Origin of the sequence: Mesorhizobium sp. CA5 (assembly GCF_020165105.1) — a bacterium.
GTDB lineage: Bacteria > Pseudomonadota > Alphaproteobacteria > Rhizobiales > Rhizobiaceae > Mesorhizobium.
Genome location: NZ_JAIUHJ010000011.1, coordinates 56,014 through 112,696 on the forward strand (window position 1 = coordinate 56,014; position 56,683 = coordinate 112,696).

A 56,683-nucleotide genomic window follows, 5' to 3' on the forward strand; every position below is an offset into this window, starting at 1 on the left:
TGCAGGTCGGCGACCACCAGCCAGGTTTCATTGGCGAGCGGATCGGCGGCATCGACCATGGCGCCCGAGCCATTGGCCAGCACGAAGCGGCCGCGCTCGCCGCGCGCCCTTGCCACGCGATCCGGCCACGCGTGGATCAGAAGGGCGCCTCCAGAGGCCGCCTCGCCGCTCTGCTCGCCACCGGCCTGCCTGGCCAAACGCTCGGCGAGCTGCCTGGCGGCATTGGCGCGAAGAGATTTCTCGCTGCGAAGCCGGATCAGGCGCCGCTCCAGATCGGCGCTGTCGCCGCCCAGCCCACGCTCGGTCAAGAGCACGGCAAGCGTCGCCGCTTCGAGCGCGTGGCCGCTCTTCGCCGCTTCGGCCACCATATGCACCAACCGCACCGGCAGCGCCAGCTTGCGCATGGCGGCGCCCGCCTCGGTCAACCTGCCGGCATCGTCGATGGCATGCAGCGCCTTGAGCAGCACCCTCGCCTCGTTGAGAGCGGGCGCCGGCGGCGGATCGAGGAACGAAAGGCTCGACGGATCGGCGACACCGAAGGCGGCGCAGTCCAGCAGCAGTCCAGACAGGTCGGCCTCGAGGATTTCGGGCGGCGTGAAGGCGGGAAGCGACGCGGTCTGCTCGGCCCGCCACAGGCGCACCGCCACGCCGGCTTGAGTGCGGCCGGCGCGGCCGGCGCGCTGGTCGGCCGAAGCCTTGCTGACACGCACCGTCTCAAGCCTGGTCAGGCCGCTTGCCGGCTCATAGCGCGGCAGCCGCGACAGGCCGGAATCGATGACGACGCGCACGCCGTCGATGGTGATCGAGGTCTCGGCGATCGAGGTGGCCAGCACCACCTTGCGGCGGCCGGCCGGCGCCGGCCTGATCGCCTGATCCTGCGCCCGGTTGTCGAGCTGGCCATAGAGCGGAACGATGTCGGTATCTGCAGCGACATTGCCCGCGAGCCGCTCGGCGGTGCGCTCGATCTCGCGCTGTCCGGGCAGGAAGGCAAGCACGCTGCCCGGCTCGCCGGCCAAAGCCGCGCGCACGGCCTTGGCCATGGCGTCCTCAATCGCCGTGCCTGCCGGCCGCTCGTCGTAGCGGATCTCGACCGGATAGGCGCGGCCCTCGCTTTCGATCACCGGCGCTGCCGACAAAAGCTTCGCCACGCGCGCGCCGTCGAGCGTCGCCGACATGACCAGCAGACGCAGGTCCGGCCGCAGCGCGCCCTGCACGTCGAGCGCCAGCGCCAGGCCGAAATCGCCGTCGAGCGAACGTTCGTGGAATTCGTCGAAGATCACCGCCGAGACGCCGGGCAGCTCCGGATCGTCGAGAATCATGCGAGAGAGCACGCCTTCGGTGACGACCAGGATCCTTGTCCGCGCCGAGGCGCGGTTCTCCATGCGCATGGCGTAGCCCACCGTGCCGCCGGGCTCCTCGCCCAGCAATTCGGCCATGCGGCGGGCCGCGGCGCGGGCGGCGAGCCGCCGCGGCTCGAGCAGCACGATCCGGCCCTCACCGAGCCAAGGCGCGTCGAGCAGCGCCAGCGGCACCAGCGTCGTCTTGCCGGCGCCGGGCGGCGCCACCAGCACGGCGCTGCTGCGCCGCGCGAGCGCTTCGCCGAGCGCCGGCAGCACGGCTGTGACCGGAAGCTCCGGCAAGCGTTTCGTCGTCATTTTGCCCGCATATCAGCGGTCGCGGTCGCCGTGCAACGTGTCGGGCCCATGCGGGTCAAAGCCGGGCACGCGTAAACGGGTTCCAGCGCACTGTGCCAAGCCGCACTTCCTCGCGTACCATGGTGAGGAGGCCTGAGGCGCCGACGACTGCAAGGCCGACCAGCGTCATCGTGTCGGGATATTCCCTGAAGAACATCGCCCCGAGGATGACCGCCCAGACGATCTGCGAATAATGCGTCGGGGCGATGCGGTTTGCGGGCGCATATTTGGCCGCCAGGAGATGCAGCAATTGGCCGCCGGCGGTGAACAGGCCGCCCAGGACCAGCCAGCCCAGTTGCCACAGATTGGGAAGCGTAAATGACGTCGCAACCGCGCCGACCCCGTTGAAGAGCAGGCCGTAGCCGATCAGCGAACCCAACATGGTCGTGCGCTTTTCCTGCTGGGCAAGCGAGCGCATCAGGATGACGATGGTTGCCGCGACGAAGGCATTGGCGAAGGCGGCGAGATGGCCAAGATGCAATTCGCGGAAGCCCGGCCGCACCACCAGCATGACACCGGCGAAGCCGGCGATCACGGCAAGCCACCGCCAGGGACCGACCTCCTCCTTCAGGATGACGGTCGACAGCACGGTGACGAGCAACGGGGCCAGGAAGAGCAGCGCGTAAACCTCCGCCAGCGGAATGGTGGTGAAGGCATAGACGCTGAGCACGCCCGAGGCGATGCCGGCCCAGGCGCGTGCCTGCACGGCCCAGGGCCGCCCGGTGCGCCAGAAATCGCGCCAGCGCTCCTCCTTCGGCCGGGTGAAGAAGAGGAAACAGCCGGCAAACAAGGTCATGAAGAAGCCGATCTCGAAGACGGTGAACTGCCCGCCCAGACCCTTGATGACGGCGTCGCTGAACGAATAGTTTGCATAAGCGAGAAGAGCGAGCAGGATTCCGTTCGGCACGATTCCATTTCCGGGAGAGAGACGTGAAGCTACTGGCGCTGGGGGCACATCCCGACGATATCGAGATATTCATGTTCGGTACGCTGGCCGCCTATGCCGCGCAAGGCGCAGAACTGACTTTCGCCATAGCCACGGACGGCGCCAAAGGCGGCACGGGCGATCCGGCAGCGCTTGCCCGCTTGCGGCGCAAGGAAGCGACCACGGCGGCAGGCCTCCTCGGCGTCGAGCCGCGCTTCCTCGACTTTCCCGATGGGCAGCTCGTCGCCGATGCCGCGTTCATTGCGGCGCTGAAGGCACTGATCGGCGAGGTGAAGCCCGACCTCGCCATCACCCATGCGCCCTCCGATTATCATGGCGACCACCGCGCCTTGTCCGACGGCGTGCGGCTCGCCGCATCCTTCGCGGTGCCGGTGCTGCATGCCGATACGCTCGGCGGCACAGGCTTTTCGCCGACGCATTATGTCGAGATTTCGCATCATTGGGACATCAAGGCGAAAGCGATCCTCGCGCACCAGTCGCAGGGTCCGGAGCACTATGTGCACAGGGCGCGCCTCCAGAACGAGTTTCGCGCCGGACAGTGCAACGGCGCCTCCGGCGCGCTGGCCGAGGCTTTCCGCTTCGAGCCGACCTTCCCCTTCGCCGACATACGCGCGCTCCTGCCGCCGGCGCCGCCGATCCGGCCGGTGTGACGACAGGTCCGGGCCCCGCCAACGCGGCCAGCTGACGTCAGCAGGACCCAGGTCCGGCGATCATTTCCCAATGATTTCAATGACGCATTTCGCCATGCTGCGGCGCAGCAACGAATTCGCTTGCGTTGTTTAGTAAAAAGCGCATCACTAAACAAATTACTAAACATCGGGCGGCGCATTCGCCCGCCGTGTTTGGGCCCTCGGAGGAGCGAGGGTTGAGGGCTCTTGAAACCGTCATCCGGACGCGTTTCGCAAATGGGAGGTAAGGCATGAAATCGACCTTGAAACTGGCGTTGGGACTGGCCTCGGCGATCTTTGCGTCGACAGCCGTCTCGAACGTCGCGCATGCGGAAGACCTGACGCTGTGCTGGGCGGCCTGGGATCCGGCCAACGCGCTCGTGGAACTGTCCAAGGACTTCACCAAGGAAACTGGCATCGGCATGAAATTCGAATTCGTGCCATGGACCAATTACGCCGACCGCTTCCTCAACGAGCTCAACTCGCACGGCAAGCTCTGCGACCTGATCATCGGTGACAGCCAGTGGATCGGCGGCGCCGCCGAGAACGGCCATTACGTCAAGCTGAATGACTTCTTCGACAAGGAGAAGATCAGCATGGACGACTTCGTGCCGGCGACCGTGGTCGGCTATTCGGAATGGCCGAAGAACACGCCGAACTACTGGGCGCTGCCGGCCATGGGCGACGTCGTCGGCTGGACCTATCGCAAGGACTGGTTCTCGCGGCCCGAATTGCAGAAGGAATTCAAGGAGAAGTATGGCTGGGACCTCGCCCCGCCGACCACCTTCGACCAGCTGAAGCAGATCGCCGAATTCTTCCAGAAGCGGCAGATCGACGGCAAGACCGTCTACGGCGCCTCGATCTACACCGAGCGTGGCTCGGAAGGCATCACCATGGGCGCCATGGACGTGCTCTACAGCTACGGCTTCCAATATGAGAACCCGAAGAAGCCCTACGAGATGGAAGGCTTCGTCAACTCCGAGAAATCGGTGAAGGGGCTGGAATTCTACAAGGCGCTCTACGACTGCTGCACGCCGCCCGGCGCTTCCAACAGCTACATGGGCGAAGGTGTCGACGCCTTCAAATCCGGCCAGGTGGCGATGCACATGAACTTCGCCTTCACCTGGCCCGGTCTGCAGAAGGACGAGAATGTCGGCGGCGACAAGATCGGCTACTTCGTCAACCCGAAGGGTCCCGACGGCGACCAGTTCGCGCAGCTCGGCGGCCAGGGCATTTCGGTGGTCTCCTATTCCGACAAGCAGGAATCGGCGCTGAAATACATCAAGTGGTTCGCCAACAAGGATGTGCAGGCCAAGTGGTGGTCGCTCGGCGGCTATTCCTGCCTGAACTCCGTCGTCAAGGACCCGAAGTTCCCGTCCAGCCAGCCCTATGCGCAGGCCTTCCTCGACTCGATGGCAATCGTGAAGGACTTCTGGGCGGAACCCAGCTACGCGCCGCTGCTGCAGGCCTCGCAGAAGCGCTTCCATGACTATGTCGTGGCCGGCCAGGGCTCGCCCAAGGACGCGCTCAACGGGCTGGTCAAGGACTGGACGCAGGTCTTCCAGGACGACGGCAAGATGTAAGCTCCTCCCGAGCTTGATCCACGCGTCCCGTGCCGCCCTTGGCACGGGACGCAGTTCAGATAAATTCCACAGTCGAGACTTACCCGTGACCGAAGCAGGACTTACCATGCTCGATCGGACTGCGGACAACGTTGCCCGGGCAACACCGGAACCGTTGGCCAAGAAGATCCGGGGCATCAGCGACAAGGGCCTCGCCTGGCTGTTCATCTCGCCGACGATCCTTTTGCTGTTGGTCATCAACATCTTCCCGCTGTTCTGGGCGATCTATCTCTCCTTCACCAATTTCCGCGCCAACCGGCCGAACGAGGCGGTGAAGAACCTTGGGCTCGCCAATTACCGGCGCATCCTCGGCGACCAGGACATCTGGATCGCCATGCAGACGACGGCGCATTTCGTGTTCTGGACGATCCTCTTGCAGACCGTCATCGGCTTCACGCTGGCTTGGCTGATCGACCGCAAGTTTCGCGGCCACGCCTTCTGGACCACCATCATCCTGGTGCCGATGATGTTGTCGCCGGCGGTGGTCGGCAATTTCTGGCGCTTCCTCTACGAGCCGCAGATCGGGCTGTTTTCCTATGTCGTCTCATTCGTCACCGGCATTCCGCCGACGAATGTGCAGATGCTGTCCAATGTCGAGCTGGCGCCGTGGGCGATCATCATCGTCGACACATGGATGTGGACGCCTTACGTGATGCTGATCTGCCTCGCCGGCCTGCGCTCCATCCCCGAATACATCTATGAGGCGGCCGAGGTCGACCGCGCCTCCAACTGGCGGCAGTTCTGGTCGATCACGCTGCCGATGGCGCTGCCCTTCATCATGCTGGCGGTGCTGTTTCGCGGCATCGAGAATTTCAAGATGTTCGACATGGTCAACCTGCTCACCGGCGGTGGACCCGGCTCGACCACGGAAGTCGCCTCGATCACGCTGAAGCGGCAGGCTTTCGAAAGCTGGCGTACCGGCTATTCCTCGGCCTTCGCCATCATCCTGTTCGTTGCGGTGTTCGGGCTGGCCAACATCTACGTCAAGGCGCTCAACAAGGTGAAGCAGAGATGAGCCTGACCACCGCCCATTCCGTCGTCGCGCCCTCGTCCAACGCGAAGCTGATCGCCGGCACGATCATCATAGCCTATGCGCTGATCTCGATCGTGCCGCTGCTGTGGATCTTCGCCACCAGCTTCAAGACGCCGCCTGATTCGATCGCCTATCCGCCCAAGATCGTCTTCCAGCCGAGCATCGAGGGCTATTGCAACCTCTTCACGACCCGCACAAGGCAGACGCCGGACTACATCAAGTCGCTCGGACCGGCGACCGGCTTCTGCGACGAGACCGTGCGCAAGCGCAATATGGTGATCGCCGGGCCGTCGAACTTCCTGCCGCGCTTCGTCAATTCGCTGATCATCGCCTTCGGCTCGACCTTCTGCGCGGTGTTCCTCGGCACGCTCTCGGCCTATGGCTTCTCGCGCTTCAAGGTGCCTCTGGCCGACGACCTTCTGTTCTTCATCCTGTCGACGCGTTTCATGCCGCCGATCGCGGTGGCGATCCCGATCTACCTTATGTATCGCGAGCTCGGCCTCTCCGACACCGCGCTCGGCATGATCCTGCTCTACACCGCGGTCAACGTCTCTTTGGCCGTGTGGCTGCTCAAGGGCTTCATCGACGAGATCCCGCGCGAATATGAAGAGGCCGCGATGATCGACGGCTATACCAGGCTGCAGGCCTTCTGGCGCACCGTGCTGCCGCAGGCGACCACCGGCATCGCCGCGACCGCGATCTTCTGCCTGATCTTTGCCTGGAACGAATACGCGTTCGCAGCGCTGCTCACTTCCGGCACCGCGCAGACCGCGCCGCCCTTCATCCCGACCATCATCGGCGAGGGCGGCCAGGACTGGCCGGCAGTGGCGGCTGGCACGACCATCTTCCTGGTACCGATCCTCGTCTTCACCATCCTGCTGCGCAAGCAGTTGCTGCGCGGCATCACCTTCGGCGCGGTGCGCAAATGACTAGTGTGGGAATAAGTCGACCCCCACTCCGTCGAGCTTCGCTCGACACCTCTCCCCCGATCGACGGGGTAGAGGAAGGGCGCGAACTTCATTCAGCCAGGCTCCCTTCCTCTCCCTCCGGAGGGGGGAGAGGTGGCGCTGCGAAGCAGCGACGGAGTGGGGGAACCACCTGGCAACCATCTCTCCCCTTGAACGAGAAGGAAGGGAGGAACGCATGAACCGCTCTGTTGCCTCCAAGCGCTCCTCTTGGCCCGTCTGGGCAAGGCGCGGCCTGATGGAAAACATCGCGACCGCGATCATCGCGATCGGCTTCCTGATGCTGTTCCAGCCCTTCGCGCTGTCGCTCTATACCTATTCCTTCGTCACCATGCTTGCCGGCACGGTGATGTTCATCATCGTCTCGAAATTCCCGGAATAACGATGGCCGAGATCCGTGTTCAGAATCTGAGGAAGGCCTTCGGCGCATTCGTCGCCGTGCAGGATTCCAATTTCGTCGTCGAGGACGGCGAGTTCTTCGTCATGCTCGGCCCGTCCGGCTGCGGCAAGACGACGACGCTGCGCATGATCGCTGGTCTCGAGCTGCCGACCGGCGGCAAGATCCTGCTCGACGGCGAGGACGTCACCATGCGCCGGGCGCGCGAACGCGACATCGCCTTCGTCTTCCAGCTCTTCGCGCTCTACCCGCACATGAATGTGCGCAAAAATATCGGCTTCCCGCTGCTGGCGCAGGGCATGCCCTCGGCCGAAATCCGAAGCCGCGTCGAGGAGACAGCAAAGCTGCTGCGCATCGACCATCTGCTCGACAAGTCCGTTTCCGGCCTTGCCGGCGGCGACCGCCAGCGCGTCGCGCTCGGCCGCGCCATCGTGCGGCGGCCGAAATGTTTTCTCATGGACGAGCCGCTCGGCACCCTCGATACCGAGTTCCGGGATCTGATGGTGCATGAGTTGCGCGAGCTGCATAACCGCATCCACGCAACGACCGTCTATGTCACGCACGACCAGATGGAAGCCATGTCGATGGCCGACAAGATTGCGGTGATGAATCACGGCGTCATCGAGCAGTTCGGCACGCCGCGCGAAATCTACGACCGGCCGGCAACCATGTTCGTCGCCGATTTCATCGGCTCGCCGCCGATGAATTTCCTGAAATTCGGCGGCGGGCTCGCCAGGGGCGCGAAGGAGATCGTCGTGCAAGGCGCCAAGGTCGCGGTGCCGGAGGTACGCGAGGATGTGGCACCCGCCGACATGGCACTCGGCATCCGGCCCGAGCACATCCGCTTCGACGATGGCTCGAAGCTGCGCGGCGCGATCTACGGCACCGAATATCTCGGCACCACGCAGATCGTCGCCGTCGAGACGGCCGACGGCATCATCAAGGCGCGCGTGCCGGCCGGCATCCATCTCAGCCCCGGCGAACAGGTCGGGCTGGCGCTGAACGGTGCGAGGCTGTCGCTGTTCGAGAAGGGCTCCGGCCGCGCGGTCAGGACCGCCATGCATGATCAGGCAGCGGAGGCGCGCCATGGCTGACGTTCACATCCAGGGCGTGACCAAGAGCTTTGGCGACACCGTCGCGATCGACGATCTCGACCTCGCGATCAAGGACGGCGAATTCGTCGTGCTGCTCGGGCCGACCGGCGCCGGCAAGACGACGACGCTGAGGCTGATCGCCGGACTGGAACGGCCGGACAGCGGCACGATCCACATCGGCGGCCATGACGCGACGGCGCTGTCGCCGGCCGAACGCGACACCGCCTTCGTCTTCCAGCAATATTCGCTCTATCCGCATCTTTCGGTGTTCGACAATCTCGCCTTCCCGCTGCGCTCGCCGGCGCGGCGGTTTCCCGAAGAGGCTGTGCGGCGGCGCGTCGAGGAAGTCGCGCGCATGGTGCGCATCGACCACAAGCTCGACAACCGCTCGACGAAACTGTCCGGCGGCGAGATGCAGCGAGTCGCCATCGGCCGTGCCCTGGTGCGCAAGCCCGCGATCTACCTGATGGACGAGCCGCTGTCCTCGCTCGACGCCAAGCTGCGCGCCGATCTCAGGCTCGAGCTGAAGCGCATCCAGTCCGAGCTCGGCGCCACCATGCTCTATGTCACGCACGACCAGATCGAGGCGATGACCATGGCCGACCGCATCGGCATTCTCGCCGACGGCATGCTGGTGCAGATCGGCACCCCGCGCACGATCTATTCTGAGCCGGCTAATCTCCATGTCGCAGCCCGCCTCGGCCAGCCGGCTATCAACCTTCTGCCGGCCGGACTGCTGCCTGACGGCGGCGCCCCGACCGGAACGACGACGATCGGCGCCCGCACCGAGCATCTCGCGATCGAGAAGGCGCTGAACGGTCATGCTGACGGCGTCGTCGACTGGGTCGAGCATCTCGGCGACCAGAACCACCTGCATGTGACGGTTGGGCCGAAGAAGCTGGTAACGCTCACCGATCCGGACACGCCTTTAGCCAAAGGGGATAAGGTGACGATCCGCTATACAGCGCCGCTCTATTTCGGCTCGGACGGGCAAAGATTGATGTAGCCGGCTCGCGCATAAATTTACAAACCGATTGACGACCGCAGATACGGACTGGACGAAATTCATGAAGCACTTTTTCAACCGCAAGGACACGATCGTCACCGAGGCGCTGGACGGCTTCCTCGCCACGGCGGGATCGGGCGCGCTGGCCCGCCTCGACGGCTATCCCGAGATCAAGGTCGTGCTGCGCGCCGACTGGGACAAGTCGAAGGTGGCGATCGTTTCGGGCGGCGGCGCCGGGCATGAACCCTCGCATGCCGGCTTCGTCGGGGCCGGGATGCTGACGGCGGCCGTCTCCGGCGAGATCTTCGCTTCGCCCAGCGTCGAGGCGGTGCTGGCGGCGATCCGCGCGACGACGGGACCGGCCGGCTGCCTGCTGATTGTCAAGAACTACACCGGCGACCGGCTTAATTTCGGACTGGCCGCGGAAAAGGCGCGCGCCGAGGGCCTTGCGGTCGAGATGGTGATCGTCGCCGACGACATCGCGCTTCCGGACATCGCGCAGCCGCGCGGCGTTGCCGGCACGCTGTTCGTGCACAAGATCGCCGGTCACCTGTCGGAAGCCGGCCATGACTTGGCATCGGTTGCCGCAGCGGCGCGCGCGGCGGCTAAGGATATCGTTTCGCTCGGCATCTCGCTTTCCTCCTGCTCGATCCCCGGACAGGCGCACGAGGAGCGCTTCGGCGCCGAAGACGGCGAGCTCGGCCTCGGCATTCATGGCGAGCCGGGCGTCGAGCGCATCGCGCTGCAGAGCGCCAGCTCGCTCGTCGCCATCATGGCCGAACGCCTCGCCGCGCGGCTCGATGCAGGCAGCCGTTATGCCTTGCTGATCAACAATCTCGGCTCGGTGCCGCCGCTCGAAATGTCTTTGATCGCCAACGCCGTCTTGTCCTCGCCGCTGGCGGAGGCCGTGGCGCTGACGATCGGCCCCGGGCATCTGATGACGGCGCTCAACATGAACGGCTTCTCGCTGTCGTTGCTCAAGCTCGACGCGGGACGCGAGGCGGCGCTGCTGGCGCCGGTCGGCCCGCATGCCTGGCTGCCCGCGAAGCCGGTTCGTCAGCCGGTCGTTATCGCGATGGCCAAGCCTGCCATCGGCACAGCCACAAAGCCCGCCAGCCGCGATGTGGCCGCCGAGCGGCTGATCAGAGCTGCCTGCCAAAGGCTGATCGCGCTAGAAGAACCCCTCAACGCGCTGGACGCCAAGGCAGGTGACGGCGACACCGGCTCGACCGTGGCGACGGGAGCGCGCAGCATTCTCGAGCGCATCGACACGCTGCCGCTCGCCGACAAGGCCGCGACATTTGCCGCAATCGGCGATACGTTGGGCACCTCGATGGGCGGCTCCAGCGGCGTGCTGTTGTCGATCTTCTTCACCGCCGCCGCACAGACTTTGCGTTTCGGCGCAACTTTACCCAAGGCGCTGCTCGCCGGGCTCGACCGCACGACCTTCTACGGCGGCGCCAAGGTCGGCGACCGCACCATGGTCGATGCGCTGGAGCCCGCACTGCGGGCGCTTGATGCAAGCGGGCTGGAAGCGGCGGCAGAAGCGGCGCGGCAAGGCGCCGAGGCAACCGCCGCGATGCGGAAGGCGAAGGCCGGCCGTTCCGCCTATATCGGCAGGCAGCTCGACGTCGCGGATCCCGGCGCCTTCGCGGTCGCTGAGGTTTTCGCCGCCGTGGCGGCGCTGTTCGCCCCGGCATGAAGGACAGGAAATGGCGCCAGCCGATTTCTCCCGATTGATCGCGGCGGCCGCCGATACGATCGCGGCACATGCCGAGGAATTGACCGCGCTCGACCAGGCGATCGGCGACGGCGACCACGGGCTGAACATGAAGCGCGGCTTCGAGGCCGTGCGTGCCGAGGCGGATACTTTCGTAGCGAAGCCGCTCCCCGAGGCGTTGAAGGCGGTCGGCACCAAGCTGGTGATGACTGTCGGCGGTGCCTCCGGCCCGCTGTTCGGCACGTTGTTCATGGCGCTCGGCAAGGACCTGCCCGCGGCACCGGATCGAAACGGGCTGGCGGCGGCGCTGGGCAAGGCGATCGAGGCGGTCGCGGCGCGCGGCAAATCGCAGCCGGGACAAAAAACCATGCTCGACGTGCTGCAGCCGGTGTATGAGGCATTGGCGCAAGGCAAGACGGCTGGCGAGATCGCCGACGCAGCCGACAAAGCGGCCGAGGCCACGGTGCCGATGAAGGCCCTGCGCGGGCGAGCTTCCTTCCTGGGAGAGCGCTCGATCGGGCATATGGACGCCGGGGCGCGCTCGACCGCGCTGCTGGTGCGCGCAGTCGCGGAAGCGATAGAGGGCAATTGATGAGCAATGTCGGTATCGTCATCGTGTCGCATTCGCCCCTGGTCGCCGAGGGCACGGCCGATATGGTGCGCCAGATGGTGGGCGACGAAGTGCCGCTTGCATGGTGCGGCGGAAACGGCCATGGCGGCCTCGGCACCAGCGTCGAGGCGATCATGGGCGCGATCGACAAGGCCTGGTCGGAAGCGGGTGTCGCCATCCTGGTCGATCTCGGCGGCGCCGAGACCAACTCGGAGATGGCGGTCGAGATGATCGGCGAGCCGCGCTCCCACAGAATAGTCGTCTGCAACGCGCCGATCGTCGAGGGCGCGGTGATGGCGGCAACCGAATCCTCCGGCGGCGCCTCGCTCAAGGAAGTGGTGGCGACGGCGCATGAATTGTCGCCGTCGTGAACGAACGGGAACCGACTGAATGTCCGCATCCGCCGAAGCAACGGTCCTGATAACCCACGCGGTGGGACTGCACGCGCGCCCTTCGGTGAAGTTCACCAAGCTTGCCAAGTCGTTCGCGGCCGAGGTGGAAGTGGCGGTGGCGGCCAACGGCCCCTGGTTCGACGCCAAGAGCATCGTCAAGGTGATGGCGGCCAAGGCGCCGAAAGGGACCATGCTGCATATCCGAGCCAAGGGCGATGGCGCGACCCAGGCGGTGAAAGCACTGGTCGATCTGGTGCAGCGTGACTTCGACGAGGACGCGGATCATGCCCGGTCCGCTTGAGACCGATCTGAATGTCGCCAGGCCCGCAAGGAATGCGAGCCATGCGGGTTGAGGGTAGCCCCGCCTCACCCGGCTACGCCGAAGGCCCGCTGTTCGACCTCGACCAGCCTCCGGCCAGCTACAAGGCCAAGGCGAGCGCCGAGGAAGAACAAGCGGCATTGGTGAGCGCAATCGGCAAGGCCGTCGGCCGGCTGGCGGCGCTGGTCGAAACAGCCAATGGCGACGCCGCCGGCATCCTCGAATTCCACATCGCCATGTTGGAGGACGACGCATTGAGCGGTCCGGCCTTGGCGGCGATCGGCTCCGGGCAGCCCGCGGACGCCGCCTGGCGCGCAGTGCTGGACAGCGAGATCGCCGGCTACGAAGCGTCGGATCAGGACTATTTCCGCGCCCGCGCCGCGGATTTGCGTGACATCCGCGACCAGGTGCTGCGCGCGCTGAGCGAGGACAGCGAGGCCGCGGCGCCCCCGGGCGCGATCCTCTACGGCGAGGACATCGCGCCGACGCGCTTCCTCGAAACCGATTGGAGCGAGGGCGGCGGCATCGCGCTCAAGCGCGGCAGCACCGCCAGTCATGTCGCGATGCTGGCGCGCTCGCGCGGCGTGCCGATGGTCGTCGGTCTTGGCGACGAGGCTGAAACGCTCACCGGTGTCGCGCTGCTCGATGCCGAACGCGGCGCGATCATTTTCTCGCCGTCGCCGGCCGAAATCGAAGCCTTCCGGCAATCCGCCTCCTCCTTCTCTGACCGGCTGGGCGCGGCGAAGACATTCCTGACTGAGCCGGCGGTGACCAAGGCCGGCACCGCCGTGCGCGTACAGGTGAACATCGCCTATCCTTCGGATGTCGACGGCATCGATATCGCCACCTGTGACGGTGTCGGCCTGATGCGGACCGAATTCCTGTTCGGCAAAACGCTGCCGGACGAGGAGACGCAATACCGTGCCTACCGCATGGTGCTGGAATGGGCCGGCGACAAGCCGGTGACCATTCGCACCGTCGATGCCGGCGGCGACAAGCCGGTGCCGGGTTTCACCATCGAGGAAACCAACCCGTTTCTCGGTCTGCGCGGCATAAGACTTTCGCTGGCGCGGCGCGATATCTTCCGCGTGCAGATCCGGGCATTGCTGCGCGCTGCCATCCACGGCAATCTGAAGGTGATGTTCCCGATGATCGCCACGCCCGAGGAGTACAGCCACGCCGCCGCGCTGTTCGCGGAAGAACAAGCCGCGCTTGCCGCGCAGGGCGTCGCGCACCGGCTTCCGCCACTTGGCATCATGGTCGAGGTGCCGTCCGTCGCGCTGACGCCGGAGGATTTCGCCGATGTCGCCTTCTTCTCGATCGGCTCCAACGACCTGACGCAATATGTGATGGCGGCGGCGCGGGACAATGCGGCGGTCGCGCATCTCAACTCCGTCTGCAACCCGGCGGTGATGCGGCTGATCGCTTCGGTCGCGGCCTTCGGGCAGGAGAAGGGCATTCCGGTCAGCCTTTGCGGCGATGCGGGCGGCGATCCGGCCGCTATCCCGGCGCTGCTCGAGGCGGGTCTGCGCGACCTGTCGGTCGCCCCTGCGCAACTCGCCATGGCCAAGGCGGCCATCGCGGATGTTCCAGTGTAGACGCGGCATGGCCAGGACCGAGAAGATATCGGAAACAGGCTCGGAGGAGGCGATCCGCGCCTACAAGACGATCCTGTCGCAGGTGATCGACCAGCGCCCGTCGGGCATGCGCCAGCGTCTTGCCGACGCGCTCGGCAAGCACCGCAGCTTCGTCACGCAGATCTCCAGCCCGACCTATTCGATCCCGATCCCGTCAAGGCATTTGCCGGCCATCTTTTCCGTCTGCCACTTCAGCCAGACCGAGCGCGACCAGTTCATGGCCGCCTATCACCAGGCGCATCCCGGCAAGGCGCCCGCGGCCTCCGGGCCGCGCAAGACACGCCATGTCTCACTCATCGTGCCGGATTTCGGCGACGACAGGCAGAACGCCGCGCTCGACCGGGCGATCAACGAATTCATCCAGAAGATAACCAGCATCGCCGGCAAGGGCAGCGGCTAAAGCAAAGCAATTCCCGGAAAGTCTGTAGCGGTTTTCCGTTCGGGATTGCGTAAACTAAAGACAGTCGGGAGGACTGCCATGAAAAAATTTATCAATTCGGTGGACACGGTCCTGGCCGAAAGCCTCGATGGCTTTGCGGCCGCTCATGCCGACATACTCGTGCTTGGCGACGACCACAAATTCATCCGCCGCAGGGCGTTGAAGCCAGGCAAGGTGGCGCTGATCTCGGGCGGCGGATCCGGCCACGAGCCGCTGCATGGCGGCTTTGTCGGCCACGGCATGCTGGACGCCGCCTGCCCCGGCCAGGTCTTCACCTCGCCCACGCCCGACCAGATGCTCGCGGCCGTCCAGGACGTCGACACCGGCGCCGGCTGCCTGTTCATCGTCAAGAACTACGAAGGCGATGTGATGAATTTCGACATGGCGGCCGAGATGGCGGACGGCGTGCTGCAGGTGGTGACCAATGACGACGTCGCGGTCGAGAACTCGTCCTACACGACCGGACGGCGCGGCGTCGCCGGCACGCTGGTGGTGGAAAAGATCGTCGGCGCCGCCGCCGAGCAGGGCATAGCCCTGCCCGACCTCAAGGCGCTGGGCGACCGCGTCAACGCCGCGACACGCTCGATGGGCGTGGCTCTGACCAGCGGCACGGTGCCCGCCGCTGGCAAGCCGACCTTCGTGATAGGCGACGTGGAGATGGAATTCGGCGTCGGCATCCATGGCGAGCCCGGCCGTCGGCGCGACACGCTGAAGAGCGCCGACGCCATCGCCGAGGAGGTTTGCGCCGCGATTGCCGGCGACTTCGGCGATCGCGCCAAAGGGCCGGCACTGCTGTTCGTCAACGGCTTCGGCGGCACGCCGTCGATGGAGCTCTATCTGATGTACAACAGCGCCCGCAGGGTGTTCGAGAGGCAGGGCGTGACGGTGGTCCGCTCGCTCGTCGGGTCCTATGTGACCTCGCTCGACATGGCGGGATGCTCGATCACGCTGACCATGCTGGACGACGAAACGTCAGCACTTTGGGACGCGCCGGTACACACAGCAGCGCTGCGCTGGGGGATATAGCCGGCTTCAGCCAAGACCGAAGCCCGACGCCTCAAAGCGTCTTTGACGCCACGGCCACCACGCTGGAGAGTTTTCCAGCCTTGCGCAGCAACGGCGCCTCATATTTCTTCTTCGTCATTTCCAACACCCTCCGGATCAATCCACAGAATGGACGATCCGCGCGGAAAGTCAAACTCACAAGCCGGCTTTGCCGCCGCGCACTGGTTTCCAGTGTGCTTTTCTGTAAGCATGGGCTTGTTCCTATCATTCGAACGCCGTCCGGGTTGATGCTGCCTTCTCTTGCGCCTGCCGATGAAAAACTGCTGCTGACCTTCGCCGACCCAGAGGCATCGGCCGCCATTGGCGATGGCACTGCGGCCGCAACCTTGCTGGCGCTGCTCGCCAACGCTGAGTTCCACGGCGTGCTGCCGATCATGCTGCGCAAACTCAGGGAGATCGGTGACGCCCGACTGCCGCAGGACGCAACCCTGCAGCGGAGACTGTCGGAGTTGCGCGACGAGGCGACGATGGCGACCGGCCAATCGATGCTGCTGCAGTACCATGGCGACCGCATCATGAAAGCGCTGGCGGCAAAGGGCGTGCCGGCCCGGATCGTTAAGGGGCCGGTGTTCGCGCGCAAGCTTTACAGCCAGGTTGCGGACCGTCCCTTCACCGACATCGACATTCTCGTCGACCCCGCCAGCATCGAGGCGGCCAACAAGACCATCGGCGAATGCGGCTTCGAGCTCGGCAGTGACGAGGCCGCGTCGCATGAACTGCAGGAATTCAAATGGCTGGAGAAAGAGAACTCCAGCCTGCTGATCGAATTGCATGGCAATCTGGTGCACGACACCGGCATGCGCAGACGACTGTCGCTTGGCTTCCGCGAGTTGCAGGCGATCGACGGCGGCGAAACCGACACGCCGGCCGCGCTGCTCACCATCGCCATCGTGCATGCCGCCGGCGGCCACAAGTTCCACCGCCTGCAGCTCTGCGTCGACGTGCTGCAGGCGGTGCGGGCGCTGAAATCGTCTCAAGAGGAAGCGCGGCTGCTCGATGCCGCCTGCATGACCGGCATCGAGCTCGAGCTGGCCACAGTCCTCAACGTCACCGGACGCCTGTTCGACGCGCCGCGCGCGATCGAGCTTGCCGACCGCATCAAGCCGGACCTCTCGATACGGTTGGCGAAATGGCTGATCACCGGCAACATGCTGCTTCGGGTCAATTCCCGCGAAAAGCTGCGCTCGCGCCTCAGCCGCGATGCCTTCCGCTGGGTGCAGAGGCTGGCGCGGCCGCGACCGTATCCAGTCTGAGCTCGGCATGGAGAACCCGCTCTCGGCCGTATTCATCACCGAGATTTCGTCCGTCACTGCGCCCATGCTTGCGCGCTGGGCAGATAACGGCCATCGCGTTGCTGCCGTGGTCGTGCCGGGCCCACTTGCCGGCAAGCGCTTCAGCTTCAGTGCCGTGCGCCGCCGCCTGCGGCGGCGGTTTGCGTTGAGGTCTCATCTCGGCCACGCCATGCCCCCATTGATCGAATTCAGCCCGCCCCATGACTGGGATGCGCTTGGGCCGCGGCTCAGCGCGGCCCGCGCCGATCTTTTGATCTGTTTCGGATACGGCAAACTGATCCCGCAAACCGTGCTGGAGCTGTTTCCGAAGGGCGGCCTCAACCTGCATCCCGCGCTTCTGCCGCACTATCGCGGCCCGCATCCAATGCACCGGCTAATTATCGACCAGATGCATGAAGCCCATGGCGGCGTGACCTTGCACAAGATGACATCCGGCTTCGATGCGGGCGATATCCTGGCGCAGGTTAGCTTTGCAGCAGAGGATTGGCGTTCGGCCGCAACGGTGAACCAGGCCCTGGCCAACGCAATGGCTGTGCTCGCGACGGATGTTGCGCCTGAGTTTTGCAGGGGCAGGCTTGCCGGAATGCCCCAGCCGGATGGGGCCTATGTCTGGGCGCGCATCGAGCGCGGCCCGTTTATCGTCGGCAAACAATTTTCAAGCGAGCATGTCGCGCGGCTATGCCGGATCGTCGGGTCGAGTGTTCCGGTCAGTGTCCTGATCAATGGCAGACCGGTCCGGCTCGCTCAGCCGATCCGCCGCCTGGGACCACCCAGCGGCGAAGCCGCGAAATGCCGACGGGGACTTGTGGAATTCGACTGCGCCGACGCGCGCGTCGTGCATCTGGTCTACAACAAGCTGTCCCGGCTGTTCTTGCGTTGGCAGTCAAAACCTCGCCACCGCGGTCGAGAGCAGCCATCCCTCGACATCCGGCGTTTCGGCGCGAAGGACTGAGCACGCGTCAACTTGGCAGCGCAGCCTGGATCAACTCCGCCGCCTCGGCCGGACTTGCCCCGACTTCCAGCGTGAAGGTCGGCACCGCCTTCACCAGCGTCGCGATCGTCGCCATGCGCCTTTTCTGCAGCGACAGCAGGCCGGTCATGCCGGTCCTTACATTGTCGGTGGCCAAAGCCACCATGGCGTCTGTCCTGGCCATCGGCCGCAGCCGAGTCACGGCGTCTGCCGAGCGTGCAAGGTGCAGGAGCGCCGCGACGGGCCTGGCGCGCACATCTTCGACACGGATGATTTCGCCAAGGCGGTCCAGCGAAACGGATTGCTCATCCTCGGCGTCCCACTTCTCGCCCAGGCAGGGCGCAACGAAGGGCAGCATCGCCGCCGTGTTGCGGTGGACCTTCACCTTGCGCGGCATGCCCCAGGCCGCGATGCCCTGCGCGCTTGCGTTGAGGATCATCACGTCGTCCGAGCAGAGGCCGAAGCCCCGCGAGGCAAGCGCGAGCGATGTGGTGGACTTGCCCGTGCCGCTTGGCGCATGAATGAGAACCAGGCTGTCCTTTCCAGGCAAGGTAAGACCCGCGGTGTGCAGCATATGCTGGCCGTCCGCATCGAGCGCTGCATCCAGCACCATCATCAGCAGGGTCCATTTGATCTTGCTGTCCGGATGAAGACGGATTTCGGCCCGGCCCTCGCCGTCGTGGATCGATAGCGTCTGCTGGCCCGGAAAGACGAGATGGAAGACGCTTCCGGCGTCGATCATGCGGCAATGGCCGTCCAGCGGCACGTCGCCGTCGAAAGCCAGCTTTCCTTTGGGGTTCTCGTGCAACTCAAGCGTTTCGACAATGTTGACGCGAAAACCGGGCTGGACAGGCTCGTTCACACGCAGGGCGCCGAGCATCAGGTCGAAGCTCGGCCACAGATCAGCGCGCGCGGCGGTGATGCCTATGACCTGGCCGTTGAGATCATAGCGGAAAGTCTGCTCGCTCAAGCGGCTGGCGCCTTCATGCTGGCCGGGTGGCGGTAGATCTCCACCATGCCGGGCTGGCTGTCGCTGACCACCGGCTTGCCGTCGAGGCAGACCCAGCAATGCGCCGACAGGCGAGGCTCGTGCATCGACCTGGCGTCGACGCCGAAACGCAGCTCTGGTTTAAGACCGGCCATGCGCAGAAAGCGGAAGCCGAGCAGACCTTCGCGAAGGCATCTGCGGTCGCGCATCAGCCAGGGGCGTCGCACCGTCCGCTTGACGCGATGGACGATGTAGGTCCAGGGCAAGTCCCGATAGGGTGCGGGCGACTGCAGCGGCGCCAGTTTCAACACGCTTTCGAAATCGCGCCGGCCGACCAGCACCGGCATCAGCCGGGCGCTGAGCCACAAATGGACGCGGAACAGGGCGCGCAGGACCGGTCCGTCGGCCATCACGCGTCCGGGTCAGCGAGGATGCCTTCAGCCACCAGCTCGGCGGCCAATTCGGCCATATCCTGATCGAGCGTTGCCTTGTCGACCTCGAATTCCTCCGACAGCAGATCGACGATCTGGTCGAGCTTGCGCGCGCCGTTCACCTTGTCGAGAAAAGCCTCGGTCGTGTCGTTGCAGGTGTAAAGCTGGCCGCTGCGCGCCAAAAGCACGACCGCGCCATCGCCGACATGCTGCACGGACGCATCGTCCGCCATGCGCAGCACCGTTCCAGAGCCGATTTCAGCCATGCGCCCTCCAGTCCAGCAAGAATGCCGCAGAGCAAGTAGCGCGACAAGGCAGTGCTGTCCATTGCTGCATGGTGCCGTCAGGAGTTGGCAGCCTGTGCGGATGCATCGGACAGCTTGTGGCAATCCGGCAACAATCCTGACCAAATCGCGACAAAAAGGTGTTCTTTCGATGACCAAAAAGCGATGGCTATGGTATTCGACGTTGGCATTCTTCGGATTTGGGGGCATCTATGAAAAGGCTCATCCTTTCTTCAACTTTCCTGGTGGGGTTTGCTCACACTTCGTTTGCTGCCGACGTCTTCGCGCCGCAAGATACTGCCGTCTATAATTGGTCGGGTATTTATGTCGGCGCTGATGCCGGTTATGGCTGGGGCAATTCCACCCAAGATTTCGACGGCATCGACTACAACGTACCGCTCGATCCGAAGGGCTGGCTCGGCGGTTTATATGCCGGCTACAACTATCAGCTTTCGAACGGCGTCGTTCTGGGCGTCGAAGGCGACTTCAATTTTTCGAATATCGACTCGAAGGGCGTTCGCGGTATCAGTGCTGGTGTGAACGATCCAACCTTCAGTTATGGATCCGACCTCAAGTGGACTGGCTCGCTACGCGGGCGGCTTGGCTATGCAGCAGGCCAATTCCTGCCTTTTGTGACAGGCGGGCTGGCCGTCGGCCGCTACGAGAACTTCCAAACAGCCGCAGGAGTTCCCTACTCTCATACCAATACCTTCACCGGCTGGACCTTAGGCGCCGGTGTGGACTATGCGATGACCGAGCATGTAGTGTTGCGGGTCGAGTATCGTTACACAGACTTCGGCGATAAGCACATCGTCGACCCAGTCTGGACGGACTGGAATGTTGACCTATCCACCAACGACGTTCGGATCGGCATCGCCTACAAGTTCTGAGGATCCACAACATGTGACGCCACTTATTGCTGCGTATTTCGCAATCAAAAAAGGGAAGCCTGCTGGGCTCAGCCAAGCTGGCTTTTGTCTTTTGACGGAATCGACGGAGTGCGACTTCAGCGTCTCTATGGCCGCAAAACGACAATCATCGAATGGTTGTCTAGCTGACCAAAAGCGGGGATTGCATTTCTTTCCTTAAATAAGCTGTGAAGTCGCCGGGGTTTTTGGGGAGATAGTGCCATGCGTTACAATTGGGATCGGGCTCCGACGACTTTCGAGCGTCATCGCAAGGCATTGGCGGCCGCCATTCTGATCGCCGGCGGCGTCGGGCTGATGCTGGCGGCACTGCCGCTCTAAGCCGGCTTTCAATCCGCGACCGGCAGAACGGCGCTCCAAGCGAAATGCCGCTGGGGAACTTTGACAAGAAACGTCGATCAAAATGCAGGGAGACATGGCCGCGAGAAGCGGCTTAGGCTATGGCCAGACGACGGAATGTTCCTGGGGAGGAAAGTCGATGGCCTCACGCTACCGCGAAGTCTATGAGAGCTGGAAACGCGACCCCGTGGGGTTCTGGGCCGAGGCGGCCAAGGCGATCGACTGGTATAGGCCGGCCGAAAGTGTCTTCGATCCAAAAGCCGGCGTTTATGGCCGCTGGTTCGTCGGCGCCAGCTGCAACACCTGCTTCAACGCCATCGACCGCCATGTGGCGGGCGGCCGCGCCGACCAACTGGCGCTGATCCACGACAGCGCGATCACCGGCACGGTGCGGAAATTCACCTATGCAGAGCTAAAGCGCGAGGTCGTCGCGTTGGCGTCGGTGCTGAGGCATCGCGGCATCGGCAAGGGCGACCGCGTCATCATCTACATGCCGATGGTGGCGGAAGCCGCTATCGCCATGCTTGCCTGCGCGAGGCTGGGCGCTGTGCACTCGGTGGTGTTCGGCGGCTTCGCCTCGCACGAGCTCGCCACCCGCATCGACGACGCCAAGCCGAAGCTGATCATCACCGCCTCCTGCGGCCTGGAGCCAGGCCGCGTCGTCGCCTACAAGCCGCTGCTCGACAAGGCGATCGAGATATCGAAGCACAAGCCGGACGCCTGCCTCATCCTGCAGCGCGAGCAGCTGCGCTGCGAGATGAAGGACAATTACGACTTCGACTATGCCGATGCGGTTGCGCGCGAACGCGCCGCCGGCGCCAATGTCGACTGCGTGCCGGTTTTAGCCACCGACCCGCTCTACATCATCTACACCTCCGGCACCACGGGCCAGCCGAAAGGCATCGTGCGCGACAATGGCGGCCACATGGTCGCGCTGAAATGGACCATGGACAACGAGTTCGGCGTCAAGCCGGGCGAGGTGTTCTGGGCGGCTTCCGATGTCGGCTGGGTGGTCGGCCATTCCTATATCGTCTACGGACCGCTTCTGCATGGCTGCACGAGCGTGCTGTTCGAGGGAAAGCCGATCGGCACGCCGGATGCCGGCACCTACTGGCGGGTGATCTCGCAGCATGGCGTGGTGGCGCTGTTCACCGCGCCGACCGCGTTCCGCGCCATCAAGGGGCAGGATCCCAAGGGCGAGTTCGTGCCGAAATACGACCTGTCGAAGTTCCGCACGCTGTTCCTTGCCGGCGAGCGCGCCGATCCCGAAACGATCAAATGGGCGGAGCAGAAGCTCGACCGTCCCGTCATCGACCATTGGTGGCAGACCGAGACCGGCTCGCCGATGACGATCAATCCGGCGGGGCTCGGGCTGTTACCGGTGAAATACGGCTCGCCCGGGGTGCCGATGCCGGGCTACGACATTCGCATCCTCGACGATGCCGGCCACGAGGTGGCGCGCGGCACGCTCGGCAATGTCGTGGTCAAGCTGCCGCTGCCCGCCGGCTGCCTGCCGACGCTGTGGAACGCCGACGCCCGTTTCCGCCAGGCTTACCTCGAGGAGTTCCCCGGCTACTACAAGACGGCCGACGCCGGCATAATGGACGAGGACGGCTACCTCTATGTGATGGCCCGCACCGATGACATTATCAACGTCGCCGGCCACCGGCTCTCGACCGGCGCCATGGAAGAGGTGCTGGCGGCTCATCCCGATGTCGCCGAATGCGCGGTCATTGGCATTGCCGATGCCATGAAGGGCCAGGTGCCGCTCGGCTTCGTGGTGCTCAATGCCGGCGTGTCGCGCGATAGCGGCACGATCGAAAGTGAGGTTGTCGGGCTGGTGCGCGAGCGGATCGGCCCGATTGCGGCCTTCAAGACCGTGGTGACGATCAAGCGGCTGCCCAAGACCCGCTCCGGCAAGATCCTGCGCGGCACGATGCAGAAGATCGCCGACAAGGAGGAATGGACCATGCCGGCGACGATCGACGATCCGGCGATCCTGGACGAGATCACGGCGGCGCTGAAGGGACGCGGCATCGGGGTGTAGTCGCCGGCAGACGACCGCGGTAAGGATCAATTTACCAATTTGCACCGCACTGCAATCGCTTATTGTGCAGCGCAGCAATAAACTTTAAAGTTTGCGTGGGGGGCCATACCGAAGGCACGGCATGGCCCAGCACAAGACGACATTCGGCGGTGTCGACATACTGCGATTGCCGGCCGCCGTCATGGTGATGTTCTATCACTATATGGCGGCTGTCGCGCTGATGGCATTGTCGCTGCGCCTCGACCTTTCCTGGCCCGGCTGGCGGCGGATCGGGCCGATGACCTATCCGCTCTATCTCATCCATGATGTCGTCGGCGCGGCCATGATCGCGGTGAGCTGGCTGATCGCGACCGAGGCCGAGCCGCGCATCTGGCTGCTCTTGGACCACACGCTGTTCCGCTATCGGTTGAAGGCCGCCTGACGACGCGACTGCCGATCGCGCGCCGGTGTGGAATTGTTTGCATTCGGCATGATATCGAGGCGCAGATCAGTGCAAGTAGCCGAGCCTCAATCCGTGAATCTTTTCCAACGATCGAGACGCCCTCGACCCGCGCCACGCGAGCGCCTCGTCATGGACATGCGCGACATGGTCGTCTACGCAATCGGCGACGTGCATGGCTGCCACGACGAACTGCGCGCGCTGGAGCAAAAGATCCAGATCGATGCGCAGCGCTTCAGCGGTCGCAAGATCATCATCATGCTGGGCGACTATATCGACCGCGGGCCGCATTCGCGGCGCGTGATCGACCATCTGATGGCGCCGCCGCCGAAGGGCTTCCAGCGCATCTGCCTCGTGGGAAATCATGAAGTCGCGCTGCTCCTCTATCTGGACGGTCATCTCTCGCGTGAAACCTGGCTCGGCTATGGCGGCCGCGAAACCCTGTTCTCCTACGGCGTTGACCCTGACCGGCTGATAAGCCTCTACGGTTCGAGCGAGCAGGCGGATGCGCGCATACGCGAGGCCATTCCAGCCAGCCATGTCGACTTCCTGCGCACGCTGCCGGCGATGGTCTGCTCCGAGCATTTCGTCTTCGTGCATGCCGGCATCCGTCCCGGCGTCGCGCTCGAGGCGCAGGACGAGGGCGATCTGCTCAACATCCGCGAGGAGTTCTTCCAGGCGGCGCACCGCCTCGACCGCTGGGTGGTGCACGGACACACGATCGTGGATGTTCCGTCACTCGACGGACGCCGGCTCGACATCGACACCGGCGCCTTTCAAACGGGACGACTGACGGCGCTCAGGATCGTCGGCAAATACGGCCGGCTGCTGTCTTCGCGGGATTAAGGACGGTTCACGCTCCTAGGCTGAACCGCCCCCGATCTCTGTCTTTCCGAACGGAAACACCCCTCAGGCGGCCTGCTTGGGGCGCTGCTCCGATTTTTCCAGATAGTAGCTCGAATAGCGGTCGAAGAACCTCTCCGAGCCGCCGAGCGAGCCGTATTTCGCCAGCTTCTTCAGATCGACCTTGTTGAGCACCGCGCCGATCACCTTATTGGCGATATAGGGCTCGGATTCCAGCATCGAGCGCACCATGTTGCGCGGCGTGCGGCCCCATTCGGTGACCAGCACAAAGCCGTCGACCAGCGGCGCGAAGGCCTTGGCGTCGACGACGGGTCCGAGCGGCGGCAGGTCGACGATGATGTATTCGAACGTCTCCTTGGCGTTTTCGACGAAGCGCCGCATGCCGGCCGAACCCAGAAGCTCGCTGGTGTGCGAGAATTGGCCGCGCAGCACGGCGGGAATGATCGCCAGCTTGGTCTGGCGGTCGACCTTGCCGACGGACTGCCAGCTCTGGCCGTTGACTACCGCTTCCATCAGGCCCTGCTCGGCCTCCATGCCGAGGCTGCGGCTCAGGCCCGGATTGCGCAGGTCGCCGTCGATGAGCAAGGTCTTGGCACCGTTGGCCGCGAGCAGGCCGGCGAGGTTCGCGGCCACTGTCGACTTGCCTTCCCCAGGCAGCACCGAAATGACGCCGATGACCCGGCTGCTGCGGTCTTCCATCACCACGTCGAAGGCGATCTTGGCGTTGCGCAGCGTCTCGGCGAACATCGAAGCCGGAGCGTCGATGCTGACGCGCATGCGCGCCCGTCTCTCAGCCGCGGAGAGGCTGGCCACCTTGCCGTCGGCCGGCAGGTCGTCGGCTTTGGTATCCTTGGCCTTGCCGCCGCCGATCGTCGGCAGATAGCCGAGGAATTTCAGGCCGACGCGGTCGCGAACGTCCTCGCCCGTCCTGAAGAAACGCTCGTTGAACTCGTTGAGGCCGCCGAAGCCGGCGCCAAGCATCAGGCCGAGCACCAGCGAGAGCGCCAGCACGCGCAAGGTGCGCGGGCTGGAAGCCGCGAGCGGCATCGTCGCGTCGGAAATGATGCGGACCTTGCCGACCGGGAAGGATTGCTGCTGCGAAGCTTCCTCATAGCGGCTGAGGAAGGTCTGATAGAGCGTGGTGAGCGCCTGTGCCTGCTGATCGAGCTCCTTGAGCTTCACCTGCGACTGGTTGTCGATCGAGCTCTTGCCGGCGGCGGTGGAAATCTTGTCGCGCAAAGCCGTTTCGCGCGCCTGCGCCACCTCGAAATCGTTGCGGTAGCTTTCGGTGAGCTGTTTCAACTGGCCGAAGATCTGCGCCGAGACATCGGCCTTTTCCTTGGCCAGCGCGACCGCTTGCGGGTGATCCTTGCCGAAATTCGTCTCGACATCCTGCAGGCGCTTGGCAATGGCCAGATAGCGGGTCTTGAGCGCGATGATGACCGAGCTGCTCGGCTGGTCGGCGCCGATGGCCGAATCGTTAAAGGCGCTTTCGGAACCGCTTTCGACGATCGCCTTGTATTGCTGATAACGGGCGCTGGCTCTGGCGGTATCGGCCTGGGCGACGATGAGCTGTGCGTTGAGATCGGCGAGCTGCTTGTCGCTCAGGAGCTGGCCGTCGCTGTTGGCAGACAATCCATGTTCGGCCCTGAACTTCTCGACGGCCAGGGCTGCCCGCTGAGAGCTCTCACGCAACTCCGTGAGCCGGCCCTGCAGCCACAAGGCCGCGCGCTCGGTGGCGTCGAAGCTGGCGTTGAGCTGGTCGGCCAGATAGGCGTCGGCATAGGCCTTGGTGATGGCCGTGGCGAGTGCCGGATTTGTCGACTGATAACCGATGCTGATGACGTTGGCACGGCCGACGCGATCCGCCATCAACCCGGTCTGCAGCATGAGAACCGCGTAATCGTGGGTCGCGGTCTTGATCATGGCTTCGCGCGTCGCGGCGTCGACATTCTCGATGCCGGGGAGCTCGTTTGCCGAGCTGCCGCGGAAATAGCCGACAATACTGCGCAGGAACCCCACACCTTTGGCCAAAGCCGACTGCGGCGGGCTCATGAAGTCCGGGTTTTGATCGAGCTTCAGCTTGTCGACCACCACAGACGCCAGCCGTGCCGAGTTGAGAACCTCTATCTGGCTGAGAATCGTCGCGTCCGTTTGTACCGTGGCGCTCGCAGCCGAGATGTCGTCGACGACCTTGTTCAGCCCTTCATCGATCAAAACGCTGGCGACCGCCGTATACTGCTTGGGCGTAGTCTGCAGATAGATGACGCCCAGGCACAGACCGATAATGGCGCAGACCGCCACCACCTTGGCCTGTCGGGCGGCCATGCCAAGCAGACGCTCGATATCGATGAAGTCTTCACCCTTTTCCGGATCGGTGCTGGGCAACGGCATCCTCTTGTCGAGGGGGAAGGTGGCATAGTTCATTTTCGGTCCAATTCCAGGTTGCAGGCGCTATCGGCCTTGGTAGATCGGCGTCGTGACCAGAAAAGACCGCGCAACGTTGCTGCCAGGATGCGCCGGGCCGGAAGGCCCGGGCGCTGGTGTGGCTGTCGCGCCATCGCGAAACCGCATATGCACCCGAAAGATGGGCATTATGCGGCCACTTCCCGGCGCTCATGCGACCGGACAAATTGCTGCAGCATCTCCAAGACAGGGCCCTTCATGTCGTCGCGCGCCAGGGCGAAGGCGATGGTGGCCTCGATGAAGCCCTCCTTGGAGCCGCAGTCGAACATGCGGCCGTCGAAAGGCCGGGCGTAGAAAGACTGGCTTTGGGCCAGCCGCACCATGGCGTCGGTGAGCTGGATTTCGTTGCCGGCGCCGCGCTGCTGATTGCCGAGCAGCGCAAAGATCTCCGGCTGCAGAACGTAGCGGCCGTTGATGTAGAAATTCGACGGCGCATTGGCCGGCGCGGGTTTTTCGACCATCGCCGTCACTTCGAAGCCGGATGCCACGTCGGCGCCGCGGCCGACAATGCCGTATTTGCTGGTTTCGGCCGGGTCGCAGCGCTCGACGGCGATCACATTGCCGCCGGTCCGCTGATAGAGATCGACCGTCTCGGCGAGGCAGCCGCGCGCGCCGAAGGACACCATGTCGGGAAGCAGCAGCGCGAAAGGCTCATTGCCGATCACCTCGCGCGCGCACCATACGGCGTGGCCGAGGCCCTGCGGCGACTGCTGACGGATGAAGGAGGTGGCGCCGGCCTCCGGCAGCAGGCTTTCCAGCGCTTCGAGTTGCGCCTTCTTGCCGGTCTGCTCCAGCGTGCCGATCAGTTCAGGATGTAGGTCGAAATAATCCTCGATGACCGCCTTGTTGCGGCCGGTGACGAAGACGATGTGCTCGATGCCGGCTTCGAACGCCTCGTCGACGGCATATTGCACGACAGGCTTGTCGACGACGGGCAGCATCTCCTTCGGCATCGACTTGGTCGCCGGCAGGAACCGCGTTCCGAGCCCCGCCACCGGGATGACTGCCTTCCTGACTTTCTGCATCTGCTCTTCCTTCTGAGAGAAAAGATTTCTACCTGTCGCCGGCTATCAAATCGCCCGCATGCTTAATCTCCCCACGCCCACGGCGAATTTGCGCCGCAAGCCTTCTGAGCCGAACCGCGATCGGCATCGACATATGCCCGATGGCGACCGGATCCCTGAGCGCCGCGCCGATCGCCTTGAGCGGGGCGCGTGCCTTGATGTGCTGAACCAGGGACAGGAACGACGCCGCCTTGCGCAGGCTGCGGCCACGCCTGGCGAAAGCCGCCTTTGCGTCGCTGTCCATGGGATATGCCGCCGCGAACCCGGCATCGGCGCGCGTCATCGCCTCAACGTGATGCAGTCCGAGCACGCGCGAGATCGAGCCGGTGCGGATGTGGTAGGCATAACCGACGGTCGGCTCGACCACGCAACGGCCGCCGCTGGCCAGCGCGCTTGCGAGCAGAATGTAGTCCTCGCCTATGCGCAGCTTCTCGTCGTAGCGCAGCTTGTTGTCGTTGAGGAAACGGCGCTGGAAGATCGGCTTGAGATAGCCGAAATTGAAGCGCGATTCGAAGACCAGATTGCCGGCGATGTAGTCGGCCAGCGAGATTTCGCGCAAGTCTTCGAGATAGCCGGCCGGGAACATGGTGTCGTCGGGCGTGCCGTCCTCGCGCACGATCTGCACATTGTCGACCGCAATCTGTGCGCCCGCCGCTTCGGCGCGGGAGATCATCGTGGCCAGGCGGCCGGGAAGGACCGCGTCGTCGGAATCGAGCACCGCGACCCAGCGGCCGCGCGCCAGGTCGAGGCCGGCATTGCGGGCGCCGCCCGGACCGCGATTGGCGGGCAGCGCCACCACCTTGACGACATCTTGCGGATAAGCACGCGCCACATCCAGCGTGCCGTCGCTCGACTGGTCGTCGACGACGATGACCTCGACGGTCACGCCGAGTTGCGCGATCGCGCCGGCGATGGCGCGGTCGAGAGTCGCCTCGGCGTTATAGGCGGCGATGACGAAGCTGACGTCAGGCTGCACGCTTGTTCCCTTGTTCTGGCGACGTGAGGCCGTATTGGCGGATTTCACGGACGCCGATCAAACCGCTGACGACACCAACGTGCATAATGCCGCGCAGCACGCTGCGGTTCCGCTGCACCGGGCTGATGGCGGTCAAAATAGCCATGCCGAAGCAGTAGGCAGCCTTGGCCGAAGCGAGCCCGACCTGACCGGCGCGACGCAACCCGCCGGCGCTGTGTCCTATCAGGTGGCCATGCGTCTGGCCGAAGCGGAAGCGGCGGCGGCGCAGCCAGTCGAACGCGGCCCTGGCACGCGGTACGACCTCGTCGACGAAGGCTTGCGGAGCAAAGGCGATGCGGCCGCCGGCCTTGACCATGGCATCGAAGAACTCGGTGTCCTCGCCGCCGGTCTGGCCGCGCGCCAGGCTGAAGCGCCGGCCGCGAAGGCTCGCGTCGGCCATTTTGAGCAAGACGTTGCAGGTGTAGCCGGTACGGATCTCGCCGCGCACCCAGACCGGCAAGGTGGAATGGAAGTCGCCCTTCTGCATCCAGTCCGGCGCGTCGGGGCGGTAATGCGCCCGCACCGGACCCAGCACCGCCGCAGCGCCCGTGGCATCGGCCGCCGCCATCAATTCGACCAGCCAGCGGGGCGATGCCGTCTCGTCGTCATCGATGAAGGCAACGAAGTCCGACACGCTGGCGTCGAGACAGGCGTTGCGGGCAATCGAGATGTTGCGCGCCGGCGCGTGACGATAGCGGACCGGCAGCTTCAATTCCTCGGCCAATGCTTTCACCAGCTTCTGCGCGCCGGGCTCATCGTCATTGTCGGCAACGACGATGCCAATCTCGGCTCCCGCCGGCTTCTCCAGCGCGGCGACGGAGCGCAACGTGTCGGCCAGCTCCGGCCGACGGAAAGTGCAGATGCAGATGTCGATCGAGCGCCCGGTCATCACGCCACCTTGCGCTGCAATCGAGACGCCAGAAGCTGCTGCCAGAAACCGGCCGACCAGCCGAAATGCATGACCATTGCCGAAACCCCAGCCAGCGCTATGCTGGCGTTGCGTTGGCGTGTCGCGGTGACCGCGCCGTAGCCGAGGCACACCGCCGCCCACAGCAGGAACGGCACCGCCGCCAGCCAGTGGACGAAGGAGAACAGGGCGAGCAGCACCACGGGCGCAACCAGCAGCGGGATCATCTGCCGAACCTTCGGCACCATGCGGTGCTTCAGCACGTTCCTGGCGCGACCGCGGCCATAGCCGAGATACTGGAAATAGAGGCTCTTCAGCGTCGAGCGCGGATAATAGACCATCTGTGTCCTGCCGCTCATCCAGATGCGGTAGCCGGCCTGACGCAGGCGGTAGTCGAGCTCGGCGTCCTCATTATGGCTGAAGCTCTCGTCGTAGCCGCCGACATGCCTGAAGGCGGCGACGCTCATCAGCGCGTGGTGGCCGTGGTCGACCCATTCGCCTTCGGACATGTGCCGGTGCTTCGAGCCGCCGGTGCCGAGCTTGGAATTCTGCGCCGCCGCGACCGCCTTCTGCACGGCCCCGGTGCCGGCGGTCAGCATCGAAACGACGACCGAATCGGCGCCGGTGGCAAGGGCCTCCGCGACCAGCCGATCGCAGTAGTCGTCCGGATAGCCGCCATGCGCGTCGATGCGAATGAGATAGTCGGCGCCTTCGCCAAGGGCCGTCACCGCGAGATTGATGGCGGCGCTCTGGAGGCGCTTCGGATTGGCGAGCAGGATGACCCGGGGATCCTTCGCCACGATGTTTTCGACGATGGCTTGCGTGCCGTCCGTGCTGCCGCCGTCGGCGACGACGATGCGGCCGCCCAGCCGTGCCGCCGCCGGCCGCAATTGGTCGAGCAGGCCGCCGATATGGGCGGCCTCGTTGAGGCAGGGAATGACGATCAGGATCGAGGGGGTAGCCTGCGCCGTCGGTTTTTGTTCGCCCTGTTGCGCCATCACGCGGCCGCCTGTGTCGCAAAAGCCGAAGGCACGGCGGCGAGGCCGCGCAGCTTGTCGACGAAGGCCGCGCAGTCGCTGCGGTCGTAGCTCCAGGTCTTCGGATTGCGCGCCGACACGCGCGACCTCAGGTCGCGATATTCATCTTGATCAATCCGGCTCAGCATCGCCTCGAGGCTTTCGGGCGTCGCTTCGGGCAGAAGCACGCCGATATCCCGCTGCTTCAGGAACCTGCCGGTTTCGGTGTCCGCCATGGAGATCGGCACGGCGCCGAAGCGGCAGCCTTCATAGAGACGGTTGGGAAGCAGCCATTCCGAATTCTGACCGGCTTCGAAAAAATCGATCGCCCAGGAGAAATGCACCTCACCGTAGATGGCTGCCATGTCCTCCGGATTGCGATAGGGGCCGCGGAAGGAAAGCCACGGCTCGGCCTCGACGAAACCGGGAAAGTCCGGAAATTCGGACAGCGCCGGACGGCCCCTGAGCACGACTTCGAAACGGCCCGCCTGCCGGCGGGTGAAATCGGCCAGCAGCTCCAGCGAGCGGCGGCAGCGCAGCGCGCCGAACCAGCCGATACGCCAGGGCGGCGGCGACGGGCTGTCGTCCTCGACAGAATGCGCGGCGACGACGGATGCTGCCTCGAAATATTTGTTTTCTATCAGCTCGACAGGTGCGCCGATCTGCCCGAAAGGCTCGAAGTAATTGGCGATGAAAGCCGGCGAGCTCGTTACCAGAAGCTTCACGTCGCGCGCGAGATGGCGTTCGGCGCCACGCAGCGTCCTGCCGACGAAGTCGTCGCGCAGCACCAGGCGATGGATATCGAGGCATTCATAGACGATCGGCACGCTCGCCCCGAGCGCGCCGTTGGCGCGGCGGGCCAGCGCCAGCATTTCGAGGTTGCGCGCGATGATGAGATCAGGCTTGGGCACGGCGCCCAGCTTCGCGCCGATCGATATGGCTGCCTTGGCGACAGCGCCGATGCGCTGCGCGAATCGGCCGTCGCGCGTCGCGCCAAGGTCGACAGGCTCGATGCCTTCGATCTCGGCGACCGGGCTGGTGGTGCGGCGGAAGCCCGCCAGGGTGACCCTGGCGCCGCCTGCCTTGAGCATCTGTATTCTCCGGCGCACCGCCGGGTCGGATACGTCATGCACAAGGTACAAGACATGCAGCATGTAACTCGACCGCTGTTGGGCCCACCCATCGGGGATGCTAGTACAGCTTTTGCTGCATCGCAACAATTTTGGTGCGGCGTAGCAAGCGCCCGCACATTTTTTGTTGCACTGCAAAAATCATAAGCTACTCTCAGCCTGCTAGGCGTCGATCCGGATTTCGCGTTGCCTATCAGCGCGGAGCAGCACGCCAGATCGCGACGCGGATCGCGTGTAAACACTCCGGCAAACATGCCGTTTAACCGCTGTGGCCTGGCCACGGACGCGAAACGAGGTTCCCATGAAAGTCGTGATCGAAAACACAGTGTGTCTGAACACTGGCGATGCCGCGATCCTTTTGGCTATCCGCCATATTCTCAGATCGATCGTCGGCAGCAATGTGGAGTTCCTGGTTTTCGACAGTCAGCCCGACGTCGCGGCCAGGCTTTACCCGAAGAAAGATTACCCGGATCTCGAATTCCACAAGCTGCTGTCGGAATCCCTGTTCAGGGATCAGCATGGCGGCGGGATAAAGGGCCGGCTCAAGTCGATCTACAATCGGGGAGTCTTGCGCGCCTTGCGCCGCTTTGCCCAAAACGGCGCCAGCAGCGTTTTCTTCAGCAGAAGCGACCGCCACGGCCTTGAGGCCTATGCGAGCGCCGACCTGGTGGTCACGACAGGCGGAACCTATCTCGTCGAGAACTACGATCTTGAAAAGCGGCTCAATCAATTCCGCATCGATGCGATCTTGGGCAAGGACCCGGTCTTCTTCACGCAATCGCTCGGCCCGTTCAAGAAAAGTTACAATCGCCAGGAGCTAGGCCCGATCTTCGATCGGGCTCCGCTCATCCTGCTGCGTGACGAGCGATCCAGAAATCACATACTGGATCTGGTGAAAGACCCCGGCAAATGCCATGTGGTCGCCGATGCCGTCTTTGCCCTGGCTGATACCGACAGGATCAAGAAACATCTCGGCAGCGCACCGGCGCCGACGGGCCGAGTCGCTATTTCCGTCCGCCACTGGAGCTTCGTCAGCGACGGTGAGGATGGCATGCGCCGCTATCTCGATTCGATCCGGGAGATCGCCACAATTCTTGTCAGGGACCACGGCAAGCAGGTGACCTTCATCTCAACCTGCCAGGGTGTGCCGGAATATGCCCATGACGACGCCAGGACTGCGCGGGCGATCGTGGCCGAACTCGACCCGGAAATCGCCGAACACGTCAATGTCGACGCCGCATTTCATACGCCCGACCAATTGATGGCGCTGGTGAAGGATTGCGACTTCGTCGTCGCCACGCGCATGCATATGATGATCATGTCGCTTTGCGTCGGCACGCCGGTGCTGCCGATCGCCTATGAATTCAAAACCAAGGAAGTCGCCAAGCGCATCGGTGTCGACGACCTTCTGCTCGACATCGATACCGTAACGCCGTCGGAAGCAGCCGAAAAACTCGGCAGATTCATCGCCAGTCTTGACCACTATCGCCGGGCAAGCCTCGAGGCCGTGCTGGAAGAGCATGCGTCGGCAATGTCGGCAACCAGGCCGTTGTCCTCCTTGATAGGCAACCGCTCACCCAATGTTGCTGGCGACGTTGGCAAGAGTGGCGAACAACGCCTTGCGCGACTGCGGAACAGCAAGCATGAGGGCCAAGGCGAACCCGTAGTTTAGGACGACCGCCACCAGGATCGTGAGCAGGTCCGACTGATTGGTCAGCAGCGCCGGCAGCGACAGATACGAGAGCCAGGCGAGCAGGGACGAGATGATGAAGAGCCCCTGTATGCCCAGAAAATCGCCAGCGGTCACCGGGCCGACACGATGGATCAGGGCGGCAAGCACCGGGATACGCAGCACGTAACCGCTGATGGCATAGGCCGCCGCGACGCCGATGGCACCCCAATGCAGGCCGACGATGAAGGAGGCGACGGTCGTCAAAGACGAATAGATGCCCCAATGAAACATCGTCTTCGTCTTGCCCTGGCAGATGAATATCCACCCCGTGGTGCTCGATACGGACTGCATCAGGCCGGCGATGCCCAGCCAGGCGAAAATCGGCGCCACGGCCATCCAACGCTCGCCGAAGAGAAGCCTGACCACCTGCTCCGAAGTCAGTGTCAAAGTCGCAATGCCGGGCATGGTGATGACGGCCAGCAGCCAGTTTGTCCGGACATAGATGTCTCGAAATCGTTGCTTGTCCTCATGGATGCGGCTGAGCAGCGGCACCATGATACGCGTCAGCGGCTGGTTGATGTTCTGCAGCGGAAACAGCAGAAGCTTGTAGGCGCGATCATAGTAGCCCAGCTCGACCGCGCCGGAATATTTTCCGATGAGGATGTTGTCGAGGTTGCGAGACAGAAAATTGACAAGGTTGAAGCCCGTAAGGTTCGCCCCGAACCTGAATATGTCGGCGTCGACCTTCAGATTCGGCCAAGACGGCGTCCAGCGCGTCACCAGCCAGCCGGCAACCAGCGCTACGACAGCTGACACAGCTGGACCCAAAACCAGAGACCAATAGCCAAGCCCTAAATACGCCGCGGTTGCGGTAGCGAGCAGCCCTACGGCCGCGGTGATTGCGTCGTTGAACGCAAGCTGGCCGAATTGCAGATGGCGGTTCATCAGGGCAAGCGGCACCGCGGCAAGACTGCCAAAAAGCAGCGGCACGGCGGAAGCAAGTGTTATCCCCCACATTCGCTGATCGCCGTAGAAAGCGGCAATGGCGGGGGCCAGGCAAGCCACGACCGCCCCGGCGCACAGGCCGACAACCGCGCTCAGCCAGAAGACCTGGTTGAGTTGCCGTTGATCGATCTCCTTGCGCTGGATGACCGCCTGCTGGAGGCCCAGATCCTGAAGCAGGCCGACGAAGGCCACGATCGGTCCCACGGAAGCCACCAGGCCGAAATCCTCGGGGACGAGCAGCCGGGCAAGGATGACGACCGAGAGGAACTGGATCGCTATCTTGAAGCCTTGCGCGCCGGCCGTGACCAGCCCGCCGCGCAAGGCAACGCGACCAAATTGCGGGGGCGGCGGATTGGCATTCATGTGACGGATCCGGTCTCCCCTAGCCGCGCAACGATCTGCGCAAAGCGTTCATTCAAGGTATCGGCATTGAAATCGGCCTCGACCTTCCTTCGAGCGGCAAGCGCTATCGGCTCGCACAGGCCCGGGTTCTCGGCGATCCAGGTGAGTTTGCCGGCAAGCGCGGCGACGTCCCTTTCGGGCACGAGGAAGCCAGTCTTGCGATCCTCGATCAGCTCCGGAATTCCCGAATGGTAGGTGCTGACAGCGATCAAGCCGCCAGCCATCGCCTCCATGAGTGCAACCGGTATTCCTTCCAGATCGCCGTCTCGCCCGGCGACGCTTGGCAGAAGGAAGACATGGGCATCGCGCAGGCGCTGCTTCACCTCGCCGTGCGGACGCGGTCCGAGGAAGGTCACCCTGTCGGCAATACCGAGGTCGACGGCGGTAAGCTTCAATTCCTCCAACAATTCCCCGCCGCCGATCACCGAATAGGTCCAATCGCGGTGCGGCAGGCAAGCGAGGGCGCGAAGCGCATATTCGGTCCCCTTTTTCTCGGTCAGCCGGCAGACCGAGATGAAAGACAGCGTATGTCCCTGCCAGGAGCGCCAGCGATATTCGATCTCGCTTGGGCGAATGCCCATGTGGTGAACCGCGACTTGTGCCGGCGCGGCACCGGCATCGATCAGGGCCTGACGGAAGAATGCGTTCACAGGGAGCTGGAGAGCCCCTTGTTCGAAAACGGGCCTGTACTGGTCCACGGTGCCGTCATGCAACGGCCTGCCGACATCGGTGCCATGGAATATGGTCACCAAAGGCGCGGAAATCCTGCGCCGCTTCATGACGCGGGCGACGCGCAGGCCGTTATGGCCAAAATGCGCCACGATCACATCGACGTTTTGCAGCTTTTGTGCGTTGGCCAGGTCGATAAAGGTCGAAAGCTTGTCCCAAAATCTGCCGGACCATTTCCGGAGCAGTGAGCGGTAGCGATTCAGGCCACCCCACCAGGAAACGACAGGGCCGGGCAATGTCTGCCAACGTGCATCGTCCACATTGCTATCCTTGCCAAAAGCCATCTCGTTGCAGACGACGCTGACTTCCATTCCTCTTTCAAGGCATCCGGCAATCTGATCGAGCACGAATGTCTCGGACAGAGTGGGAAATTTATCGACTACGAAGCAAATCCTCATCGGCAGGATGTTCTCGCCCAAATCAGGCTGGAAACGTCGCCGGCAGGGCCTGACGCATGCGGCATGAACTTTGACTCCTGTCGGCCCAACCTATTGCAGGTTTTGCCGCATCGCAACATTTTTGGTGCAGTGCAGCAAACGGTTCCCTCTCCTTGCTTGCAAGCTACGCAGCGTGGCGGACGCCCTGCCGAGCCGCTCTTTCGAGCAGATCGAGAAACACCACCAATTGCCGCGCGGGGTCGAGTTCCGGGCGTTTGGAGAAGGCGAGAGCTGCGGCCGAAAGCCGCTCGTATTCCTGGCGGTCGTTCCACAGGCGCCTCACCGCCGCGGCCCAGTCGGCGAGCGGGGCGTCGTAGTCGAGCACTACGCCGCCGGGACCGATGGCCTCGGGCAGGCCGCCGCGCCTCGAGCCCACGACAGGGATGCCGCTGCAATGCGCCTCGGACGCGACGCGGCCCCAGGCTTCCTCCCATTTGCTCGGAGCAAGCAGGACCCTGGTGCGGCCATAGACCGTCTTCATGTCGTCGGTGCGGTTTTCCAGCGTAACGTTCGAGAGCGGCGCGATGGTCTTTTCGATGCGGGCACGATGCTCGTCCTCCAGTTTCCAGCTCTCCACGAACAGGAAGGGAATCTCCGGGCAGGCGGCCGCAATCCTCACCGCCAGATCGAACCCCTTCTCCTCATAGGGATTGATCATGGTGACGAATTCGCCGGTCGTATGCGTGCAGTAGAGCGCGTCGTTGATGGTCGGCGGAAGCACGGTGGACTCGATGCCGAATTTTTCCTTGTAGGTGCGCGCCGTGAATTCCGAATTGGCGATGTACAAAGCCGAATTGAGTTCGCGCGGATCGCCGGCGAGCTCGTGAAATTCAACATTGTGCAGATAAACGACCAGCGGCACGCCTTCGGCAAGAAGCGCCTTTCCGAGCAGGACGGATTTGTGGCACTGCACGACCGCGACGTCCGGTGTGGTCCTCTCGACGGCGAAGCCGGCCGCCTCCCAGGGGAACCAGGCGCGCATCACCGGGTAGCCGGGGAAATTGTCGACAACCGCGGGCTGCCGCAGCAGCTTCATCTTGGCACGCGCCTTGAGGCCGAACATGCCGTCGCCGAACAGCGAGGCGAGGACCGACGCCTGATGGCCGTGCTCGATCAGCTGTTCGACCAGGTGATGCGTGTTGGATTGCACGCCGCCGGTGAACTCGGGAATGTACCCGTTGCCGCTTGCAAAAAGCACTTTCATCGTTCTGCTCCTAATTCGGCCCGGGCGAGTATCCGCAAGCCACGGCTCATCAGCTTGCGCTGCGCGCCAAGGGAAGCTTCGACGTCATCGCCCGACACAGCCGGCCGAGCGAAGCGGAAAGCGACAGCGCCGAATACTCCCGCAACAATTTCGAAGCCGGGATCACCTTTCCCGCCTTCAGGTCCCGCGCCAGATAATGCGGGAAGGAATGCATGTATTCCCTGACGATGTCGGCCTTCAGCGGTCCCGACCTCCATGCCTTCACCGCCGAGACGAATTCGTCGGCGGGGGCGGATGCCAAACCTGTATCGTAGGCTTCGAACGTACGCCGCACGATGGCGCGTTCCTTGTCGCTGAGCGACGTCTTTCCGGCTCGTTCGGCAAGCAGGGCGTAGCGGCGGATGTCCTCGGCCGCGTGATGCCACAGACCCTTCCTGGCCATGATGCTCGACCGCTGCAGCAGCGCCTGCATCTCGAGATCGGCCGTCCTCGGCAGGGCCTGCTCCGAGCGATCCAGATACTCATGCAGATCGACCGACTTGTAGACCTCTTCCATGATCGCCCGGTCGTACGCGCCCCAGGCCTTGATCCGGTCGGTGTAGGAAATGACCACCTTGGTGCTGCCGCGGACCATGTCGTGCTGGCGCTGGAAGAACATCAAGCCATCAACCCTGATGCCCTTGAACCGGCGCGCAAGCCTCAACATCATCTCGTAGTCCTGCGACCGGACCAGGGTCTCGTTGAAGCCACCCACCTCGTCGTAGCATTTGCGGCGCACCAGGAGACCCGGCTGGTGGACGTGACAATATTCGAGATGCGACGGGAAGAAATTGTCCTGGCTGACATGGCCGAAGGCGACGATCTCGTAATCCTGCTCCTCGATCTGGGCCGAACGCTGGAAACGCGCATATTCGCCGAATGCGAAATCAGCGGCCGGCTCGCGCTCGAAGGCGGCGAAAAACCGCTCAAGCGCCGTCGGGTGCGCGACGTCGTCGTCATCGAATATCCAGACGAAATCTCCTGTGCAGCGCTTCAGGGCAAAATTCAGCGCCGTCGATTTCCCGCCATTCTCTTTGCGATGGTATTCCACCGGCGCCGGGAAAGAGGCCGCCACCGCGCCGGTATCGTCCGTCGAGCCGTCGTCCACGATCAGGATCTGATCCGGCATCACGGTCTGCCGCAGCAGGCTGCCGATGGATTCGGGCAGGAATTTTTCCCGGTTGAAAGTGGGGACGATGACGGTGACCGTCGGTTTGCGCTGCGCAGCCATTGATGACCTCATACTGTTGCCGATGCCCCGTTCGCCGGCATGAATCCACAGCCATGGCGACGGCCATTGTCCTTGAGGCAATCAGCCCTCATGCCGCCATCCTGCCGATCGAGAAATATTCGATGCCGTAGCGCGCGATCACCTTGGGATCGTAGAGATTGCGGCCGTCGAAGATGACCGGCGTGGTCAGCGCATCCTTGAGCGCATCGAAGGACGGCGCGCGGAAGCTCTTCCATTCGGTGCAGATCAAAAGCGCGTCGGCGCCGCGCAGCGCCGCTTCCTTGGTGCCGCACAAAAGCAGATCCTCGCGCAGGCCGTAGATCGCCTGGCACTCCTGCATCGCCTCGGGATCGTAGGCCTGCACCTTGGCGCCGGCCGCCCACAACGCTTCCATCAGCGTGCGCGCCGGCGCCTCGCGCATGTCGTCGGTGTTGGGCTTGAAGGCCAGCCCCCAGACGGCAAAGGTCTTGCCCCTGAGCGCGCCCTTGAAATAGTGGTTGACCTTGTCGAACAGGACCGACTTCTGCGCATTGTTGCGCTCCTCGACGGCGCGCAGCAGCTTGGCGTCGAACTTCACGCCCTCGGCGGTCTTGATCAGCGCGCGCACGTCCTTCGGGAAGCAGGAGCCGCCATAGCCGAGGCCGGGATAGATGAAGTGGTAGCCGATGCGCGGATCCGAGCCGATGCCCTTGCGCACCTCCTCGATGTCGGCGCCCAGCTGCTCGGCGAGATTGGCCATCTCGTTCATGAAGCTGATCTTGGTCGCCAGCATGCAATTGGCGGCGTATTTGGTGAATTCGGCGCTGCGCACATCCATCACGATCATCTTCTCGTGGTTGCGGTTGAACGGCGCGTAGAGCTCGCGCATCACCATCTCGGTGTCCTCGCTGGAGGTGCCGACGATGATGCGGTCCGGCTTCATGCAATCGGCGACCGCCGAGCCTTCCTTGAGGAATTCGGGGTTCGAGGCGACGTCGAAGGCGAGATCCTCGCGGCCGCGCCTCTTCAGCGTTTCGGCGATCCTGGCCTTCACCTTCTCGCAAGTGCCGACCGGCACGGTCGACTTGCCGACGACGATCTTGGCGCTGTCCATCTCACGGCCGATGGTTTCGGCGACGGCCAGCACATATTTCAGATCGGCCGAGCCATCCTCGCCGGGCGGCGTGCCGACCGCGATCATCTGGATCTGGCCATGCCTGACCGCCGCCGCCGCGTCGGTGGTGAAGCGGATGCGGCCGGCCGCGTGGTTTTCCCTGACGAGGGCCTCAAGGCCCGGTTCGAAAATCGGCACCAAGCCCTGGTTCAGCCGCTCCACCTTCTTCTCGTCGATATCGACGCACACCACCTCATGGCCGACCTCGGCCAGCACAGCGGCCTGGACGAGACCGACATAGCCAATCCCAAATACCGTCAAATTCATTTGGTTCTATTCCTGTCAAAGGCCGGGCCGCAAAAGCGGTCCGGCCGGTTCAGATGTCCCCCAGGCCAAACGGCCCAGTTGGTTCGGCATGATCCTATCCGAAAATCGGTTCCACTTTGGGATCATGCCTAGTTGGAATTGCTTATGCTGCATGCCAGCGATTCCGGGAATTGGCATGGCTGGCCCAAAGCGGTGAAAGCGACGCGCTTGACCTCCATGGTCACCTTGCTGCCGGGATCGACAAAAGCGCCCATCCAGTTGGCCAGCTTGTCGCTGCCCCAGAGGCTGAAGAAGATTTTCTGCGAATGCTTCGGCAACTCGTCGGGGTTAGTCACCTCATGGACGAGCTTGCCGTTGACGTACCAGCGCAGCCGATCCTTCTCCCAGACGAAGCCATAATCGTTGAAGCCCTTGTCGGCGCCGCCTTCGACGTCGACAAGCTTGCCGTTCTTCGGCTTGCCCTGGATATAGCTGTTGACCTGCACCTTGGACGGATCCTTGGTGAGGACCTCGAAGTCGATCTCGTCCCAAGGCTGTTTGTCCTGCGGGCCGATATAGGAGAAGAAGGCGGCGTTGAGGCCGGAGCCGGTGCCGGTCTTCATCCGTGCCTCATAGACGCCGTAGCCGTAGCGCTGCTTGGTCTGGATCTCGGCGCAGGCGAACTCGCGGTCCTTCAGCTTGCGCTTTTCGAAGCCCAGCGAAAGCACGCCGTCGGAAAGCCGCACGAGATCCTTCGACCACGTGCAGTTCTGATGGGCGCCATTGGTCCAGCCGTCCGAGACGAACCAGCGGGACTGGTTGAAATTCGAGAAATCGTCGACGAAGGACGGCGCGCTTTGCAGCTCTTGCTGCGCCGCTTGCGCATGCGCGAGATGCGGGCTCGCCGCAAGGGCCGCAGCGACCGCAAACAGGGCGCCGACCAGGCTAAGCCTCAGGCTGGTTAATCCGCTCCCTGGCGCCTGCGATACCTCGCAAGCCGCCTCGGAGGTGTTGTCCGGATCTGCGTTCATAACAAACTCACCTTGTGTTGTCCGCCCAACCCAAAGTCATCCTCGGTTCGCATGAGCGACCCGCTTCCGATCTTCCGCCCTGTGAACTCCTCTAATGTCCTGTAACGTCTCGTACTGATGACGGCGCCTGACGCGCCGTCAGCCTCTTGCCGTCGCCTGCGCAGCAGACCGCTCGGCACCATCCTCGACGATCGCGTCGAGCGAATGACGCAGTTCCTTCACCAGGCCTTTCTGGCGAACGAGCTCCGCAATGCGCCGCTCGCAGTTCAGGATCGACTTGGTCATCGCGGCGACATCCGATCCCTTGCTGGCCGACGCCGAACCATTCTCCATCGCCTCGACCAGAAAGGCGGCGTTGGCAGCCGTCGACTTATAACGATTCTCCAGTCCGGTTTTCTCCGCCTCGATCTCGGCCGCGATCTGGTCGAACAGCTTCGCCAGCCGGTCGAAACGCTGGAGATCGGTCTGCCGGTCGCGAGCCGGATCCCGGGATCTGAAGCTAAAAATCGAAGCCATCCTATCGGCCTTTTCGAAATTGCTGCATTGCAACATAGACTGCCATCCCAGCAGCGACTAGGCAACATCATAGTTTTCGGAATGCGATTTTTTGAGGGACGGCGGTTTCCGGGCCAATGCGCGATCACCCGCTTGCGGCGCTGGTTGCTGCCATCAGGAAGCGCGTCGGCGGCATTTGCTGCCGCGCAACAATCCCGGTGCGGCGGAACAGCGCGTCGAGCTTGTCGGTGGCGACGCCGCGCACGATCGGGATCAGATTCGATTGGCTTGCGAAAGCGTAGGCCGCGGCCGATGCCAGCCCACGCTCGGCCTTCACATCAAGGAAGTTGCGCAGCCGGTATTTGTCGCGGACATGGCGCTCATGGCGCCGCAAGGCGGCCTTCGAGCGCTCCGGAAGGCTGTCTATCTGGAGCAGCGCCAGATCGGCATCGGCAAGGCGCTTCAAATCCTGCGTCCTGTGGCGGCCGCTCAGCGAATCGGCGCGCACGATCGCGCCATAACCGCAGGACTTGATGATCTTGAACCGAGCCCCGTAAGCAACAGCGCGCGCGTAGAGTTCGTAGTCCTCGCCAAGCCTGAGGTTCTCGTCGTAGCTCAACCCATGCCGCTCGAGGAAAGCCCGGCTGATCACCGGCTTGAGGAAACCGAGCTCGCCGCGCCGCACACGGCGGCGCGAGATGTTGCCGTCGATGAAGCGCTCGAAATCGAGAAATTCCGGCTCGGCCGCGAAAGGCGGCGCTGCGACCTTGGCGAGGTCGGTCGCGGCATCGTCGCGGATCAGCATGATGTTGTCGGCGGCGAAATCCCAGTCGGTGCTGGCGAAAAGCCGGCGGAAGCGGCCTTCGAGGAAGAAATCGTCGGCGTCGAGAATGCTGATGAAGGGCGATTTGGAGGCCTGGATGGCGGCGTTGCGCGCGGCGGAAGGACCGCGATTAACGTCGAAACGGATGACGGCAAGCCGGCCGCTGCCATCGTCGGCGGCCAAAGCCACATCCCGGGTTTCGTCGGTGGAGGCGTCGTCGACCACGATGACTTCGGCGACTTCGGCCTCGCGCAGCGCCGAAGCGATCGCGCCGGGAATGGTGCGCGCCGCATTGCGCGCGGCGATGATGACGCAGACCCCCGAGGTCGTTATGGGCGTCGTCACGGGCATGGGCTCACCTTTCGCTTGCATGATTGGCCGCCCCGCCCACGATACTGATCATTTCGCTCCGCGCCGGCCCGGCCGTGGCCGGGCGCTCGAAGATGCGCCGGCTGAGGTCGGCAGAGGCCGCCCAGCCGGCCTCAGCCAGGTAGCGGACCGGCTCGCGGCCGCAGAGTTCCCACAGCACATGGCGGCGCTGCGGCCAGCGCAGGGACGCGAGCCACGGCGCCATGACCATGTGGAAGAGGTCGGCGTTGTCGATGCGGGCCAGCATGCGGGTGGCGCGATCCGAAAGCAGCGTGCCGTCGCCGCCGAGCAGCACGTCGGCGGCGCGCAATCCCAAGAGCAGCGTATCCGCCAAGCCCTGTTCGGCGGCGTGGTCGAGCACCCTCCGCTGCTCGGCTTCGCTCAGGCGGCTGACGCTGGCCCTGACGTCGCAGACATAGCCGGCGCAGGGCTCGCGGTTGAAAAAGGCCTTGGCGACGCTGATCGAGGACAAAAGCAAGGTGTCGGCGGCCGAGATGATCGGCATGGCGGCGCCGGCCACCTCGACTTCGCGCTTGCGGCGCAGGAAGCCGTCGGTGTCGCGCGGGCTGGGCGAACCCGGCTGCTGCAGCCGATGGTGGAGGTCGACTGTCGAGGCCCTCGCGCCGTCTTCGCGCACCATGTGCTGCTCACCGAGGAAGCGCACCCACCAGACCGAACGCGACTTGCCGGCAACCTCATAGCCCATCGTGCGCAACGCATCACGGGCCTTGGCGAAACCGGTCGGCGAAACCAGTATGTCGACATCGCCGGATGGCTTCATGAAGTGGTCGCCATAAAGCAGATGCTGCTGGAGCGGCCCCTTGAGGAAGACGAAATCGACCTGCCTGTCGCGCAGCACACGAGCGATGGCCATCGAATCGCCAATGCAGGCGACATTCATCGACATGGTTCGCCGGCGGTAGCTGTCGAGCCAGCCAGGCAACTCCGCAGGCGCGGCATTCGCGGGCGCCCGCGCAAGCGCCTTGAGCAGGAACACGGCGACCTTGTTCAGCCTGGCGATGTCGGCGACATTGATTGCCGAAATTGGGGCCGCCGGGATCGGGGTGGCCGACACCGTCGGCGCGGGCACATCGACCCGGCCATCCGTGATGTTGGCTCGTGGCGCGAAAAACAGCCTCAGGCAGGCCTGCACATAAGCGACTTCGTCGGCGCAGCCGGCGGCGCGCAGCCTTTCATAGGAGCCATCCTGCACCGCCATGCCCGATGTCGTTCTCCGCAAAATGCCGCCCAAAGGGTTTATACTGCACCTGCGAAGAAAAGCATCGGAAAAATTGACGCGCTCACGCCAAAAGCGGCTGAGGTCGCCTCCTGACCGCAACCCCAGCGTTTAAAATCGCCTCACGTTCAATCACTTTTGAAGACAATTCCGGGGCGTCCCGGCTGGCCGGAAAATGACGATTTTTTGTGACAAATTCTTCGCAATTGCGAGATGTCTTTTTCGCCTGAAAAATTATCGCAGATAAATCAACCGCTTATCTAAACGGCACGGACCTACGGTTGAATTCCTGGATGGGTGAGGTTTAGGATGACGCTGCCTAGGCCTTGATTAACAACGGATGCGAGCGCAACCAAGAATTGATTAATGCTTGGTAAATCAAGCTTGACTCATGGATGTTGCCATGCAGCAATTGCGCTGCAGCATAGCGATATGTTGGCGGCATTCTGCAGCCGCTTCCAGTCCTTAATTGGAGAGTACAATGGAACAGAATGTTGAAAAGCATGAGTATGAAACCCCCAGCCTGACGGTTCACGGTTCGATTGAAACTATCACGCAGGGCGGTGCAGGCACGACGGCGCTCGACGCGAGCTTTCCCGCGCACACGCCGGTCGGCGAGCTGACTTTCTCTTAAAACTCACATGTATCCGGGTGTCTGAGTTGGGGCTCCGGATGCTCTCCAACAGGTGAGCCGGGGGGCGTTGTCCCCCGGATTCCTGCCGAGGATCGCAGGCAACCGATCCCGGTGGAAGCCATAGGGCGCGACGGGCCAGCAACGAGGTTTTAGGATGCACTGGAACCCTTCGGACCATGACCGCGTCGTCGCGACGAACGAGGCGGTGGCTTGTGAATTCGGCGCCGGACTGGCGCTACTCCACCTCAAATCCAATGTCTATTACAGCCTGAACGGCGTCGGCGCCTTCATCTGGGAGCAGATCCAGGAGCCGCGATCCATGCTCGACATCCGCAGCGCCGTGCTTGCGCGCTACAATGTCGATGCCGAACGCTGCAGGGCCGATGTCGAGGGCTTGCTCAAGGGGCTGAGCGAAGCAGGGCTTGCGAGGCTCCACAATGAGGAACTGGTCTAGGCTCCGCTCGCTGAGCGCCTGGGAAATGCTGTTTCTGGCGCGCTGCCTGATGGTGGTGAGCGTTGTGCGGCTCGCACTGACGCTGTCCTCCTATAACCGTGTCCGTAGCCTGGTGACGGGAATGCACGCCAGACGCGACGCTAGCGTCGCCGACCTGCGGCGTGTCGCATGGGGCGTTGCCGCCGCGGCGCGGCTCGTGCCGGGCGCCAGTTGCCTGACCCAAGCGCTGGCAGGACAATATCTGCTCGCCCGCCAGGGCAGCGCATCGAAAATCAGCATCGGCATCGAACGAGGGACGGGCAGCGAGCTCAAGGCGCATGCCTGGTTGATGAGCGGCAACCACATCGTGCTTGGCGGCTCGATCAAAGGATTTGCCCATCTGGTCGACCATGGGTCGTGAGCGATGAGCGGCGTCGCTGGAATCGTGCTCAGCGATAACGGCCGGCCCGCCGCGGCCGGCGATATCCAAGAGATGCTTTCGCGCATGCGCCACCGCGCCCGCGACGGCAGCTCATGGTGGGCGGACGGCAGCGTCGCGCTCGGCCACGCCTGGCTCGACACGACCGGCGAGAACGGTCCCGGGCCGCTGACGATGGCCGGCGGCAAGCTCGCCGTTACCGCCGACTGCCGGCTGGACAATCGCGACGAGCTTCTGGCGCGGCTCGGCATGCGGGACCGGTCGGTCGCCGACGCGGTGCTCATCATGCGCGCCTACCTTAAGTGGGGCGAGGCCTGCCCGACCTATCTGCAGGGCGATTTCGCCTTCGCCATATGGGATGGCGAGCGCCGGGCGCTGTTTTGCGCGCGCGATCATTTCGGCGTCAAACCTTTCTACTATCATTCGACCGGCAGGCGCTTCGCCTTCGCCTCGGAGATCGGGCCGATCCTGGCGCTGGACGACGTCGGCAGGCGGCTCAGCGAACACCAGATTTCCGGCTTCCTCGTCGGCTTGACGGACGATCCGCAGGCCACGCTCTACGCCGAAATCTTCCGCCTGCCGGCGCGGCACAGCATGACCGTCACCGACCGCCGGGTGGTGCTGCAGCGCTACTGGCAGATCGAGCCGTCGCAGAGGCCGCCACGCCCGGACGCGGCTGAGGAATTCCGGCATCTCTTCGCGCAATCGGTGGAGAACCGCATGCGCGGCACGCCGGCCGTCGGCGCGATGCTGAGCGGCGGGCTCGATTCCTCCTCGATCGCTTGCGTCGCCGGTCTTCGCGCGGCGGCGAGGCGCAACCCGAGGCTCAAGACCTTCTCGCTGGTGTTCGACAGAGGCTCGTCGATGGACGAGAAGCCTTTCATCGATGCGGTGCTCGACCGCAATCCGCTCGACGCCACGCTGATTGCGGTGAGCAATTACGCGCCCTTCGCCGAGTTCGAGCGTATCCTGGAGGAACAGGAAGGCACGTTCCTGGCGCCCGGTCTGTCATTGACCCGCGACCTTTACCGCACCGCGGGCGCAAAGGGCGTCAAGGTGCTTCTCGACGGGCATGGCGGCGACGAGGTCGTCTCGCAGGGCCATGGGCACCTTCACGAACTCGCCAATGCCGGCCGTTGGCTCGAGCTGTGGCGCGAATTGCACAGCGCCGCCAACACCTATGGCGAGGGCATGTTCTCCCTCTATTTCAAGTTCCTGACCATTTATGGACCGGCCTGGCGGATCGCCCGGATGAGATCGATGGCCAGACGCCTTGTCGGCAAGGTGCGGCAGAGGCCGGCATCGGCGCCGCGCGCCTGGGCGGGCCTGGTAAATCCGGACCTTGCCAGGCGCACCGATCTTGCCGAGCGCTTTCATCGCAGCGGCTACATGCCCGCCGCCGTGAGCGCCAGCGAAGCGCTGACGCATCGCTGGCTGCTGTCTACCGGGCTGGTGCCGCACGCCTTCGAAGTGCTCGACAAGGCCGCCGCCAATTCCGGCGTCGAGCCCCGCTATCCGTTCTGGGACAAGCCGCTCGTCGAGTTCTGCCTGGCGCTGCCCGGCGAGGAAAAGCTCAGGGACGGTTTTGGCCGCCACGTGCTGCGCCGGGCCATGCAAGGCGTTCTGCCGCCGGCCGTGCAATGGCGGCGCGACAAGATCGATTTCACCGCCAACCTGGTCAAGGGCATGCTCGGCAACCACCGCGAGCTTCTGGACAGGCTGCTGATAGCGGACGGCGAGCGGATCGCGCCCTATGTCAATCTGCCTGAAGTGAACGCCGTCTATGAGCGCCTGCTCAGCCAGCCCGAGCAGGCAAGGCTGCCCGACGTCCAGCATGTCTGGCGTTCGGTTTCGCTATCGCTGTGGCTGCGGCAAGTCCAAGGAAGCCCCGCATGAATCTTCCGATCGCTTCCCTTGCGCGACCGGGGCCCGCCACCGGGACAATGGCGCGGGGCGGACGTGTCCGCCATTTCTACAAGGCCTACGGGCTGATCGTCAGCTCGGACGTGGCCTTGCCGGAACTGACGCCGACGGCGCCGGCGACGCCGGACCTGGAGATCGCGGTCGGGCCGATCGACTTTCCCGACGGCGCATCGCATGGCGCCACGGGCTTTCGGTTCGAGGCGACGCGCCAATATCTTTCCTGGCAGGCGGTCGGCACCTTCATGATCAGCGACGGCAGGCGGATCGATGTCGATCCGGCGCCGGGGATCGACGATCCGCTGCTTGCCTTTCCGCTGCTCGGGCCGGTTATGGCTCTTGCCCTGCATCGGCGCGGGCTGCTCGTCCTGCATGCCAGCGCCATTGCCGTCGGCGGCAAGAGCGTGATCTTCATGGGCGACAAGGGCGCCGGCAAGTCGACGACGGCGGGCGCGATGATCCGCGCTGGCCATCGGCTGCTCACCGATGATGTCGTCGCGCTGGATTTGTCCGACCCTGGACGACCGATGATCCTGCCCGGATTTCCGCAGCTCAAGCTGGCCGCCGACGCGGCCGGCGCCATTCGCCTCGAGCAGGCGGAAGTGCGCCCGCAGGTGCATCCGCAAATCGACAAGGCGCAGCATCGGCTGCACGACGGATTTGCCACTGAGGCGGTGCCGGTATCGCGCATCTATGTGCTCGAGCGCGGCGAACGCGCGGCGATCTCGCAGCTTGCCGGTGTCGCCGCGCTGCCGGCGATCATTAAATTCTCATACATCACGCGCTTCGGCCGGCAGGCGTTGACCGGCGATCTCGCCGCCGCGCATCTCAGCCAATGCGCTAAGATCGTCGGGCTGATCGGCGTCAACCGCCTCGAAGTGCCGGCCGGACTCGCCAGGCTCGATGAAGCGGTCGCCGCGATCGAATCCGACCTGGCGTGCGGAACAAGGTGAGCCAGGGTATGGGCTGGTCCTCGAAGTTTCGCCTGTCGCTTCTGCGCGATGTCGCCGGTTTCGGCGCCATGGTGGCGCATGTCGGCGGACGGCGCACGGCGACGGCGCTTGCCTTCCTGATCCTGGGGAGCCTCACCGAAGGCATTTCGATCCTGCTGCTCGTTCCCCTGCTGCGCCTCATCGGCAAGCCCGACCAGGACTATGCGGTGCGGGTGCCGGAGGCCTTGAATCGGCTGGTGCCCGGCGGAACGCTGTCGCTCGCGAGCGTGCTCTCACTGCTCGTCGCGCTGGTGGCGCTGCAAGCGATGTTCAATCGCTTCAAGTCGGTCTACATGGCGCGGTTGCTCTATGACTTCGTCAACCGCGTGCGCATGAACCTGTTCGAGAGCATCGGCAAGGCGCGCTGGGGCGTTTTCACCCGCATCCGCAGCTCCGATCTGGACCATGCGCTGAACGGCGACGTCGACCGGGTGCAGGTTGCGGCCTTCTCGCTGCTGATGCTGACCCAAGCCACACTGCTCCTGGCCGGCTATCTCATTGTCTCGCTGTTCATCTCGCCGGTGATGACGTGCTTCGCCATCCTTGTCGGTCTGGTGCTGCTGGTTGCGCTGCAGCCGTTCCGGGCGCGCGCCAGCGCCTATGGCCGCACGCTGACCGGCAATCGCCAGGACCAATACCGCACGGTCTCCGAGTTCCTCGGCGGCATCAAGGTCGCCAAGAGCCTGAACGTCGAGGAAAGCTATTTTGCCGAGCTCGGCGCGACGCTGGACAGGATGAAGGCCGACAACATCGCCTTCGTCCGCAACAGCTCGCTCGGCACCACTCTGTTCCAGGTTACGAGCGTGATCGGGCTGAGCCTCTTCATCTATATCGCGCTGGTTCGCTTCCACCTGTCGCTGGCCGAGATCGTCGTGCTGCTGCTGGTCTTCATGCGGGTCGCGCCGCGCTTCATGGACATGCAGCTTCAGACCCAACAGGTGCTGATCAACCTGCCGGCCTATGCTTCGATGCAGAGCCTCCAGGCTCGCTTCGATGCCGAGCGCGAGCCGGAAGAGAACGTGACCGAACAAGGCGCAAAACTGTCGCTTGAGACCGGCCTCAACATCCGCGATGTGGCGTTCGCCTATGGCGAGGGCGGCGGCAAATCGGTGGTCAGCGACATCACCTTCGGCCTGCCGGCCGGCAAGGTGACGGCGCTGATCGGCCCTTCGGGTTCCGGCAAGAGCACGATCGCCGACATGCTGCTTGGGCTGCTTGAACCCACCCAAGGACGTATTCTGGCCGACGGCGTGGAGATCACGGCGCAGAATCGCAGGGCCTGGCGCGATCAGGTCGCCTATGTGCCGCAGGATGTGTTCCTGCTGCACGACACGATCGCCGCCAATCTGCGCCTTGCGGCGCCTGAGGCCAGCGACGAAGAATTGTGGGCGGCCCTGCGAAACGCCCATGCGGCCGATTTCGTGGAGCGGCTGGACTCGCGGCTCGATACGGTGGTGGGCGACCGCGGCGTCCGCCTTTCCGGGGGAGAGCGGCAGCGCATCGCATTGGCGCGTGCGCTGCTGCGCAAGCCCTCGCTGCTCATCCTCGACGAGGCGACAAGCGCGCTTGACTGGCAGAATCAGTCGCTGATCGCCCAATCAATCGAGGCGCTGCGCGGCCGGATGACGATTTTGACCATCGCGCACCGGCCGTCGATGATCGCCTTCGCCGACTGGGTCGTGGCCATCGAGAACGGACGCATCGTCGAGGTCGGACAATATCGGCGGTTGAGGGCGAAAGCCGGCAGCCGGCTTGCAAGGATGCTGTCCGGCGAGCAGGCGGAGCGCGAAAGCGCGCCACCGATCGCGGCCGGGCTGACCTCCGCGCCGGTCGAACGTTCAGTGGAGGCTACGTCTGGCGCTTAGCTTTTCGCCTTCAGCGACCTTGCTCAGGATCGGGCCGCGGTCCGCCTCGCGGGTCTTGTCGGCCGATGTCGGCTTGGCTCCCCCGATCATGGCAAAGACCAGAAGGAAATAGCCAGCCTGGATAATGACGGCGCAGACGATGGTGCGAAGCAGGATGGTTCCCGCCGACGCGCCATCGAAATAGGACCAGCCGATGACGATCGCGAGCGCGAAGATCATACCGACGATGAATTTCGGCAAAGACATGACCGCCGCCCTCTCAACCGAGACGAGCATGCAGAAGCTGCGACTTACCCACCCGCGTAACTCCCCGTTGCGCCAAAGAGCTCTTTCTGGCTGCCCAATCCGGCCGGTTGCTTCCGACCTTCCTTACCCGTGCAGACTATGACAGGAACAATTTGCGACTCTATTAAGGCCGGCCTGCCGGAGCAAGGCCGTGCAGGTATGGTTTCCAACGATTTTACGAGATCGACTCTGGCATGCTGCGCCGCACACTCTGGCTCCGAGAGCTATTCAATGAGACGTCTGCCGCTTCAGTTAAACTCATGACTTTGATTAGTATTTTATGTGAATAACTTACCATTGCGAGTGCTTCCAGCGGCCTGCAACCGCGTTTCTTCTGCAGCAAAGAATGCACTGTCCAAAAATGGCCCGAAAAGCGGACTACATTTTCCTGGTTTTCTCTCACCTTGTCATAAACGTGCCACAAAGGTGAAAATTTGGGCAAGGCAGGTTTATTATTTAATCAATTCATGACGTGAACATTTCAAGGCGATGGGAAATTGTGTGTTGCGCTGCAGCATTTTTTTGGTATCTTGCCGTAAACCATCCGTTCAACGTATGGAGCTTCTGCATGAGGGACGTCGCCAAGTCGGCAAATGCGAGTTTTGCGCAGGCCGGCGTTGATTTTCCACCCCCCATCGGCGGTCTGCTCAAACGCAGTTTCGATGTCGTTGGGTCCCTGGCTGGGCTGATCTTGCTGAGCCCGCTCTTCCTGATGGTCGCGCTGCTGGTCAAGCTTTCGGATAATGGTCCGATCTTCTATGGCCACAAGCGTATCGGCCGCGGCGGCAGGATTTTCTCTTGCCTCAAATTCCGTACCATGGTGCCGGATGGCGAGCGCGTGCTCGCTGCGTATCTGGCGGCCAATCCGGAAGCCAACGCCGAATGGATCGCGACGCGCAAGCTGAAGAACGATCCGCGCGTCACCCGCGTCGGCCAGGTGCTTCGCAAGCTCAGCCTCGATGAGCTGCCGCAGATCCTCAACATCCTGCAGGGCGACATGAGTCTTGTCGGCCCGCGCCCGGTCGTGCGCGACGAATTGGAAATCTACGGCAGCGCGGCGGTCTATTACCTGAAATCGCGCCCTGGTCTCACCGGTCTGTGGCAGGTGAGCGGCCGCAACGACGTATCCTACGACACGCGCGTCGCCTTCGATCGCCATTATGTCGAGAACTGGTCGTTGTCCGGGGATATTCGCATCATCTTCAAGACTGTCCCTGCCGTGTGGATGTCACGCGGCAGCTATTGACCGACGGGCCTGCTCCGCCAGATTCGGGCAGGCATCCGGCAGTGATCTCATCGGGCGGATGGGGCCAAAGCGAATCGGAAAACGTATTTGACAAAAGACCTCTTCGGACTGCCCTTCGCATGCAGTCTCATATCCAGGACCACAGCCCGCTTCGGCGGCGTCTTGCTTGCTGCGTTGCTGGTCATGCCGCAGGTCGCTGCCGCCAGCGACTATCGGCTTGGACCGCTGGACAAGCTCAACATCCGGGTCGCCGAATGGCAGACTGTCGACGGCACGTTCCGCGATTGGTCGGCCCTCAATGGCGAGTATTCGGTCGGCCCGGGCGGGATGCTCTCGGTGCCGTTCGTCGGCGACATGCAGGCCGCCGGCAAGACGACGGCCGAGATCGCTTCAGCGATCGGGCTCGCCCTGCAACGAAAGCTGGCGCTGCCCGACAAGCCGGAAGCCTCGGTCGAGATGGCGCAGTTCCGGCCGTTCTACATTTCAGGCGAAGTCCAGAACCCCGGGCAGTTTCCCTTCGTGCCCGATCTGACCGTGCTCAAGGCAATCAGCATTGCCGGCGGTATCCGGCGCAATGCCGACTATGGTCCGCAGCTCGAAAAGGATCTGATTACCGCCAAGGGCAGCTATGAGATCTATGACGACCAGCGCTTGCGGCTGATGGTCAAGCGAGCCCGCATCGACGCCGACCTCGCCGGGAAGACGACTTTCGAGGTGCCTCAGGAAATTCAAGGCGATCCGAGATTGCCGACCATCGTCGCCGACGAAACGGCGATCCTGGTCTCCGACCAGAAATCGCTGAAGCTGAAGCTCGACGCACTCGACGACCTGAAGGGTGTTCTGCAGTCGGAAATCGAATCGCTGCAAAAGAAGATCGCCAACCAGCAGAAGCAGGTCGATCTGGCCTCGAAGCAGGCCGACAGCATCGGTCCGCTGGCGCAGAAGGGCCTGGTCGCCAATGCGCGCCTGCTTTCCTCGCAGCAGTCGGTCACCGACCTGCAGGGCAAGATCCTGGATTATGAGACGGCGATCCTCACCGCCAAGCAGTCGATCAGCAAGGCGGAGCAGGACGCTATTGATGCCCGCAACACACTGAGTTCGAGCCTCACGGCCGATCGGCAGCAAACGGAAGCGAACCTTAATGAGGCGGCCTTGAGGGTCGGCATGCAGAAAGGCCTAATCGCACAGGCATCGGATCCGGCAACGGCTGCCGCCTACACCGGCAATGAAGAGCCAGCCCTGCTCTATTCGCTGGTGCGCGTCGTCGACGGCAAGACCAGCGAGGTCGAAGCCAAGGAAGACACGCCTATCCTGCCGGGCGACGTAATCAAGGTGAAGCTGGCGCCGACGGCCAGTCAATAGCGCCGCCGGCCCGGGTTTGTCCGAAGCGAACCGGGACGAAGGCGGGAGGGACAAGCCAGGCTCGTTCGCGCGCAGCGCGGGCGAGCGATCTGTTTGGACCGCTTGAAGGCATAACATGCAGCCCGCAGCCCAGCGTCACGTGTATCTGAACCTCGACGCCATCCGCGGCGTGGCGGCGATCAGCGTCATGCTCTACCATTTCTCGCCATTCCTCGCCGACGGCAAGGTGCTGCCGTCGAGCTATCTCGCGGTCGATCTGTTCTTCCTGCTCAGCGGCTTCGTCATCGCGCATGCCTATGACCGCAAGATCGAAACCGGCATGGGCTTCGGCACTTTCGTGGCCATCCGCCTGATCCGGCTCTATCCGCTCTATCTAGCCGGCACGCTGCTCGGCTTCTTCTATTTGCTGGTCAAGAACAGACTGATGCCGGCGGAATATATGCCGCTGTCCGAGATCGGCATGCAGCTGACAACCGGCATGCTGTTCATACCGCTGGTCAGCGACGCCTATCATACGATCTTTCCTCTCAACCCGGCATCGTGGTCGCTGTTCTTCGAGCTCATCGTCAACATCGCCTATGTCGCTGTCTTCGTGCTCTTGTCGCGGCGGGTGCTGACGGGGATCGTCGGCGCCAGCCTCGTGCTGCTCGTCGTCGCCTCGGTTTTCGCCGGCACGCTCGATTTCGGCATGACCGGGAAGACCATCGTCAGCGGGCTGCCACGCGTAACCTTCTCGTTCTTCCTTGGCGTGCTGCTCTGCCGATCGATGGCGCGCTGGCAGGGCAGCTTCGGCTTCCTGCGGCGCGGCTTCTGGGTCGAGGGCGCGATCCTGCTCACGCTTGCCGTCTTCGCCATCGCCCCGGCTGCCGGCGCCGCGCGCGTTGCCTACGACCTCTGCGCCATCGTCATCGTCTTCCCGATCATGGTGATGACCGGCGCGGTGGCGCCGACCGCGCCACGACTGTCAGGCGTCTATGGCTGGCTCGGGCGGATTTCCTACCCGATCTACATCATCCACACGCCGATGCTGATGATCATCGCCGGGGCCGGCAAGGCCTTCTCGATCGATCCGTTCGCGCATCATCCCTTGTTCGGCATCGTGATGGCGGCGATGGTTGTCGTCATCGCCGACATCGCCACGCGCGTCTATGATGAGCCGGTGCGGCGCTTCCTGCAGCGGCAGATGCAGCGCGCCCGGGCCGTGGCTTAGCGCGGGACAAAAAGGCCGGTATGAAGATTCCGAAATCCATCCTGATCGATCCCGATCGCAACGAGACCTACGGCATTTTCGCCGTCGCGGTTTCCACGCTCGCCTTCGCCTACTCGCCCAATTTCGGCCAGATCCTGATCCTCGCCTACTACGCCGTCTGGCTGCCACTGCTGTTCGTCGACTACCGGCGCTTCACCTGGAAACTCTCCAGCGCCTGGCTACCCATTCTGCTTGCGGCCTATGTCTGCCTCTCGGTGTTCTGGTCGCAGGCGGCGGGCATCAGCGCGCGCGCGGCGGTGCAATATTCCTCGCACATCGTCTGCGCCTATGTCGCGGCGCGCACCATCAGCGTGCGCACGCTGGTGGTCGGCTCGCTGATCGGCATCTTCTTCGTGCTGCTCTATTCACTCGGAGTCGGTGGTTACGCGCTCGACACGATCGACGGCACGGTCAATTTCGTCGGCGCCTTCGGTTCCAAGAACCAGGTCGGCTTCTTCTCTTCGCTCGGCATCTTTTTCTGCCTGGCGTTCCTTGTCTTCTACCGGCGCAACTGGCTGGGCTTCGTCTGGACCGCGCCGATCATGCTTTTGTCGGTCTATATGCTGGCAATCGCCCATTCGGCGACGTCGGTGGCCTCGCTGCCGGCGGTGATCGGCATCGTGATGCTGCTCACCATGACCAAGGTCCTGTCGCGACGCTATCGCCGGGTGCTGTTCGTCGTCGGCGCCGGGGCGCTGGTGACGGGCGTGGTGGCAGCGCTCAACCTCGGGCTGCTGGATGTCGTGCTCGGCATCTTCGGCAAGGATTCGACGCTCACCGGCCGCACCTATCTGTGGGAACAGGGCTGGAAAGCAGCGCAGCAGCGTCCGCTGCTCGGCTATGGCTATGCCGCCTATTGGGTGCAGGGTTTTGCCGATCCGGAGCGGCTGTGGGCGGAATTCTATATCTCGACGCGTTCCGGCTTCCACTTCCACAACACCTATGTCGAGACGCTGGTCGAAATCGGCTTCATCGGCGTCACCTTGCTGGCGCTGGTCATCCTGCGCGCCTTCTACGGCCATGTATCGAAGGTGGTATTCGGCGGGTGGAGTGCCGATTCGGTGGTGCTTGCCGGCGCGACCGGGCTGATGCTGATCCGCTCCTTCTTCGAGGTCGAGATGCTCGGCCCCTATTTCATGGCGTCCTTCATCGTCTATTACGGCCTGTTCAAGCTGAACCCATTGCCGGCTTTCCGGCGCCGCCAGATGGCCGTTGCCGCCGAGGACGAGAGGCCGGCCATCGGCCGCATGCCGGCGCCGACCTGAGGGGCTTTTGGCGTGCTCGCCAACGATCTTGGAATCCGCCCGAGCGGCTTGCCCAAGCCCGAAATCCTGCACGTGCCGTGGTAAACGCCTATGTTACATCGGCCTGCCGCGCCAAGCAGCTTTCCAACGGCGCAACCGGGTACGCAGAAATACCTTGGCCCCAAACGGCAGCGAAGGTTTGCCTGGCCGCCGGCCCGTACTCTGCTGCGTCAGGCGCTGAGCGATGAGGCGGGCAAGCCGACAGCGCGGATGCATGTCGAGATCAGCCACTTGACCGGCCAGCCTCTCGGGCAGCGGCCTCGATCGCCAAGCAAGATAGGCTGCGTAGGCCTGCGGTGTTTCGATGAGATGGTGAAGATAGGCCGCCAGTTCCGCCGGTGTGCTGAAGGATGCGACGTCGATGTAGGAATTGTCGGGAACGAACGCCGCGGCATTTGGCGCGCCGAGATAGACCGGCACCGTGCCGGCCTCCAGCGGATCGAACATCTTTTCGGTGACGTAGTCGGGCGCGATCGAATTCTCCAGCGCCAGGCAAAAGCGATAGCGGCCATGGTCTCGAGCTTGGTTTGCCGGCCGAGATCGAGGCCCGCGATCTCGCGGTTGGGCCGGTAGCGGCCGTAGCAATCGACCGCGATGTGCCGGGACAGTTCGGCGATGAATGTATCACGACCGCTCTTATTGATGCTCGATGACTGGAAGTGCACCGTCGGTGCGCGCTCGGGCTTGGGCGGTATCGGCGCATGTCGGGCGGCTTCCCACCAGCTTGCGTCAGGCAGATAGGGCGTCCAGACGTCCGCCCCGGTTTCATAGGTCATGACGATGTCGAAGTGCTGCATGACGGCCGCATCGGTCATGACGGGATAGTTGACGACGCTCTCCATCGACCAGGCAACCCAAAGCTGGCCGGGATATTTGCGGGCGTCGCCGGCCTCACGAAAATTCGGCAAATGGAAAACCACCGCATCGGCCTCGGCAAGCCGTCGCCGGTCGTTGGTCCATTCGATGGGCACTGGACATTGCGGCATGGCCGCAATGTCGGTCGGTTTGTTGAAGCAGCGCGTCCAGAACAGGATCAGCGGAGTATCAGACGGCATCGGGCCCTTCCGCTCTGGCAAGGCGCCGCCCTACCCTTATC

At 63.6% G+C, this 56,683-nt stretch carries 53 protein-coding genes and 1 pseudogene (1 of these 54 cut by a window edge); 31 read left to right on the forward strand and 23 right to left on the reverse strand.

Translation table 11 applies throughout. From position 1 onward, the window contains the following. Together hrpB and LB529_RS16115 are read right to left on the reverse strand one after the other, a co-directional pair. On the reverse strand, positions 1-1,655 hold the 5' portion of the coding sequence (gene hrpB / locus LB529_RS16110; protein WP_224711621.1) for an ATP-dependent helicase HrpB. Its footprint begins 808 nt before the window's first position; only the first 1,655 of its 2,463 coding nucleotides appear in the window; the start codon lies at positions 1,653-1,655; the stop codon falls past the left edge of the window. Between the two features lie 55 nt (positions 1,656-1,710). Beyond that, positions 1,711-2,601, reverse strand: a complete 891-nt coding sequence (locus LB529_RS16115; RefSeq protein ID WP_224711622.1) for a DMT family transporter — start codon at positions 2,599-2,601, stop codon at positions 1,711-1,713. Positions 2,602-2,624: 23 nt separating this feature from the next. On the opposite strand from LB529_RS16115, the gene LB529_RS16120 reads away from it, so the two are divergent. From LB529_RS16120 to LB529_RS16195, 16 genes are all read left to right on the forward strand, one after another. Then, a complete protein-coding gene (locus LB529_RS16120; RefSeq protein ID WP_224711623.1) occupies positions 2,625-3,290 on the forward strand; it encodes a PIG-L deacetylase family protein in 666 nt (221 codons plus the stop codon). Positions 3,291-3,559: 269 nt separating this feature from the next. Next, complete coding sequence (locus LB529_RS16125) at positions 3,560-4,891, forward strand: ABC transporter substrate-binding protein (protein ID WP_095766128.1); 1,332 nt, start codon at positions 3,560-3,562, stop codon at positions 4,889-4,891. A 106-nt stretch (positions 4,892-4,997) separates the two neighbouring features. Next, positions 4,998-5,945 carry a carbohydrate ABC transporter permease gene (locus LB529_RS16130; protein ID WP_224711707.1) on the forward strand — a complete coding sequence of 316 codons (948 nt, stop codon included), beginning with the start codon at positions 4,998-5,000 and terminating at the stop codon, positions 5,943-5,945. After that, positions 5,942-6,892, forward strand: a complete 951-nt coding sequence (locus LB529_RS16135) for a carbohydrate ABC transporter permease (RefSeq protein WP_140544069.1) — start codon at positions 5,942-5,944, stop codon at positions 6,890-6,892. Before LB529_RS16130 ends, LB529_RS16135 begins: the two co-directional genes overlap by 4 nt. A 214-nt stretch (positions 6,893-7,106) precedes the next feature. Next, positions 7,107-7,310 (forward strand): hypothetical protein, encoded by a 204-nt coding sequence (locus LB529_RS16140; protein WP_224545107.1) that lies wholly within the window; start codon positions 7,107-7,109, stop codon positions 7,308-7,310. A 2-nt stretch (positions 7,311-7,312) separates the two neighbouring features. After that, positions 7,313-8,419 (forward strand): ABC transporter ATP-binding protein, encoded by a 1,107-nt coding sequence (locus tag LB529_RS16145; RefSeq protein ID WP_224711624.1) that lies wholly within the window; start codon positions 7,313-7,315, stop codon positions 8,417-8,419. Next, positions 8,412-9,425 carry an ABC transporter ATP-binding protein gene (locus tag LB529_RS16150; protein WP_224711625.1) on the forward strand — a complete coding sequence of 338 codons (1,014 nt, stop codon included), beginning with the start codon at positions 8,412-8,414 and terminating at the stop codon, positions 9,423-9,425. Before LB529_RS16145 ends, LB529_RS16150 begins: the two co-directional genes overlap by 8 nt. Positions 9,426-9,486: 61 nt before the next feature. Next, entirely contained in the window at positions 9,487-11,127 is a 1,641-nt protein-coding gene (locus LB529_RS16155) for a dihydroxyacetone kinase subunit DhaK (RefSeq protein WP_224711626.1), read from the forward strand. A gap of 10 nt (positions 11,128-11,137) precedes the next feature. After that, positions 11,138-11,737 carry a dihydroxyacetone kinase subunit DhaL gene (gene dhaL, locus LB529_RS16160; RefSeq protein ID WP_224711627.1) on the forward strand — a complete coding sequence of 200 codons (600 nt, stop codon included), beginning with the start codon at positions 11,138-11,140 and terminating at the stop codon, positions 11,735-11,737. Then, positions 11,737-12,126, forward strand: coding sequence for a dihydroxyacetone kinase phosphoryl donor subunit DhaM (gene dhaM, locus LB529_RS16165; RefSeq protein WP_140544084.1), 390 nt, complete (start codon positions 11,737-11,739; stop codon positions 12,124-12,126). The genes dhaL and dhaM overlap by 1 nt, the downstream gene beginning before the upstream one ends. A 19-nt stretch (positions 12,127-12,145) precedes the next feature. After that, positions 12,146-12,448 (forward strand): HPr family phosphocarrier protein, encoded by a 303-nt coding sequence (locus LB529_RS16170; protein ID WP_095766133.1) that lies wholly within the window; start codon positions 12,146-12,148, stop codon positions 12,446-12,448. 41 nt (positions 12,449-12,489) lie between these two features. Then, positions 12,490-14,064 (forward strand): phosphoenolpyruvate--protein phosphotransferase, encoded by a 1,575-nt coding sequence (ptsP, locus tag LB529_RS16175; RefSeq protein WP_224711628.1) that lies wholly within the window; start codon positions 12,490-12,492, stop codon positions 14,062-14,064. A 7-nt stretch (positions 14,065-14,071) separates the two neighbouring features. Further along, entirely contained in the window at positions 14,072-14,503 is a 432-nt protein-coding gene (locus tag LB529_RS16180) for a hypothetical protein (protein WP_224711629.1), read from the forward strand. A gap of 78 nt (positions 14,504-14,581) precedes the next feature. After that, on the forward strand, positions 14,582-15,568 hold the full coding sequence (gene dhaK / locus LB529_RS16185) for a dihydroxyacetone kinase subunit DhaK (protein WP_224711630.1): 987 nt from the start codon (positions 14,582-14,584) through the stop codon (positions 15,566-15,568). 266 nt (positions 15,569-15,834) lie between these two features. Beyond that, positions 15,835-16,860: a nucleotidyltransferase family protein gene (locus LB529_RS16190; RefSeq protein ID WP_224711631.1), complete on the forward strand. Its 1,026-nt coding sequence runs from the start codon at positions 15,835-15,837 to the stop codon at positions 16,858-16,860. A 7-nt stretch (positions 16,861-16,867) separates the two neighbouring features. Next, entirely contained in the window at positions 16,868-17,851 is a 984-nt protein-coding gene (locus tag LB529_RS16195) for a formyltransferase family protein (RefSeq protein ID WP_224711632.1), read from the forward strand. Positions 17,852-17,858: 7 nt separating this feature from the next. On the opposite strand, the gene LB529_RS16200 is transcribed toward LB529_RS16195, so the two are convergent. From LB529_RS16200 to LB529_RS16210, 3 genes are read right to left on the reverse strand one after another with little or no spacing between them, the layout of a single operon-like run. After that, positions 17,859-18,839: a serine kinase gene (locus LB529_RS16200; RefSeq protein WP_224711633.1), complete on the reverse strand. Its 981-nt coding sequence runs from the start codon at positions 18,837-18,839 to the stop codon at positions 17,859-17,861. After that, positions 18,836-19,267, reverse strand: a complete 432-nt coding sequence (locus tag LB529_RS16205) for a lasso peptide biosynthesis B2 protein (RefSeq protein WP_140845630.1) — start codon at positions 19,265-19,267, stop codon at positions 18,836-18,838. Before LB529_RS16205 ends, LB529_RS16200 begins: the two co-directional genes overlap by 4 nt. After that, positions 19,267-19,554, reverse strand: coding sequence for a PqqD family protein (locus LB529_RS16210; RefSeq protein WP_224603896.1), 288 nt, complete (start codon positions 19,552-19,554; stop codon positions 19,267-19,269). Before LB529_RS16210 ends, LB529_RS16205 begins: the two co-directional genes overlap by 1 nt. 230 nt (positions 19,555-19,784) lie before the next feature. On the opposite strand from LB529_RS16210, the gene LB529_RS16215 reads away from it, so the two are divergent. The 4 genes from LB529_RS16215 to LB529_RS16230 all read left to right on the forward strand — a co-directional run bounded on the left by LB529_RS16215 (position 19,785) and on the right by LB529_RS16230 (position 24,169). Then, positions 19,785-20,462, forward strand: a complete 678-nt coding sequence (locus tag LB529_RS16215) for an outer membrane protein (RefSeq protein ID WP_224711634.1) — start codon at positions 19,785-19,787, stop codon at positions 20,460-20,462. Positions 20,463-20,976: 514 nt separating this feature from the next. Then, entirely contained in the window at positions 20,977-22,884 is a 1,908-nt protein-coding gene (locus LB529_RS16220; protein WP_224711635.1) for a propionyl-CoA synthetase, read from the forward strand. A 121-nt stretch (positions 22,885-23,005) separates the two neighbouring features. Beyond that, complete coding sequence (locus LB529_RS16225) at positions 23,006-23,305, forward strand: hypothetical protein (RefSeq protein WP_224711636.1); 300 nt, start codon at positions 23,006-23,008, stop codon at positions 23,303-23,305. Positions 23,306-23,455: 150 nt separating this feature from the next. Next, positions 23,456-24,169 carry a metallophosphoesterase gene (locus LB529_RS16230; RefSeq protein ID WP_224527072.1) on the forward strand — a complete coding sequence of 238 codons (714 nt, stop codon included), beginning with the start codon at positions 23,456-23,458 and terminating at the stop codon, positions 24,167-24,169. A 63-nt stretch (positions 24,170-24,232) separates the two neighbouring features. Here the strand turns inward: LB529_RS16230 and LB529_RS16235 are convergent, their stop codons facing one another. The 6 genes from LB529_RS16235 to LB529_RS16260 all read right to left on the reverse strand — a co-directional run bounded on the left by LB529_RS16235 (position 24,233) and on the right by LB529_RS16260 (position 31,809). Beyond that, on the reverse strand, positions 24,233-26,614 hold the full coding sequence (locus tag LB529_RS16235) for a polysaccharide biosynthesis tyrosine autokinase (protein WP_224711637.1): 2,382 nt from the start codon (positions 26,612-26,614) through the stop codon (positions 24,233-24,235). 167 nt (positions 26,615-26,781) lie between these two features. Continuing rightward, positions 26,782-27,678, reverse strand: a complete 897-nt coding sequence (gene galU / locus LB529_RS16240; protein WP_224711638.1) for a UTP--glucose-1-phosphate uridylyltransferase GalU — start codon at positions 27,676-27,678, stop codon at positions 26,782-26,784. Positions 27,679-27,706: 28 nt separating this feature from the next. Continuing rightward, positions 27,707-28,693, reverse strand: a complete 987-nt coding sequence (locus LB529_RS16245; RefSeq protein ID WP_224711639.1) for a glycosyltransferase family 2 protein — start codon at positions 28,691-28,693, stop codon at positions 27,707-27,709. Beyond that, entirely contained in the window at positions 28,683-29,621 is a 939-nt protein-coding gene (locus LB529_RS16250; protein ID WP_224711640.1) for a glycosyltransferase, read from the reverse strand. The genes LB529_RS16245 and LB529_RS16250 overlap by 11 nt, the downstream gene beginning before the upstream one ends. Further along, on the reverse strand, positions 29,621-30,637 hold the full coding sequence (locus LB529_RS16255) for a glycosyltransferase family 2 protein (protein ID WP_224711641.1): 1,017 nt from the start codon (positions 30,635-30,637) through the stop codon (positions 29,621-29,623). Before LB529_RS16255 ends, LB529_RS16250 begins: the two co-directional genes overlap by 1 nt. After that, on the reverse strand, positions 30,637-31,809 hold the full coding sequence (locus tag LB529_RS16260) for a glycosyl transferase family 1 (RefSeq protein WP_224711642.1): 1,173 nt from the start codon (positions 31,807-31,809) through the stop codon (positions 30,637-30,639). Before LB529_RS16260 ends, LB529_RS16255 begins: the two co-directional genes overlap by 1 nt. Before the next feature lie 277 nt (positions 31,810-32,086). On the opposite strand from LB529_RS16260, the gene LB529_RS16265 reads away from it, so the two are divergent. Next, positions 32,087-33,457, forward strand: coding sequence for a polysaccharide pyruvyl transferase family protein (locus tag LB529_RS16265; RefSeq protein WP_224711643.1), 1,371 nt, complete (start codon positions 32,087-32,089; stop codon positions 33,455-33,457). Here LB529_RS16265 and LB529_RS16270 read toward each other — a convergent pair. From LB529_RS16270 to LB529_RS16310, 9 genes are all read right to left on the reverse strand, one after another. Next, entirely contained in the window at positions 33,359-34,825 is a 1,467-nt protein-coding gene (locus LB529_RS16270; RefSeq protein WP_224711644.1) for a lipopolysaccharide biosynthesis protein, read from the reverse strand. The two genes, LB529_RS16265 and LB529_RS16270, sit on opposite strands and share 99 nt — an antisense overlap. Beyond that, positions 34,822-35,940 (reverse strand): glycosyltransferase, encoded by a 1,119-nt coding sequence (locus tag LB529_RS16275; protein ID WP_318012567.1) that lies wholly within the window; start codon positions 35,938-35,940, stop codon positions 34,822-34,824. Before LB529_RS16275 ends, LB529_RS16270 begins: the two co-directional genes overlap by 4 nt. Before the next feature lie 214 nt (positions 35,941-36,154). Next, entirely contained in the window at positions 36,155-37,234 is a 1,080-nt protein-coding gene (locus LB529_RS16280) for a glycosyltransferase (RefSeq protein ID WP_224711645.1), read from the reverse strand. A 49-nt stretch (positions 37,235-37,283) separates the two neighbouring features. Beyond that, entirely contained in the window at positions 37,284-38,504 is a 1,221-nt protein-coding gene (locus tag LB529_RS16285) for a glycosyltransferase family 2 protein (protein WP_224711646.1), read from the reverse strand. An 88-nt stretch (positions 38,505-38,592) separates the two neighbouring features. Further along, positions 38,593-39,924 (reverse strand): UDP-glucose dehydrogenase family protein, encoded by a 1,332-nt coding sequence (locus LB529_RS16290; RefSeq protein ID WP_224522961.1) that lies wholly within the window; start codon positions 39,922-39,924, stop codon positions 38,593-38,595. A gap of 128 nt (positions 39,925-40,052) precedes the next feature. Further along, positions 40,053-40,934 (reverse strand): glycoside hydrolase family 16 protein, encoded by an 882-nt coding sequence (locus LB529_RS16295; protein WP_224711647.1) that lies wholly within the window; start codon positions 40,932-40,934, stop codon positions 40,053-40,055. A gap of 138 nt (positions 40,935-41,072) precedes the next feature. Further along, positions 41,073-41,450: a hypothetical protein gene (locus LB529_RS16300; RefSeq protein WP_095769312.1), complete on the reverse strand. Its 378-nt coding sequence runs from the start codon at positions 41,448-41,450 to the stop codon at positions 41,073-41,075. 124 nt (positions 41,451-41,574) lie between these two features. Then, entirely contained in the window at positions 41,575-42,585 is a 1,011-nt protein-coding gene (locus tag LB529_RS16305; protein ID WP_224604574.1) for a glycosyltransferase family 2 protein, read from the reverse strand. Positions 42,586-42,607: 22 nt separating this feature from the next. Then, on the reverse strand, positions 42,608-43,840 hold the full coding sequence (locus tag LB529_RS16310) for a nucleotidyltransferase family protein (protein WP_224711648.1): 1,233 nt from the start codon (positions 43,838-43,840) through the stop codon (positions 42,608-42,610). A gap of 499 nt (positions 43,841-44,339) precedes the next feature. Between LB529_RS16310 and LB529_RS16315 the strand changes: the two genes are divergently transcribed. The 6 genes from LB529_RS16315 (at position 44,340) to LB529_RS16340 (ending at position 50,141) form a co-directional block, all read left to right on the forward strand. Then, entirely contained in the window at positions 44,340-44,492 is a 153-nt protein-coding gene (locus tag LB529_RS16315) for a lasso RiPP family leader peptide-containing protein (RefSeq protein ID WP_095769314.1), read from the forward strand. 154 nt (positions 44,493-44,646) lie between these two features. Continuing rightward, a complete protein-coding gene (locus tag LB529_RS16320) occupies positions 44,647-44,946 on the forward strand; it encodes a PqqD family protein (RefSeq protein WP_095769315.1) in 300 nt (99 codons plus the stop codon). Further along, the gene (locus LB529_RS16325; RefSeq protein ID WP_224711649.1) at positions 44,930-45,346 is read left to right on the forward strand and encodes a lasso peptide biosynthesis B2 protein; all 417 of its coding nucleotides are present in this window, start codon (positions 44,930-44,932) and stop codon (positions 45,344-45,346) included. The genes LB529_RS16320 and LB529_RS16325 overlap by 17 nt, the downstream gene beginning before the upstream one ends. A gap of 3 nt (positions 45,347-45,349) precedes the next feature. After that, the gene (locus tag LB529_RS16330) at positions 45,350-47,260 is read left to right on the forward strand and encodes a lasso peptide isopeptide bond-forming cyclase (RefSeq protein ID WP_224711650.1); all 1,911 of its coding nucleotides are present in this window, start codon (positions 45,350-45,352) and stop codon (positions 47,258-47,260) included. Then, positions 47,257-48,237 (forward strand): serine kinase, encoded by a 981-nt coding sequence (locus LB529_RS16335; protein ID WP_318012568.1) that lies wholly within the window; start codon positions 47,257-47,259, stop codon positions 48,235-48,237. Before LB529_RS16330 ends, LB529_RS16335 begins: the two co-directional genes overlap by 4 nt. Positions 48,238-48,245: 8 nt before the next feature. After that, positions 48,246-50,141 carry an ABC transporter ATP-binding protein gene (locus LB529_RS16340; RefSeq protein ID WP_224711651.1) on the forward strand — a complete coding sequence of 632 codons (1,896 nt, stop codon included), beginning with the start codon at positions 48,246-48,248 and terminating at the stop codon, positions 50,139-50,141. Here the strand turns inward: LB529_RS16340 and LB529_RS16345 are convergent. Beyond that, on the reverse strand, positions 50,115-50,387 hold the full coding sequence (locus LB529_RS16345) for an exopolysaccharide production repressor exox (RefSeq protein ID WP_224711652.1): 273 nt from the start codon (positions 50,385-50,387) through the stop codon (positions 50,115-50,117). The genes LB529_RS16340 and LB529_RS16345 overlap by 27 nt on opposite strands. Positions 50,388-50,994: 607 nt before the next feature. On the opposite strand from LB529_RS16345, the gene LB529_RS16350 reads away from it, so the two are divergent. From LB529_RS16350 to LB529_RS16365, 4 genes are all read left to right on the forward strand, one after another. Further along, positions 50,995-51,672: a sugar transferase gene (locus LB529_RS16350; RefSeq protein WP_140544958.1), complete on the forward strand. Its 678-nt coding sequence runs from the start codon at positions 50,995-50,997 to the stop codon at positions 51,670-51,672. Positions 51,673-51,855: 183 nt separating this feature from the next. After that, positions 51,856-53,034: a polysaccharide biosynthesis/export family protein gene (locus tag LB529_RS16355; RefSeq protein WP_095769320.1), complete on the forward strand. Its 1,179-nt coding sequence runs from the start codon at positions 51,856-51,858 to the stop codon at positions 53,032-53,034. 115 nt (positions 53,035-53,149) lie between these two features. Then, positions 53,150-54,244, forward strand: a complete 1,095-nt coding sequence (locus tag LB529_RS16360) for an acyltransferase family protein (RefSeq protein WP_140845607.1) — start codon at positions 53,150-53,152, stop codon at positions 54,242-54,244. 20 nt (positions 54,245-54,264) lie between these two features. Next, on the forward strand, positions 54,265-55,548 hold the full coding sequence (locus LB529_RS16365; protein WP_224545391.1) for an O-antigen ligase family protein: 1,284 nt from the start codon (positions 54,265-54,267) through the stop codon (positions 55,546-55,548). 93 nt (positions 55,549-55,641) lie between these two features. Here the strand turns inward: LB529_RS16365 and LB529_RS16370 are convergent, their stop codons facing one another. After that, a complete protein-coding gene (locus LB529_RS16370) occupies positions 55,642-56,172 on the reverse strand; it encodes a glycosyltransferase family 10 domain-containing protein (RefSeq protein WP_224711710.1) in 531 nt (176 codons plus the stop codon). A gap of 212 nt (positions 56,173-56,384) precedes the next feature. Beyond that, positions 56,385-56,642 (reverse strand): annotated as a pseudogene (locus LB529_RS29010) (alpha-1,3-fucosyltransferase); the annotation flags it as partial. Between the last annotated feature and the right edge of the window lie 41 nt (positions 56,643-56,683).

Bases quoted from the DNA above. Each gene is read 5' to 3' on its own strand.
- LB529_RS16255 (WP_224711641.1), bottom strand. From the start codon at position 30,637: ATGGCGCAACAGGGCGAACAAAAACCGACGGCGCAGGCTACCCCCTCG.
- LB529_RS16315 (WP_095769314.1), top strand. From the start codon at position 44,340: ATGGAACAGAATGTTGAAAAGCATGAGTATGAAACCCCCAGCCTGACG.
- LB529_RS16350 (WP_140544958.1), top strand. From the start codon at position 50,995: ATGAGGGACGTCGCCAAGTCGGCAAATGCGAGTTTTGCGCAGGCCGGC.
- LB529_RS16250 (WP_224711640.1), bottom strand. From the start codon at position 29,621: ATGACCGGGCGCTCGATCGACATCTGCATCTGCACTTTCCGTCGGCCG.
- LB529_RS16150 (WP_224711625.1), top strand. From the start codon at position 8,412: ATGGCTGACGTTCACATCCAGGGCGTGACCAAGAGCTTTGGCGACACC.
- dhaK (WP_224711630.1), top strand. From the start codon at position 14,582: ATGAAAAAATTTATCAATTCGGTGGACACGGTCCTGGCCGAAAGCCTC.
- LB529_RS16320 (WP_095769315.1), top strand. From the start codon at position 44,647: ATGCACTGGAACCCTTCGGACCATGACCGCGTCGTCGCGACGAACGAG.
- LB529_RS16205 (WP_140845630.1), bottom strand. From the start codon at position 19,267: ATGGCCGACGGACCGGTCCTGCGCGCCCTGTTCCGCGTCCATTTGTGG.
- LB529_RS16155 (WP_224711626.1), top strand. From the start codon at position 9,487: ATGAAGCACTTTTTCAACCGCAAGGACACGATCGTCACCGAGGCGCTG.
- LB529_RS16235 (WP_224711637.1), bottom strand. From the start codon at position 26,614: ATGAACTATGCCACCTTCCCCCTCGACAAGAGGATGCCGTTGCCCAGC.
- LB529_RS16360 (WP_140845607.1), top strand. From the start codon at position 53,150: ATGCAGCCCGCAGCCCAGCGTCACGTGTATCTGAACCTCGACGCCATC.
- LB529_RS16195 (WP_224711632.1), top strand. From the start codon at position 16,868: ATGGAGAACCCGCTCTCGGCCGTATTCATCACCGAGATTTCGTCCGTC.
- LB529_RS16125 (WP_095766128.1), top strand. From the start codon at position 3,560: ATGAAATCGACCTTGAAACTGGCGTTGGGACTGGCCTCGGCGATCTTT.
- LB529_RS16295 (WP_224711647.1), bottom strand. From the start codon at position 40,934: ATGAACGCAGATCCGGACAACACCTCCGAGGCGGCTTGCGAGGTATCG.
- LB529_RS16340 (WP_224711651.1), top strand. From the start codon at position 48,246: ATGGGCTGGTCCTCGAAGTTTCGCCTGTCGCTTCTGCGCGATGTCGCC.
- LB529_RS16145 (WP_224711624.1), top strand. From the start codon at position 7,313: ATGGCCGAGATCCGTGTTCAGAATCTGAGGAAGGCCTTCGGCGCATTC.
- LB529_RS16210 (WP_224603896.1), bottom strand. From the start codon at position 19,554: ATGGCTGAAATCGGCTCTGGAACGGTGCTGCGCATGGCGGACGATGCG.
- LB529_RS16265 (WP_224711643.1), top strand. From the start codon at position 32,087: ATGAAAGTCGTGATCGAAAACACAGTGTGTCTGAACACTGGCGATGCC.
- LB529_RS16220 (WP_224711635.1), top strand. From the start codon at position 20,977: ATGGCCTCACGCTACCGCGAAGTCTATGAGAGCTGGAAACGCGACCCC.
- LB529_RS16335 (WP_318012568.1), top strand. From the start codon at position 47,257: ATGAATCTTCCGATCGCTTCCCTTGCGCGACCGGGGCCCGCCACCGGG.
- LB529_RS16135 (WP_140544069.1), top strand. From the start codon at position 5,942: ATGAGCCTGACCACCGCCCATTCCGTCGTCGCGCCCTCGTCCAACGCG.
- LB529_RS16215 (WP_224711634.1), top strand. From the start codon at position 19,785: ATGAAAAGGCTCATCCTTTCTTCAACTTTCCTGGTGGGGTTTGCTCAC.
- LB529_RS16290 (WP_224522961.1), bottom strand. From the start codon at position 39,924: ATGAATTTGACGGTATTTGGGATTGGCTATGTCGGTCTCGTCCAGGCC.
- ptsP (WP_224711628.1), top strand. From the start codon at position 12,490: ATGCGGGTTGAGGGTAGCCCCGCCTCACCCGGCTACGCCGAAGGCCCG.
- LB529_RS16300 (WP_095769312.1), bottom strand. From the start codon at position 41,450: ATGGCTTCGATTTTTAGCTTCAGATCCCGGGATCCGGCTCGCGACCGG.
- dhaM (WP_140544084.1), top strand. From the start codon at position 11,737: ATGAGCAATGTCGGTATCGTCATCGTGTCGCATTCGCCCCTGGTCGCC.
- LB529_RS16180 (WP_224711629.1), top strand. From the start codon at position 14,072: ATGGCCAGGACCGAGAAGATATCGGAAACAGGCTCGGAGGAGGCGATC.
- LB529_RS16365 (WP_224545391.1), top strand. From the start codon at position 54,265: ATGAAGATTCCGAAATCCATCCTGATCGATCCCGATCGCAACGAGACC.
- LB529_RS16190 (WP_224711631.1), top strand. From the start codon at position 15,835: ATGCTGCCTTCTCTTGCGCCTGCCGATGAAAAACTGCTGCTGACCTTC.
- LB529_RS16325 (WP_224711649.1), top strand. From the start codon at position 44,930: ATGAGGAACTGGTCTAGGCTCCGCTCGCTGAGCGCCTGGGAAATGCTG.
- LB529_RS16260 (WP_224711642.1), bottom strand. From the start codon at position 31,809: ATGCTGCATGTCTTGTACCTTGTGCATGACGTATCCGACCCGGCGGTG.
- LB529_RS16170 (WP_095766133.1), top strand. From the start codon at position 12,146: ATGTCCGCATCCGCCGAAGCAACGGTCCTGATAACCCACGCGGTGGGA.
- LB529_RS16140 (WP_224545107.1), top strand. From the start codon at position 7,107: ATGAACCGCTCTGTTGCCTCCAAGCGCTCCTCTTGGCCCGTCTGGGCA.
- LB529_RS16280 (WP_224711645.1), bottom strand. From the start codon at position 37,234: ATGAAAGTGCTTTTTGCAAGCGGCAACGGGTACATTCCCGAGTTCACC.
- LB529_RS16230 (WP_224527072.1), top strand. From the start codon at position 23,456: ATGGACATGCGCGACATGGTCGTCTACGCAATCGGCGACGTGCATGGC.
- LB529_RS16130 (WP_224711707.1), top strand. From the start codon at position 4,998: ATGCTCGATCGGACTGCGGACAACGTTGCCCGGGCAACACCGGAACCG.
- LB529_RS16355 (WP_095769320.1), top strand. From the start codon at position 51,856: ATGCCGCAGGTCGCTGCCGCCAGCGACTATCGGCTTGGACCGCTGGAC.
- galU (WP_224711638.1), bottom strand. From the start codon at position 27,678: ATGCAGAAAGTCAGGAAGGCAGTCATCCCGGTGGCGGGGCTCGGAACG.
- LB529_RS16310 (WP_224711648.1), bottom strand. From the start codon at position 43,840: ATGGCGGTGCAGGATGGCTCCTATGAAAGGCTGCGCGCCGCCGGCTGC.
- LB529_RS16270 (WP_224711644.1), bottom strand. From the start codon at position 34,825: ATGAATGCCAATCCGCCGCCCCCGCAATTTGGTCGCGTTGCCTTGCGC.
- dhaL (WP_224711627.1), top strand. From the start codon at position 11,138: ATGGCGCCAGCCGATTTCTCCCGATTGATCGCGGCGGCCGCCGATACG.
- LB529_RS16285 (WP_224711646.1), bottom strand. From the start codon at position 38,504: ATGGCTGCGCAGCGCAAACCGACGGTCACCGTCATCGTCCCCACTTTC.
- LB529_RS16225 (WP_224711636.1), top strand. From the start codon at position 23,006: ATGGCCCAGCACAAGACGACATTCGGCGGTGTCGACATACTGCGATTG.
- LB529_RS16345 (WP_224711652.1), bottom strand. From the start codon at position 50,387: ATGTCTTTGCCGAAATTCATCGTCGGTATGATCTTCGCGCTCGCGATC.
- LB529_RS16330 (WP_224711650.1), top strand. From the start codon at position 45,350: ATGAGCGGCGTCGCTGGAATCGTGCTCAGCGATAACGGCCGGCCCGCC.